Annotated in this window: 54 protein-coding genes; 23 read left to right on the forward strand and 31 right to left on the reverse strand. The window is 59.9% G+C overall.

Features of this window, described 5'->3' with window-relative positions; genetic code table 11:
- The 3 genes from G5533_RS19410 to trhA all read right to left on the reverse strand — a co-directional run.
- Positions 1-1,676 (reverse strand): retention module-containing protein (locus G5533_RS19410; RefSeq protein ID WP_441255228.1); only part of this gene is annotated, 1,676 nt, incomplete at its 3' end.
- A 229-nt stretch (positions 1,677-1,905) separates the two neighbouring features.
- Positions 1,906-3,567 (reverse strand): putative transporter, encoded by a 1,662-nt coding sequence (locus tag G5533_RS19415; RefSeq protein WP_441255229.1) that lies wholly within the window; start codon positions 3,565-3,567, stop codon positions 1,906-1,908.
- A gap of 127 nt (positions 3,568-3,694) precedes the next feature.
- On the reverse strand, positions 3,695-4,330 hold the full coding sequence (gene trhA / locus G5533_RS19420) for a PAQR family membrane homeostasis protein TrhA (RefSeq protein WP_005335337.1): 636 nt from the start codon (positions 4,328-4,330) through the stop codon (positions 3,695-3,697).
- A gap of 175 nt (positions 4,331-4,505) precedes the next feature.
- On the opposite strand from trhA, the gene G5533_RS19425 reads away from it, so the two are divergent.
- The 3 genes from G5533_RS19425 to G5533_RS19435 all read left to right on the forward strand — a co-directional run bounded on the left by G5533_RS19425 (position 4,506) and on the right by G5533_RS19435 (position 7,004).
- A complete protein-coding gene (locus G5533_RS19425) occupies positions 4,506-6,029 on the forward strand; it encodes an aminotransferase class V-fold PLP-dependent enzyme (protein WP_421210072.1) in 1,524 nt (507 codons plus the stop codon).
- A gap of 90 nt (positions 6,030-6,119) precedes the next feature.
- Positions 6,120-6,683 (forward strand): septation protein A, encoded by a 564-nt coding sequence (locus G5533_RS19430; RefSeq protein ID WP_005354349.1) that lies wholly within the window; start codon positions 6,120-6,122, stop codon positions 6,681-6,683.
- 24 nt (positions 6,684-6,707) lie between these two features.
- Positions 6,708-7,004: a YciI family protein gene (locus G5533_RS19435; RefSeq protein WP_236285758.1), complete on the forward strand. Its 297-nt coding sequence runs from the start codon at positions 6,708-6,710 to the stop codon at positions 7,002-7,004.
- 87 nt (positions 7,005-7,091) lie between these two features.
- Here the strand turns inward: G5533_RS19435 and cysQ are convergent, their stop codons facing one another.
- Together cysQ and G5533_RS19445 are read right to left on the reverse strand one after the other, a co-directional pair.
- Complete coding sequence (cysQ, locus tag G5533_RS19440) at positions 7,092-7,847, reverse strand: 3'(2'),5'-bisphosphate nucleotidase CysQ (RefSeq protein WP_421260601.1); 756 nt, start codon at positions 7,845-7,847, stop codon at positions 7,092-7,094.
- Between the two features lie 47 nt (positions 7,848-7,894).
- Positions 7,895-8,755 (reverse strand): DeoR family transcriptional regulator, encoded by an 861-nt coding sequence (locus G5533_RS19445; protein ID WP_136501973.1) that lies wholly within the window; start codon positions 8,753-8,755, stop codon positions 7,895-7,897.
- 274 nt (positions 8,756-9,029) lie between these two features.
- Between G5533_RS19445 and kbaZ the strand changes: the two genes are divergently transcribed.
- From kbaZ to G5533_RS19495, 10 genes are all read left to right on the forward strand, one after another.
- Complete coding sequence (kbaZ, locus tag G5533_RS19450; protein ID WP_441255230.1) at positions 9,030-10,343, forward strand: tagatose-bisphosphate aldolase subunit KbaZ; 1,314 nt, start codon at positions 9,030-9,032, stop codon at positions 10,341-10,343.
- A 12-nt stretch (positions 10,344-10,355) separates the two neighbouring features.
- Positions 10,356-11,525, forward strand: a complete 1,170-nt coding sequence (locus G5533_RS19455) for an SIS domain-containing protein (protein ID WP_441255231.1) — start codon at positions 10,356-10,358, stop codon at positions 11,523-11,525.
- Complete coding sequence (gene agaV / locus G5533_RS19460; protein ID WP_005340902.1) at positions 11,525-11,998, forward strand: PTS N-acetylgalactosamine transporter subunit IIB; 474 nt, start codon at positions 11,525-11,527, stop codon at positions 11,996-11,998. Before G5533_RS19455 ends, agaV begins: the two co-directional genes overlap by 1 nt.
- Before the next feature lie 15 nt (positions 11,999-12,013).
- On the forward strand, positions 12,014-12,787 hold the full coding sequence (agaW, locus tag G5533_RS19465; protein ID WP_005354369.1) for a PTS N-acetylgalactosamine transporter subunit IIC: 774 nt from the start codon (positions 12,014-12,016) through the stop codon (positions 12,785-12,787).
- The gene (gene agaE / locus G5533_RS19470) at positions 12,777-13,655 is read left to right on the forward strand and encodes a PTS N-acetylgalactosamine transporter subunit IID (RefSeq protein ID WP_005354370.1); all 879 of its coding nucleotides are present in this window, start codon (positions 12,777-12,779) and stop codon (positions 13,653-13,655) included. Before agaW ends, agaE begins: the two co-directional genes overlap by 11 nt.
- Positions 13,656-13,703: 48 nt before the next feature.
- On the forward strand, positions 13,704-14,144 hold the full coding sequence (gene agaF, locus G5533_RS19475; protein WP_115522006.1) for a PTS galactosamine/N-acetylgalactosamine transporter subunit IIA: 441 nt from the start codon (positions 13,704-13,706) through the stop codon (positions 14,142-14,144).
- Positions 14,144-15,343, forward strand: coding sequence for an N-acetylglucosamine-6-phosphate deacetylase (nagA, locus tag G5533_RS19480; protein WP_421255826.1), 1,200 nt, complete (start codon positions 14,144-14,146; stop codon positions 15,341-15,343). Before agaF ends, nagA begins: the two co-directional genes overlap by 1 nt.
- On the forward strand, positions 15,334-16,188 hold the full coding sequence (locus tag G5533_RS19485) for a tagatose bisphosphate family class II aldolase (RefSeq protein WP_421210083.1): 855 nt from the start codon (positions 15,334-15,336) through the stop codon (positions 16,186-16,188). Before nagA ends, G5533_RS19485 begins: the two co-directional genes overlap by 10 nt.
- A 104-nt stretch (positions 16,189-16,292) precedes the next feature.
- A complete protein-coding gene (malX, locus tag G5533_RS19490; RefSeq protein ID WP_232354435.1) occupies positions 16,293-17,762 on the forward strand; it encodes a maltose/glucose-specific PTS transporter subunit IIBC in 1,470 nt (489 codons plus the stop codon).
- Positions 17,749-18,993: a MalY/PatB family protein gene (locus G5533_RS19495; RefSeq protein ID WP_323928053.1), complete on the forward strand. Its 1,245-nt coding sequence runs from the start codon at positions 17,749-17,751 to the stop codon at positions 18,991-18,993. The genes malX and G5533_RS19495 overlap by 14 nt, the downstream gene beginning before the upstream one ends.
- A 96-nt stretch (positions 18,994-19,089) precedes the next feature.
- Here G5533_RS19495 and pdxJ read toward each other — a convergent pair whose 3' ends face one another.
- From pdxJ to rpoE, 10 genes are all read right to left on the reverse strand, one after another.
- Positions 19,090-19,827, reverse strand: coding sequence for a pyridoxine 5'-phosphate synthase (gene pdxJ / locus G5533_RS19500; protein WP_005335389.1), 738 nt, complete (start codon positions 19,825-19,827; stop codon positions 19,090-19,092).
- An 84-nt stretch (positions 19,828-19,911) separates the two neighbouring features.
- Positions 19,912-20,622: a DNA repair protein RecO gene (gene recO / locus G5533_RS19505; RefSeq protein ID WP_005335391.1), complete on the reverse strand. Its 711-nt coding sequence runs from the start codon at positions 20,620-20,622 to the stop codon at positions 19,912-19,914.
- Positions 20,623-21,522: a GTPase Era gene (era, locus tag G5533_RS19510; protein ID WP_204384048.1), complete on the reverse strand. Its 900-nt coding sequence runs from the start codon at positions 21,520-21,522 to the stop codon at positions 20,623-20,625.
- Positions 21,519-22,190 (reverse strand): ribonuclease III, encoded by a 672-nt coding sequence (gene rnc, locus G5533_RS19515; RefSeq protein ID WP_005335394.1) that lies wholly within the window; start codon positions 22,188-22,190, stop codon positions 21,519-21,521. The genes era and rnc overlap by 4 nt, the downstream gene beginning before the upstream one ends.
- Positions 22,191-23,114: a signal peptidase I gene (gene lepB, locus G5533_RS19520; RefSeq protein WP_005335395.1), complete on the reverse strand. Its 924-nt coding sequence runs from the start codon at positions 23,112-23,114 to the stop codon at positions 22,191-22,193.
- Between the two features lie 3 nt (positions 23,115-23,117).
- Positions 23,118-24,911 (reverse strand): translation elongation factor 4, encoded by a 1,794-nt coding sequence (gene lepA / locus G5533_RS19525; RefSeq protein ID WP_033112792.1) that lies wholly within the window; start codon positions 24,909-24,911, stop codon positions 23,118-23,120.
- A 117-nt stretch (positions 24,912-25,028) separates the two neighbouring features.
- On the reverse strand, positions 25,029-25,490 hold the full coding sequence (locus tag G5533_RS19530; RefSeq protein WP_421255833.1) for a SoxR reducing system RseC family protein: 462 nt from the start codon (positions 25,488-25,490) through the stop codon (positions 25,029-25,031).
- Between the two features lie 93 nt (positions 25,491-25,583).
- Positions 25,584-26,564 (reverse strand): MucB/RseB C-terminal domain-containing protein, encoded by a 981-nt coding sequence (locus G5533_RS19535; protein ID WP_421255827.1) that lies wholly within the window; start codon positions 26,562-26,564, stop codon positions 25,584-25,586.
- A gap of 21 nt (positions 26,565-26,585) precedes the next feature.
- Entirely contained in the window at positions 26,586-27,188 is a 603-nt protein-coding gene (locus G5533_RS19540) for an RseA family anti-sigma factor (protein ID WP_421205956.1), read from the reverse strand.
- A 22-nt stretch (positions 27,189-27,210) separates the two neighbouring features.
- On the reverse strand, positions 27,211-27,792 hold the full coding sequence (gene rpoE, locus G5533_RS19545) for an RNA polymerase sigma factor RpoE (RefSeq protein WP_005335411.1): 582 nt from the start codon (positions 27,790-27,792) through the stop codon (positions 27,211-27,213).
- 182 nt (positions 27,793-27,974) lie between these two features.
- Between rpoE and nadB the strand changes: the two genes are divergently transcribed.
- On the forward strand, positions 27,975-29,582 hold the full coding sequence (nadB, locus tag G5533_RS19550; protein WP_005354382.1) for an L-aspartate oxidase: 1,608 nt from the start codon (positions 27,975-27,977) through the stop codon (positions 29,580-29,582).
- Positions 29,583-29,736: 154 nt separating this feature from the next.
- Here nadB and G5533_RS19555 read toward each other — a convergent pair whose 3' ends face one another.
- Positions 29,737-30,129 (reverse strand): protein YgfX, encoded by a 393-nt coding sequence (locus G5533_RS19555; RefSeq protein ID WP_421333759.1) that lies wholly within the window; start codon positions 30,127-30,129, stop codon positions 29,737-29,739.
- Positions 30,130-30,148: 19 nt separating this feature from the next.
- Positions 30,149-30,418 carry an FAD assembly factor SdhE gene (locus G5533_RS19560; RefSeq protein WP_421333761.1) on the reverse strand — a complete coding sequence of 90 codons (270 nt, stop codon included), beginning with the start codon at positions 30,416-30,418 and terminating at the stop codon, positions 30,149-30,151.
- Between the two features lie 111 nt (positions 30,419-30,529).
- Between G5533_RS19560 and ygfZ the strand changes: the two genes are divergently transcribed.
- Complete coding sequence (ygfZ, locus tag G5533_RS19565; protein ID WP_421333763.1) at positions 30,530-31,438, forward strand: tRNA-modifying protein YgfZ; 909 nt, start codon at positions 30,530-30,532, stop codon at positions 31,436-31,438.
- Between the two features lie 6 nt (positions 31,439-31,444).
- On the opposite strand, the gene G5533_RS19570 is transcribed toward ygfZ, so the two are convergent.
- Positions 31,445-32,326 carry a LysR family transcriptional regulator gene (locus G5533_RS19570; RefSeq protein ID WP_005335421.1) on the reverse strand — a complete coding sequence of 294 codons (882 nt, stop codon included), beginning with the start codon at positions 32,324-32,326 and terminating at the stop codon, positions 31,445-31,447.
- Between the two features lie 125 nt (positions 32,327-32,451).
- On the opposite strand from G5533_RS19570, the gene G5533_RS19575 reads away from it, so the two are divergent.
- On the forward strand, positions 32,452-32,898 hold the full coding sequence (locus tag G5533_RS19575) for a PACE efflux transporter (protein WP_216961077.1): 447 nt from the start codon (positions 32,452-32,454) through the stop codon (positions 32,896-32,898).
- 162 nt (positions 32,899-33,060) lie between these two features.
- Here G5533_RS19575 and G5533_RS19580 read toward each other — a convergent pair whose 3' ends face one another.
- A complete protein-coding gene (locus tag G5533_RS19580; RefSeq protein ID WP_005362699.1) occupies positions 33,061-33,417 on the reverse strand; it encodes a hypothetical protein in 357 nt (118 codons plus the stop codon).
- A gap of 244 nt (positions 33,418-33,661) precedes the next feature.
- Between G5533_RS19580 and cutA the strand changes: the two genes are divergently transcribed.
- From cutA to G5533_RS19600, 4 genes are all read left to right on the forward strand, one after another.
- Complete coding sequence (gene cutA, locus G5533_RS19585) at positions 33,662-33,979, forward strand: divalent-cation tolerance protein CutA (protein ID WP_193861441.1); 318 nt, start codon at positions 33,662-33,664, stop codon at positions 33,977-33,979.
- Positions 33,976-35,775 (forward strand): protein-disulfide reductase DsbD, encoded by a 1,800-nt coding sequence (locus G5533_RS19590; protein WP_421255830.1) that lies wholly within the window; start codon positions 33,976-33,978, stop codon positions 35,773-35,775. The genes cutA and G5533_RS19590 overlap by 4 nt, the downstream gene beginning before the upstream one ends.
- On the forward strand, positions 35,765-36,256 hold the full coding sequence (locus G5533_RS19595) for a GNAT family N-acetyltransferase (protein ID WP_139477557.1): 492 nt from the start codon (positions 35,765-35,767) through the stop codon (positions 36,254-36,256). Before G5533_RS19590 ends, G5533_RS19595 begins: the two co-directional genes overlap by 11 nt.
- 70 nt (positions 36,257-36,326) lie before the next feature.
- Positions 36,327-36,740: a hypothetical protein gene (locus G5533_RS19600; protein WP_064341340.1), complete on the forward strand. Its 414-nt coding sequence runs from the start codon at positions 36,327-36,329 to the stop codon at positions 36,738-36,740.
- A gap of 55 nt (positions 36,741-36,795) precedes the next feature.
- Here the strand turns inward: G5533_RS19600 and G5533_RS19605 are convergent, their stop codons facing one another.
- The 11 genes from G5533_RS19605 to G5533_RS19655 form a co-directional block, all read right to left on the reverse strand.
- The gene (locus tag G5533_RS19605; RefSeq protein ID WP_441255232.1) at positions 36,796-37,386 is read right to left on the reverse strand and encodes a hypothetical protein; all 591 of its coding nucleotides are present in this window, start codon (positions 37,384-37,386) and stop codon (positions 36,796-36,798) included.
- A gap of 216 nt (positions 37,387-37,602) precedes the next feature.
- Positions 37,603-38,907, reverse strand: coding sequence for an NAD(P)/FAD-dependent oxidoreductase (locus G5533_RS19610; RefSeq protein WP_266135362.1), 1,305 nt, complete (start codon positions 38,905-38,907; stop codon positions 37,603-37,605).
- A 159-nt stretch (positions 38,908-39,066) separates the two neighbouring features.
- Positions 39,067-40,146, reverse strand: coding sequence for a class II fructose-bisphosphate aldolase (gene fbaA / locus G5533_RS19615; RefSeq protein ID WP_005340963.1), 1,080 nt, complete (start codon positions 40,144-40,146; stop codon positions 39,067-39,069).
- A 115-nt stretch (positions 40,147-40,261) separates the two neighbouring features.
- Positions 40,262-41,425, reverse strand: a complete 1,164-nt coding sequence (locus G5533_RS19620; RefSeq protein ID WP_005340965.1) for a phosphoglycerate kinase — start codon at positions 41,423-41,425, stop codon at positions 40,262-40,264.
- Positions 41,426-41,486: 61 nt separating this feature from the next.
- Entirely contained in the window at positions 41,487-42,497 is a 1,011-nt protein-coding gene (gene epd, locus G5533_RS19625; protein WP_005335438.1) for an erythrose-4-phosphate dehydrogenase, read from the reverse strand.
- A gap of 60 nt (positions 42,498-42,557) precedes the next feature.
- Positions 42,558-43,487 (reverse strand): ROK family protein, encoded by a 930-nt coding sequence (locus G5533_RS19630; protein ID WP_201908573.1) that lies wholly within the window; start codon positions 43,485-43,487, stop codon positions 42,558-42,560.
- A 112-nt stretch (positions 43,488-43,599) separates the two neighbouring features.
- A complete protein-coding gene (gene hemE, locus G5533_RS19635; RefSeq protein ID WP_201908575.1) occupies positions 43,600-44,667 on the reverse strand; it encodes a uroporphyrinogen decarboxylase in 1,068 nt (355 codons plus the stop codon).
- A gap of 182 nt (positions 44,668-44,849) precedes the next feature.
- On the reverse strand, positions 44,850-45,629 hold the full coding sequence (nudC, locus tag G5533_RS19640; protein ID WP_201908576.1) for an NAD(+) diphosphatase: 780 nt from the start codon (positions 45,627-45,629) through the stop codon (positions 44,850-44,852).
- A gap of 221 nt (positions 45,630-45,850) precedes the next feature.
- Entirely contained in the window at positions 45,851-49,015 is a 3,165-nt protein-coding gene (putA, locus tag G5533_RS19645; RefSeq protein ID WP_441255233.1) for a bifunctional proline dehydrogenase/L-glutamate gamma-semialdehyde dehydrogenase PutA, read from the reverse strand.
- 313 nt (positions 49,016-49,328) lie between these two features.
- On the reverse strand, positions 49,329-49,934 hold the full coding sequence (locus G5533_RS19650) for a TIGR04211 family SH3 domain-containing protein (RefSeq protein WP_266135365.1): 606 nt from the start codon (positions 49,932-49,934) through the stop codon (positions 49,329-49,331).
- A gap of 146 nt (positions 49,935-50,080) precedes the next feature.
- The gene (locus G5533_RS19655) at positions 50,081-50,899 is read right to left on the reverse strand and encodes a potassium channel family protein (RefSeq protein WP_304520555.1); all 819 of its coding nucleotides are present in this window, start codon (positions 50,897-50,899) and stop codon (positions 50,081-50,083) included.
- 31 nt (positions 50,900-50,930) lie between these two features.
- On the opposite strand from G5533_RS19655, the gene G5533_RS19660 reads away from it, so the two are divergent.
- Positions 50,931-52,181: a methyl-accepting chemotaxis protein gene (locus G5533_RS19660; RefSeq protein ID WP_441255234.1), complete on the forward strand. Its 1,251-nt coding sequence runs from the start codon at positions 50,931-50,933 to the stop codon at positions 52,179-52,181.
- Between the two features lie 140 nt (positions 52,182-52,321).
- On the opposite strand, the gene gltX is transcribed toward G5533_RS19660, so the two are convergent.
- Complete coding sequence (gltX, locus tag G5533_RS19665; RefSeq protein ID WP_421205964.1) at positions 52,322-53,737, reverse strand: glutamate--tRNA ligase; 1,416 nt, start codon at positions 53,735-53,737, stop codon at positions 52,322-52,324.
- Positions 53,738-54,010: 273 nt separating this feature from the next.
- Between gltX and G5533_RS19670 the strand changes: the two genes are divergently transcribed.
- Together G5533_RS19670 and G5533_RS19675 are read left to right on the forward strand one after the other, a co-directional pair.
- Positions 54,011-56,113: a methyl-accepting chemotaxis protein gene (locus G5533_RS19670; RefSeq protein ID WP_421255832.1), complete on the forward strand. Its 2,103-nt coding sequence runs from the start codon at positions 54,011-54,013 to the stop codon at positions 56,111-56,113.
- Positions 56,114-56,212: 99 nt separating this feature from the next.
- A complete protein-coding gene (locus tag G5533_RS19675; protein WP_005349384.1) occupies positions 56,213-56,881 on the forward strand; it encodes a LysM-like peptidoglycan-binding domain-containing protein in 669 nt (222 codons plus the stop codon).
- Positions 56,882-57,125 lie beyond the last annotated feature (244 nt).

Genomic DNA, 57,125 nt, shown 5'->3' on the forward strand with positions numbered 1-57,125 from the left:
GCCGGGTTGCCCGCCTGGTCGGTCACGTCCGCCTTGACGGTGAACTTGCCATCCGCCAGGCCGCTGGCCCCCAGGTCTACGGTGGTGCTGAACTTGCCGCCGGTCACGGTCGCGGTGAAGGTCACTGACTTGCCGTTCACGTCGGTCACGGTCAGGGTGACCTTCTGACCATCTTCCACGTTGCTGGTCGTGCCCTTGAGCTCGACCGCCTTGGCTTCCGCCACCGACAGGTTGCCATCGCCAATCGCCGCCAGGTCGATGCTCGGCAGGTCAGTATCCACTTCATAACCTTCGCTGTCGGTCGCGGTGGCGCTGTTGCCCGCCACGTCGGTGCTGGTCACACTGGCATCGATGGTGCGGTCGCCATCGGCCGCCAGATCGCTGCCCGCCACCAGGATGATGAAGCGGCCATCGGCAGCCACCTTGCCGGTGTATTCGGTGTTGTTGACGGTCAGGGTGACGGTGTCCCCTACCTTGAACTCGCCCGTCACGGTGCCGCTGACCGGGATCTGCTGACCCGCTTCAGCGGCGTTGATGACGTCGTCGGCGGTGATGTCGGCATCCAGGGTGATGGCCAGGTCAGGGGCCTTGCTATCAACACTGCCATCGTCGGTAGCGGTACCTGTGTTGCCAGACGGATCGGTGATGCTGGCCGTCACCTTATAGCTGCCTTCCGCCAGCGGAGTAGTGACATCTACGCTGTAACCACCACCCGGTTGCACGATGGCGGTCAACGTTTGTTGAGTGCCATTGGCATCGGTCACGACCAGAGTGACCGTGCTGCCAGCAGGTGCATCCGTAGTGCCCGTAATGGTCGGGGTGGTGTCATTGGTATTGTCAGGTGCATCAACAGTAATCACCGGAGCGGTTACATCCACACTGCCATCATCGGTCGCGGTGCCGGTGTTGCCGGCCGGATCGGTCACGGAAGCCGTCACCTGATAGCCCCCTTCGGCCAGCGGTGTGGCGACATCCACGGTGAAGGTGCCATTAGGTGTGACAATAGTGGTCAGGGTCTGCTGATTGCCGTTGGCATCGGTCACCACCAGGGTCACCGTGCTGCCAGCAGGCGCATCCGTGGTTCCGGTCAGGGTCGGAGTGGTGTCATTGGTATTGTCTGGCGCTACCACGGAGATGGTTGGAGGCGTAAGGTCAAATACCTCATCTTCTCCTGCAGCATCCAGCGGTGGCTCGCCATTGGTGTTGTAGGTGGTATCGAAGGTCGCTTCGGCAATGGTTGCGGAGCCGGTACGGTCGATGGTGACAAAACCGCCGTTGCCACTGGCTCCGGCGACACCACCAACCCCGCCACCACCGGCAGCAGGTGCACCGCCTGCTGCAGAGGCTTCAAAGGCCTGGGTCGGGTCAGCGCCACCCAAAATGGCTTCTTGCAGGGCACTGATATCATCGGGTGTGCCTGCGGCACTGTTTTGCGCCAGCTGGGGAGCATCTTCCTCTTCGGCAGGCTCACTCTGCTCGCTGGCAGGTTGCACATTGAAAGACTGTCCGCCGCCCATGAAACTGGCGCCATCCGGCGACATGATCACCGCCCCTTTCGGCAGCACATCCCCTTCCACCAGCAACTTGCGGCTACCATCTGCAGCCACCTGATAAACTTGACCTTTGAGCTGGGTGACGGTTACGCCCTGTTCCAGAGTAACGGAATTGGTAATCATGTTCTCTCCTGAATCCTGATTTGCATGCAAAAAGCCACAGCCTACTCTGCACAGAGAGAGAGCAAATAACCAGTTCGAAAATTCGAAAGAATAGACTGATTTGAGGCTGGACCGTTCAGCCAGACAGAAGGGTGATGAGGGGATTACCGAAAAGTAAAAACTAAAATTATCAATACATTACATTATAATGACAGGAGCATGACAAGCCATGCTCCTGTCAGAATTAACCCTATGCACCGGCCCAGAGGATGATGGCCAGCAGTTGCGGCGAGATGATCCGCAAGAACATCACCAGCGGGTAGACAGTGGCATAGGAGAGCGCACTGGCACCACTGGTCGGGTGCATGGCGTTGGCAAAGGCCAATGCGGGAGGATCCGTCATGGAGCCAGCCAGCAAGCCACAGAGGGTGAGATAGTTCATCTTGCCATAGAGACGCGCCAGCACCCCGACCACCAGCAAGGGGATCAGGGTAATCGCTGCCCCATATAGCATCCAGGAGGGGCCATCACCGTTGATCAGGGTATCAACAAAGCCGGCCCCTGACTTGAAGCCGACCACCGCCAGAAACAGCACTATGCCAATTTCTCTCAGCGCGAGGTTGGCGCTGGGGGGCATGAACCAGTAGAGCTTGCCGATGCTGCCGATCCGCGACAGGATCAGCGCCACCACCAGCGGCCCCCCCGCCAGACCCAATTTGAGAGCGGCCGGGAATCCGGGCAGGTAGAAGGGGATGGAGCCGAGCAATACGCCGAGACCGATCCCGATAAATACCGGCAACATCTGCACCTGCTGCAGTTTTTGCTGTACGTTGCCGACCACATTGGTGACAGCTTCGATGGCATCGAGGCGCCCCACCAGGTTGAGAATATCGCCAAACTGCAGGCTGGTCTGACTGGTCGGCACCAGTTCGATACCGGCACGGTTGAGACGGGAGATCACCACGTCATAGCGTTGTTTGATATCCAGATCGCGGATCTTCTTGCCAAGAACCTGCTCGTTGGTCACCACTACTCGCTCGACGCGCAGATCTGTGCCCCGAGTCGAGAGCGAGGTCTCCACCTCCTCCCCCAACACCAACAACACCTTGTGCAGCGCGTGACGCTCACCCACCAGGTGCAGCAAGTCACCCAGTTCGATACGGGATTCCGGCCGTGGCACCATCAGCTCGTCGCCCCGTTTGAGCCGTGAACAGATGACATCAGACTCGTCGAGACTCGGGATCTCGCTCAGCATCAGGCCGTGCATGTTGGGATTGCGCACCGCGATGTTGATGGTCTGCAAGCTCTCCTTGGTTTTACCGGTTTGTAGCTCGAACTGGGCGGCTTCATCGTCGATCTTGATGCGAAAGAAGACCCTGACCAGCCACATGGTGAGCAAAATGCCACAGATACCAAACGGATAGGCAACCGCATACCCCATCCCCATCAGGCCGGTAGAACCGGGCGCGGCGCCCAGCTCGGCCAGGATCTGCTGGCCCGCACCGAGGGATGGCGTATTGGTGACGGCACCGGAGAAGACCCCCAGAATGACCGGCAACGGCACATCGAAAAATTGATGCAAGCCAGCGGCCACCACGCAGCCAAGGATGACCAGCAAGGCGGCAAAGGCGTTGAGTTTGAGACCCGAACTGCGCAATGACGAGAAGAAACCCGGCCCGACCTGGATGCCGATGGTATAGACAAACAGGATCAGGCCAAATTCTTGAATAAAGTGAAGCGTTTGTGCATCCAGCGCGAGATCGGAGGCACCTGCAAAGTGACCCACAATGATGCCGCCGAACAGCACCCCCCCTATTCCTAACCCAACGCCATAGACTCGCCAGTTTCCCAGCCAGAGTCCCAGCACTGCCACCAGCGACAACATGCTGATGGAAAGCGCGATTTCACTCATTTCGTGCATCCTTTGCGAATTGAACTGGCCCTAGCTTGTCAGCAAACGCTGATGCCAACTGTGTGATACCGCACGAATTTATCCTTTTACGCGCTAAAAATACCAATTAAGGGCTAGTTGCAAGACGTTAGGCGACGTAGCCGTAAATGGCCATAAAGTGACAAACGCTGCCACCCAGCACAAAGAGATGCCAGATGGCGTGGTTATAGGGGATCTGCTTGGCCACATAGAAGATGACCCCGAGGCTGTAGATAAGGCCGCCAAGCCCGAGCAGCAGCAGCCCCTCACCGGCCAGATGGATATAGAGCTGGTAGATGACCACCAGCGACAGCCAGCCCAACATCAGGTAGGTAAAGAGCGACAACTTCTTGAAGCGGTTGATAAACACCAGCTTGAACACCACGCCAGCCAGCGCCAGGGCCCAGATCACCACCATCAACCCCTTCGCCAACGGCGTATCGAGCGCCACCAGCAGAAAGGGGGTATAAGTACCAGCGATCAGCAGATAGATGGCACAGTGATCAAACACCTTGCACCAGCGTCTGGCCCGCCCTTCCGCCATGCTGTGGTAAAGGGTCGAGGCGAGATAGAGCAGCACCAGACTGCCACCATAAAGGCTGTAACTCACCAGCGCCTGCGTACCCTGTCCCCATCCCTTGATGAGCAACAGCACCAGCCCGACAATCCCCAGCAACAATCCCGCACCGTGACTCAGCCGGTTTGCCAGCTCCTCCCGGGGGGAGTAATCCATCACACCACTCATAACATCGACTCCACAATAACTGTGGCTCACTCTACCCAGCGCCATTTCGGAGTACAAGTGTTCGCTTAAAAAATGGAGTGGCTGTCACCCGCCCCCCTTTGGTGTATGCTCTGCCGCCGATGCCCGACAGAAGCGGCATAGACACCAACACCGGTGACCTGGTCTGGAGAACCTGATGACGTTGACTGAGCTGTTTACACAAGCGGATCCCGCCTTTGGCGAGGCGATGAACACCTTGCTGGAGAGCTTCCACCACTCCGACGACAGTCAGGCTATCTACCAGCGCGACCAGTTCACCCACCAGCTCGCTCAATCCCGAATGCCTGCGGTCGGTCTCTCCATCGATGAGTATCTGGCGCGGCTGGCCACCCTGGTACCCGGCGCATCCCATCTCACCTCGCCACGCTACATGGGTCATATGACAGCACCATTGCCGGCCTTCACTGCCGAGCTGTCGCGCCTGCTGGTGATGCTCAACCAGAATCCGATGAAGATGGAGTCCTCCCGACTGCTCAGCTTTCTGGAGCGGGAGGTGCTGGCCAAGCTGCACCGCCTCATCTATGGCAGGGACGATGCTTTCTACGGCGAGCAGATGCATGCCAAGGATGCCGCCCTCGGCGTCATGACCAGCGGCGGCACCATCGCCAACGTCACGGCGCTGTGGCTAGCCCGCAACCGTGCCTGCGGCGACAACCTGTTCGCCCTCTATGAGCAGGGCTATCGCGGCGCCGTCATTCTGGGCTCCCGGCTGATGCACTACTCCTTCGACAAGGGGATGGATCTGTTGGGACTGGGCGCCCGCAGCGTCTGGCGCCTCGAGACCGACGAACAGAACCGGCTCAGTCTGGCCGCGCTGGAGCAGGCGCTGATCCAGAGCAAAGAGCAAAAATTGAAAGTACTGGCGCTGGTCGGCGTGGCGGGCAGCACAGACTTTGGCTCCATCGATCCCCTGCCGGAGCTGGCGGCCATCGCCGAACGCGAGCAGATCCACTTCCACGTGGATGCTGCCTGGGGTGGCCCGACCCTCTTCTCCCCCCGCTATCAAACCCTGCTGGCCGGGATCGAGCGAGCCGATACCGTCACCCTGGATGGCCACAAACAACTGCTGGTGCCGCTCGGTACCGGCATGCTGCTTTGCCGCCAGCCAGACCTGATGATGGCGGTCAAGCGGGAGGCCCCTTACGCCATCCGTGCCACCTCGTTCGATCAGGGTCGCTTTACCCTGGAGGGCACCCGCCCGGCCAACGCCCTCTATCTGGATGCCGCCTTCCAGCTGTTCGGCCAGCAGGGCTATGCCGACCTGCTCGAGGCCAACTACGACCGAGCCAGACTGATGGCCGAGCTTATCACCAGCAATCCGGCCTTCGAGTTGATGTCTGCTCCGGTGATGAACCTGCTCTCCTACCGCTGCATCCCGCCCCATCTACAGGGCAAGCTGCTGGACGAGACGGCCAACGAACAGATCAATGCCTTCAACGTGGCGCTGCAAAAAGCCCAGCGCGCCGAAGGGCACAGCTTTGTCTCCCGTACCCAGCGGGCGGTGGTACGCTACGGTGCCCAACCGCTCACCCTGCTGCGCGCCGTGCTGCTCAACCCGCTTATCGAAGAGCGCCATATCCGCGACCTGCTGGCCGATCAGCAGCGACTGGGGATATCCATTGCTCGCCAACTGTTTGGCGACAGCGCGGAACCGGCGTAAAAATGAGCGGTCTTATTCATTTGCCGTTGTCTGCTGTACAGGTAGACTGGGCGAAATTTGCAGGCCATCTTTGAGGACTAGGCGCCAACAATGAAGCAATTTATTGAATTTATTCCACTTATCGTTTTCTTTGCGGTCTACAAGTTCTACGACATCTATATGGCCACCGGCGCACTGGTGGTGGTCACCGGTCTGCAGCTCGCCTATAGCTGGATCCGCTATCGCAAAGTCGAGAAGATGCAGCTATTCACCTTCCTGCTGGTTGGCTTCTTCGGCGGCCTCACTGTCTTCTTCCACGATGACACCTTTATCAAGTGGAAAGTGACCGTCATCAACGTGCTGTTCGCACTGGGCCTGCTCATCAGCCGCTACGGCTTTGGCAAGAATCTGATCAAACAGATGTTGGCCAAGGAGCTGCAAGCCCCCGATGCAGTCTGGGACAAGGTCAATCTCGGCTGGGTCGGCTTCTTTACCGTCTGTGGCCTGCTCAACCTCTACGTGGCGTTCAACCTGCCGCAAGAGATGTGGGTCAACTTCAAGGTATTCGGCCTGCTGGGGATGACGCTGGTCTTTACCCTGCTGAGCGGCGTCTATCTCTATCGCCATATCCCTGCCGAGCAGTTGTCCCAGCAAAAAGACGAACCCAAAAAGTAACCCTCATCAGAAAAGGATTGTCTCATGTGGTATCTCATCTACTCCGAAGATGTCCCCGATAGCCTGCCACTGCGCAAGCAAGTTCGCCCTGCCCATCTGGCTCGCCTGCAAGCCCTGCAGGATGAAGGGCGCCTGCTGACCGCCGGCCCCAACCCGGCTATCGATGCAGAGGATCCGGCCGATGCAGGCTTTACCGGCAGCACCGTCATCGCCGAGTTTGCCTCGCTGGCTGACGCCAAAGACTGGGCCGATGCCGATCCCTATGTTGTAGCTGGCGTCTATGCCAAAGTGACCATCAAGCCGTTCAAGAAAGTCTTTTAAAACTGCGTCAAATACAAAGAGGCCGGAACGGATGTACAACCCGCTCCGGCCTCTTTTTATTGCGCGATGCTCAGCGCACCAACAAGGTCACGCTCTGGCGACAAACCAGGGATTGAGGATATCGGGCTTGTTGTAGGCAAGGGGTGAGCCATCGAGCTGGGTGACGCTGCCACCCGCCCCCTCCAGCACCGCCTGTGCAGCGCCGGTATCCCACTCGCAGGTAGGTGCGAGGCGCGGATAGAGCTCGGCGCCCCCCTCGGCAATGATGCAGAACTTCAGCGAACTGCCCATGGAAACCAGCTCGATCTCGCCAAAAGGAGCCAAGAAATCGAGGGTTTCCTGCGACAGGTGGTTGCGACTGCCCACCACTCGCCACGCCTCGCCTTCACGATGAGGCCGGGTCTGGATAGGCTCGCGCTTGCCATCGGCGATGCGCCAGGCACCGAGACCCTTTCCGCCATACCAGAGCTTGTCCAGCACAGGGGCATAGACCAGCCCCCAGCGCGGCGCCCCCCCTTCAATCAGCGCGATATTGACGGTGAACTCGCCGTTGCGGGAGACAAACTCCTTGGTGCCGTCGAGGGGATCCACCAGCCAGTAGCGGGACCAGCCGTGGCGTGCAGCCATCACCTCGGGCCCTGACTCCTCCGACAATACGGGAATATCCGGAGTCAGCCGCGCCAACCCCTGAACGATCACCTCATGAGCACCCTTGTCGGCCGCGGTCAGCGGACTCTCGTCGCTCTTGTACTCCACCGCGAAGGGCTGGCTGTAGATAGCCATGATGGCCGCTCCCGCCGCGCGAGCGACAGGTTCAAGTTCGGTGATATCGGGGTGGTACATAACAGGCTCGATCAGTGAGTGAGAAACCCAGTCTATCGCGTTTGTCATCAACCGCTTATAGCTGATTGCACTGGATTATATTGCCCCTGCTTCTCCTGCCCCTTGCTGCCATCGGCTGGTACCAACAGCACTTCGATACCGGCATTGCGCAGGCCGGAAAGGATATCGGCAGGCACGGCATCGTCGGTGATCAGGGTGTGAATACGCAAGGTATCGATGATCTTGTGCAGACTGCGCCGGCCAAACTTGGTGGAGTCGGTGACCACCACAATCCGCTCGGCCACCTGACACATGCAGCGGTTAAGGCGCGCCTCGTCCTCATGATGGGTGCTGACGCCGCGCTCCAGATCGATGCCATCCACCCCGAGAAACAGCATGTCAAAGTGGTAGTTTTGCAGGGACTGCTCCGCTTGCGCACCGTAGAAGGAGAGCGACTTGCGGCGCAGATGTCCGCCCGTCATCAGCAGCTCCACCCCCTCTGCTTCGAGCAGTTCATTCGCCACATTCATACCGTTGGTCATCACCAGGATCTCCTGATGTCCCTTCAGATGACGCGCCACCTCCAGTGTTGTCGTCCCCGAATCGAGGATAAGGCGACAACCGGAGGGCACCAGGGTCGCCGCCAGCGCACCTATCCGCTGTTTCACCGGGGTATTGAGCACACTCTTGTCGGCAATAGTGCGCTCCGGCACCGTCTGGCCAGGCTCGCACAGCAGGGCGCCGCCATAAGCGCGCACGGCCACCCCCTGCTTCTCCAGAAAGGCCAGATCGTTGCGGATGGTCACGGTAGAGACCTGATAGTGACTCGCCAGCTCGTTGACCTGAACGCTGCCATTGCTGCGCAGCTGCTGAATAATCCGCTCCCGCCGCTCGCTGGTTCCGAGCGCACCTTTTTCGCTTGTTTGCATAGTTCTTCTGCCGGAATGCTGTAGTGAAAGATCGCTTTCACTTCGTTACGTTTGCATATTAACGCTCAGCAAAGGTGCCAAATCAAGCCTTCATTACGCTTTACCACTACTCTCCCCATCTTTTTTCATCATTTAAATACTTTCGATGTCTTTCTTTTTGTGATCCCTTTCAAGATCTGATGACTCTTTTGTTTCGTTTTCTTTTGCTCACCACTACCGTAAAGAAAAGAAATCGAAAGAACCTTTCCATACGCAGCAACCAAGGGACATCAAAATGAAATCCATGCTGGCACTAGTCGAAAGACACAAACAGGGAGAACAGACCGGGATCTACGCCGTCTGCTCCGCTCACCCTCTGGTGCTGGAGGCCGCGCTGCGGCTGGCCGCCGAAGGGGATGAGCTGCTGCTGGTCGAGGCCACATCCAATCAGGTGGATCAGTTTGGCGGCTATACCGGCATGACCCCCGCCGACTTTCGCGATCGCCTCTACGAGCTGGCGGCACAGTGTCACTTTCCGGCGCAGCGCCTCATTCTGGGGGGCGACCATCTGGGCCCCAACCGCTGGCAGGGGGAACCGGCCGAGCAAGCCATGGCCCATGCCAGGGATCTCATCGCCAGCTATGTCGCTGCCGGGTTCAAGAAGATCCACCTCGACTGCAGCATGTCCTGTCAGGGCGATCCCGTTCCCCTGACCGATGAGCTGGTCGCAGAGCGAGCCGCACGGCTGGCGCAGATCGCCGAGCAAACCTGTCTGGCCACTTTTGGCGAGAGCGATCTGGTCTATGTGATTGGCACCGAGGTGCCGGTGCCGGGCGGTGCCCATGAAGATCTTGCCGAGTTGGCGGTCACCACGCCGGAGGCGGCGCGCCATACCCTCGAGGCCCATCAAGAGGCTTTCAACAAGGCGGGGCTGGCCCATATCTGGCCGAGGGTGATCGGTCTGGTGGTGCAACCCGGCGTCGAGTTTGACCATACCCGCGTCATCGATTACCGGCCCGAAAAAGCAGCCCCTCTTAGCCGGATGATCGAAGCCTATCCCCACATGGTGTTCGAGGCTCACTCCACCGATTACCAGACTCCTGAGGCCTACCGCCAGCTGGTACGCGACCACTTTGCCATTCTCAAGGTCGGCCCTGCCCTCACCTTCGCCCTGCGCGAAGCGCTGTTTGCCCTTGCCGCCATCGAGGAGGAGCTGGTGGTGGCCAAGGCCTGTTCAGGTCTGCGCAAGGTGATGGAAGAGACCATGCTGGAGCGCCCCGACTTCTGGCGCAGCCACTATCAGGGCAGTGCCAACGAGTGCCGGCTGGCCCGTGGCTACAGCTATTCGGATCGCATTCGCTACTACTGGCCCGATAGCCGGGTCGATGAGTGCTACGCCAGATTGCTGGCCAATCTGGCGGCGGAGCCCATCCCCTTGCCACTGCTGAGCCAGCATCTGCCCCTGCAGTATCGCAAGGTGCGTCAGGGCACGCTCTCGGCCAATCCCCATGACCTCATTCTCGATCAGGTGCAGGAGGTGCTGCGGCACTACGCCAGCGCCTGCACTGCGGCCTCTCGCCGCCATTCCCAGCTCGACCCCGTTGTATAAGGAGTTGCAGACATGATCCTTGGTTATCCAGAAGAGATGTTGCGCAGTGCCAATGGCCTGGCGACTGCCCGTGAAATTCGCCAACAACCCGCCACCTGGCGCGAGACCCTCACAATGGTCGAGGAGTGCCGTCCAGCATTGACCCGTTTTCTGGCCCCCCTGCTCGCCCGGCAAGAGCTGCGCATCATCCTGACCGGGGCTGGCACCTCCGCCTTTGCCGGTCGGGCGCTCGCCCCCTATCTCTCGGCCCACCTGCATGCCCGGGTCGAGGCGATCGCCACCACAGATATCGTCACCGATCCGGCCGAGTATCTGGCCGAAGATTGCCCAACCCTGCTTATCTCCTTTGCCCGCTCCGGCAACAGCCCCGAGAGCGTGGCGGCGGTCGAACTGGCCAGCCAGCTGCTCAGCCACTGCCACCATCTAGTGCTGACCTGCAACGGTGAAGGGGCGCTCTATCGCCGCTGCCAGCAAGATGCCCACTCTCTGGCCCTGCTGATGCCGCCCCAGACCAATGATCGCAGCTTCGCCATGACCAGCAGCCTGACCAGCATGATGCTGAGCTGTCTGGCTCTCTTTCTGCCGGAGCGGTTCAACCGCCAGCGTTGCGAGCAACTGGTCACCACCAGCGACGCCATTCTGGAGCAGGTTGTGCAGCGCGTACCGGCCTGGAACGAGACGTTGCCCGAGCGGGTCATCTATCTTGGCAGCGGCAGTCTGCAAGGGGTGGCGCAGGAGGCGGCACTCAAGTTGCTGGAGCTGACTGCCGGCCGTCTGGTCGCCATGTTCGACTCCCCCACCGGTTTTCGCCACGGCCCGAAATCGGTCGTCAACGAGCAGACGCTCATCGTGCTGCTCATCTCCAACGACCCTTACACCCGGCAATACGATCTGGATCTGCTACGCGAGCTGCGAAGCGATGGCAAGGCCGCCCGGGTGGTCGCCATCGCCGACCAGCCCCATCCCGTCATCGAGGAGGGGGAGCACATCTACCTGCCCCACACCCTGCATGGCGACGATGCCCAGCTCGCCTTCTGCTACCTGCTATATGCCCAGTACTACGCCTTCCATACCTCGCTGGGACTGGGGATCAGCCCGGACAATCCCTGTCCCACCGGTCAGGTCAACCGGGTCGTACAGGGGGTCAATATCTACCCGTTCCACCAAGAAGGAGTGCTGTGATGCCCAATATCGTATTGAGCCGGATCGATGAGCGCCTGATCCACGGTCAGGTCGGTGTCCAGTGGGTCGGCTTTGCCGGTGCCAATCTGGTGCTGGTCGCCAACGACGAAGTGGCAGAGGACCCCATCCAGCAGAACCTGATGGAGATGGTTCTGGCCGAAGGTATTGCGGTGCGGTTCTGGCCGCTCCAGAAGGTGATCGACAACATCCACAAGGCGGCGGATCGCCAGAAGATCCTGCTGGTCTGCAAAAACCCGACCGATTTCAACACCCTGGTTCAGGGAGGTGTCCCCATCTCCCGGATCAACGTCGGCAACATGCATTACGCCGACGGCAAGCGTCAAATCCACAAGACCGTATCCGTGGACGAACAGGACATCACCGCATTTCGCGCCCTACGGGACGCCCATGTCGAGTGCTATGTCCAGGGCGTGCCGACCGAACCGGCACAGGACATTTTCAATTTGCTCTGATTAAGGACAATTGTGATGGAAATCAGTTTGTTACAAGGTCTGCTGCTTGGCATCCTGGCGTTCTTCGCCGGACTCGACCTGTTCAACGGTCTGACCCACTTCCACCGTCCCGTGGTGCTGGGGCCGCTGGTTGGCCTCATCCTCGGCGACCTGCCCACAGGTATTCTGGTGGGCGGTACTCTGGAGCTGGTCTGGATGGGGCTGGCACCGCTGGCGGGGGCGCAACCGCCCAACGTCATTATTGGCACCATAGTCGGCGCCACCTTCGCCATCACCACCGGGGTCAAGCCGGATGTGGCGGTCGGGGTTGCCGTTCCCTTCGCCGTGGCCGTGCAGATGGGGATCACCTTCCTCTTCTCGGTGATGTCGGGGGTCATGTCCCGCTGCGATCGCATGGCCGAAGCGGCTGACGTGCGCGGTATCGAGCGGGTCAACTACCTAGCGCTGCTGGCTCTGGGCACCTTCTACTTCCTCTGTGCCTTCCTGCCTACCTACTTCGGGGCCGAACATGCCAAGGCGGCCATCGACGTGCTGCCCGCCCGACTCATCGACGGCCTCGGCGTTGCTGGCGGCATCATGCCCGCCATCGGTTTTGCCGTGCTGCTCAAGATCATGATGAAGAACGTCTATATCCCCTACTTCATCCTCGGTTTCGTCGCTGCCGCCTGGCTCCAGTTGCCGGTACTGGCCATCGCCGCCGCCGCGCTGGCCATGGCCCTGATCGACTTCATGCGCACCACCACCCCGCAAGCTCGTCCTGTTCAGGAGGAAACCGAAGATGGCATCTAACAACACAGCTGCGCGGATCATCTCCAGCGCCGAACCGCACAATACCCGGCCACAATCCGACGACACCTATGAAGATCAGCAGCTTGGCGCCGAGCTGACCAAGCAGGATATCAACCGCTTTGCCTGGCGCTCCCTGCTGCTGCAGGCCTCCTTCAACTATGAACGGATGCAGGCCTCCGGCTGGCTCTATGGATTGCTGCCGGCACTGCAGAAGATCCACACCAATCCGCGGGATCTCTCTCGGGCCATGAAAGGGCACATGGGCTTCTTCAACACTCACCCCTTCCTGGTCACCTTCGTGATGGGGATCGTGCTGGCGATGGAGCGCTCCAAGCAGAACGTCAACAGCATTCAGAGCACCAAGATCGCAGTCGGCGCACCGCTTGGCGGGATTGGCGATGCCATGTTCTGGCTCACCCTGCTCCCCATCTGTGGTGGCATAGGGGCAGATCTGGCACTGCAAGGCTCCATCATGGGTGCCGTGGTCTTCTTCCTGCTGTTCAACGTGGTCCACTTCGGCCTGCGTTTTGGTCTGGCGCACTACGCCTACCGCATGGGGGTAGCGGCCATTCCGGTCATTAAGGCCAATACCCGCAAGGTGGGCCATGCCGCCTCCATCGTCGGTATGACGGTGATCGGCGCGCTGGTCGCCACCTATGTGCGCCTTGGCACCACGCTGGAAATTACTGCTGGTGATGCAGTCGTCAAACTGCAGGCTGATGTGCTCGACAAGCTGATGCCCGCCTTCCTGCCGCTGCTCTACACCCTAGCGATGTACGCCCTGATCCGCAAAGGCTGGAGCCCGCTGCGCCTCATCGTCATCACGGTGGTACTCGGTATCGTCGGCAAGTTCGCCGGTTTCCTCTAATCCGGAGCCGGCAGTAAGCCGGCCCCCTTTGCAGTAAAGGAACAGACTATGTTGGGCATCATCATTTGTGGTCATGGCGGTTTCGCCAGCGGTCTGGAGCGCGCCATGCTGCAGATCCTCGGCGAACAGGAAGCGGTTATCGCCATCGACTTTCCCGAGAGCTCCACCACCGCCCTGCTGCAGGCACAGTGCGAAGCGGCGCTGGCAGAGGTCGACAAGGGGGATGGCGTGGTCTTCCTGACCGATCTGCTCGGCGGCACCCCGTTTCGGGTCGCCTCAACCCTCTCACTGCACCAGCCAGAGCGGGAGGTTATTACCGGTACCAACCTGCAACTGCTGCTGGAGATGGCGCTGGAGCGCGATGGCCTCAGCGCCCGTGAATTCCGCAGGCAGGCCCTTGATTGCGGCCACCGGGGGCTCACCTCGCTGGCAGATGAGATGAGTAAAGAGCGTCAGACAGATGTCGCTCTCGCCGAGGAGGGCATCTGATGGCCTCACGGATCCGTGCCCGTCGCCTGCTGACCGAACAGGGTTGGCTGGAACATCAGGAGCTGACCCATGAAGGGGGCATCATCACCGCTATCGACCCCATCACTGATGGCGATCCGGCGCGGGATGTCGAGCTGCTGGTGCCAGCGCTGATCGACGGTCATGTCCACGGCGGTGCCGGTGTCGATGTCATGGATAGCGAGGACAATGCCTTGGCAACCTTGTCGATGGCCAAGGCGACAGAAGGGGTCGGCGCTTTTCTTGCCACCACGGTCACCGCCCCACTCCCCGAGATAGAGCAAGCTCTTGCCCGCATTGCCGATGGCGTTGCCCGTGGCATGCCGGGCGCAGAGCTGCTCGGCTGCTATCTGGAAGGGCCCTACTTCACACCGGACAACAAGGGCGCCCACGATCAGGCGCTGTTTCGGGAGCTGGATATTGCCGAGCTGAACCACCTGCAACAGCTGGCGCGCGGCACCCTGAAGGTGGTCGCGCTGGCACCGGAAAAGCCCAACGCCATCGCGTCCATTCACCATCTTGCCGCAAACGGCGTGCGGGTAATGCTGGGCCACTCGGCGGCGGATCACAATACCACCATGGCGGCGCTGGCAGCGGGCGCCTCCGGGCTGGTGCACTGCTTCAATGGCATGCGCGGCCTGCACCACCGCGAACCCGGCATGGTCGGTGCAGGTCTTGTCCATCCCGCAGCTTGGCTGGAGCTGATCGCCGATGGCAATCATCTCCACCCGAGCGTGCTCAAGCTCTGTCACTGCTGCGCCGGCCAGCGCCTGCTCTTGATCACCGATGCGATGCGCGCCGCCGGTATGCCCGACGGTCACTATCTGCTTGGCAACTATCGGGTCGAGATGAAGAACGGCGTGGTACGCACCGAAACCGGCGGTCTGGCGGGCAGCACTCTCACCCTGCTTGGCGCCGTACGCAACATGGTGCAGCTGGCGGATGTGCCGCTCGATGAGGCCATCACAATGGCCTCGCTGGCACCCGCAAAGATGCTCGGCATTGCCGATCGCCTCGGTTCACTGGCAGTTGGCAAACAGGCCAATCTGCTCGCCCTCACCACTGAACTCAATCAACAACACATCTGGGTGGCTGGCCGGGAGATAAATCCGACCAACCTTTCCTCCCTTTTCTCAGGATCTCGCGTCAATCAGGACGCTCAGGAGTCACTATGTATCTGATCTCTTCCCATGAAATGCTCAAAGATGCCCAGCGCCGTGGCTACGCCGTACCGGCTTTCAACATCCACAACCTGGAAACCGTGCAGGTGGTGGCTCGCACCGCCGCTCGCATGCGCTCTCCGGTGATCTTGGCTGGCACCCCGGGCACCTATCGCCATGCCGGGGTCGAATATCTGGTCTCCATCTGTCAGGCAGCTGCTCATGAGTACCGCATCCCGCTGGTGCTGCATCTGGATCACCACGAAGACGAGCAGGACATCCACAACAAGGTCGAAGCGGGCATTCGCTCGGCCATGATCGATGCCTCGCACTTTCCGTTTGAAGAGAACATCGAGAAAGTACGCAGTGTGGTCACTTTCTGCCATCGCATGGGCGCCAGCGTTGAAGCGGAACTGGGCCAGCTGGGTGGTCAGGAAGATGACCTCATTGTCGATGCCGCAAATGCCAAATTTACCGATCCGCTGAAGGCTGCCGAGTTTGTCCGCCGTACCGGTATCGACTCGCTGGCCGTGGCCATCGGTACCGCACACGGCCTCTACAAGGAGGAGCCCCGTCTGGACTTTGCACGCCTCGCCGCCATTCGCGAGCAGGTAGATATTCCGCTGGTGCTGCACGGCGCCTCCGGCGTACCGGAGGCCGATGTGCGCCGCTGCATCGAACTCGGAATTTGCAAGGTCAACGTTGCGACCGAACTGAAGATAGCCTTCGCCGATGCAATGAAAGCCTTCCTTGGCTCTCATCCGGATGCCAGCGACCCGCGCCAGTATCTGGTACCCGCCATGGCCGCCATGGAGGAAGTTGTCGAGGCGAAAATCCGTATGTGCATGAGTAATAACAAGATTTGATAACAATAAAATTACGGTAACAGGTCTGGGAGATAATAATGATGGCTCGCGCATCCTTGCGAAATAAGGTATGGGAATTTGCCCAGAGTTTGGGGAAAACATTCATGTTTCCCGTCTCTTTGATGGCATTCATGGGACTACTGCTGGGGGTGGGGTCATCCATTACCAGCCCCTCCACCATAGATAATTTTCCTTTTCTTGGTGGAGAATATACCCAGCTCGTCTTCAATCTGGTGGCAACCGTAGGCAGCTTCGGCTTCACCTATCTGCCCATCATGTTTGCCATCGGTATTCCGATGGGATTGACCGAAAAGAACAAGGGTGTCGCGGCCTATTCCGGTTTCGTCGGCTATATGGCGATGAATATCGGGATCAACTTCTATCTCGCCAGTACCAGCCAACTGGCTTCGCCGGAAAATATCAAACTGGCGGGGCAAGCCATGGTGATGGGGGTTCAGACCCTCTCCATGGGTGTGCTGGGTGGCATAGTGTCGGGGATCGTAACCTACTTCATCCATCGCCGTTTTTATAACCTCAAACTGCACGACGCCTTCTCGTTCTTCAGCGGCCTGCGCTCCGTGCCCATCATCACCGTGCTGGTCATGTCGCTGATAGGTCTCGCCATGCCGCTCTTCTGGCACTATGTGGCGCTCGGTATTACTGCGGTCGGCAACATGATCATCTCTGCCGGCTCTTTTGGTGCCTTCCTCTACGGAGTGGCCATCAACCTGCTCAAACCGCTCGGTCTGCACCACATCATGCTGGCCATGGTGCGCTTTACCCCGGCAGGCGGTACCGAGCTGGTCAATGGCGAAACCATTTCCGGCGCGCTCAATATCTTCTTCGCCCAGTTGAAAGCGGGTGAACCTATCAGCCCGGCAGCAACCGCCTTCCTGTCGCAAGGGTTTATGCCGACCTTTATATTCGGTCTGCCTGCTGCAGCGTTGGCCATGTATATGGCAGCCACGCCCGGCAATCGAACCAGAATCAAGAGCCTGATTATCTCCGGGGTACTGGTCTCTATCGTGACCGGTATTTCCGAGCCCATCGAATTCCTGTTCCTGTTTGTCGCGCCGGTACTCTATCTGTTCCATGTCTTTATGACCGGCGCCGCGCTCTTTGTGGTGGCCATGTGTGGCGTCACCATCGGCAATACCGATGGCAGTGCACTCGACCTGCTTATTTTCGGCATCATGCAGGGCTGGCAAACCAAGTGGTATCTGATAATTCCCATTGGCCTTATCTGGTCTGCCATCTATTTCACCGTCTTCTACTGGTACATCAAGAAATATGACATCAAGACCCCCGGCAGGGATGAGGTCGATGATATCCAGATTGCGAAACACGACCCGGCCGTGATCCTGAGTGCCCTCGGTGGCAAGGAGAATATCGTCAGCCTGGACAACTGCGTCACACGGCTGAGACTGGTGGTACACGATATGGGCAAGCTGCAGGAGAAGATCCTGAAACAGGCTGGCGCCCTCTCCGTCGTCAAGATCGACGAGCACAGCGTGCAGGTCATCATTGGCGCTCAGGTTCAAACCGTGAAGGATAATCTCGATGCTCTCCTGTAAAGATCGGGAGGCCCTGCGCCTCCCAACCCCCTCTGCCGACTTGCAATCCTCCCGTTTCGACGAGCTGGCAGATCGCATCAGCGACAAATGCCGCAAGTGGGATATGAAAGTGATCGAGAGCCGCTTTGGCCCCGTTCCCGCCGACAGCATTCCCATGTGGATTGCCGATATGGATTTCAAATCGCCGCCGGCTGTGGCTCGCAAGTTCAGCGAAATCATCAGCTGGGGCACCTTCAGCTACACCCACTGCATCGATGATTTCTACGAGGCGGTCATCAACTTCCAGGCCCGCCACCACAAGGTCGCGGTGGAACGGGAGTGGATCACCCTCTCCTATGGTACCGTCTCCACCCTGCACTACACGGTGCAGGCATTCTGCCAGCCGGGTGACAGCATCATCATGAACACCCCTGTCTATGATCCCTTTGCCAAGGCGGCCGAAAGGCAGGGGGTCAAGGTTGTCGCCAACCCGTTAGCCCTGAACAAAGGACGATACCGGATCGATCTGGCGAAGCTGGAGGAGCAGATCATTAGCCACAAGCCCAAAATCTATTTTCTCTGCTCGCCCCATAACCCGTCGGGCAGGATCTGGAGTCAGGCCGAGCTGGAAGCCGTTGCCGACATCTGCCTGCGCCATCAGGTGTTGATGATGGTCGATGAAGTGCATGCAGAGCACATCATCCATGGCGAGTTCGTCTCCTTTCTGGCACTGGAGGAGCGTTACTGCAACAACATGATGCTGATGAGCTCGCCCAACAAGGCATTCAATCTGGGCGGATTGAAAACCTCCTACAGCATCATTCCAAATCCGCAGATAAGAAACCGCTTCAGAGCGCGCCTTGAGCAGAACTCCATCACCTCTCCCAATGTGTTCGGGCTCTGGGGAATTATCACCGCCTATAACGAGTGCGATGCATGGCTGGCCGAATTGAATCTCTATCTGAGAGAGAACTACGCCCTGCTGGCGCGCTACTTCAGGGAGAATCTGCCCGACTTCCAAGTCATGCCGATGGATGCCTCCTATCTGGTCTGGGTCAATACCAAAGGGAGCGGAATGAGCGCAAGCGAGGTGACCCGCAGGTGGGCAGTCGAAGCGGGGGTCATCATCGAAGATGGCTCCCACTACGTCAGCGATGGCGAAGAGTATGTGCGGATCAACATAGGCACCTCCCGCCAGCTGCTCGGCGAGGCGCTGCAACGTCTGGGAAGATGGGCGCAGCAGCAGGTCTGACGACTGCGATATTCCCATCGGCAGAAACAACAAAAGGGACGCCATGGAGTCCCTTTTGTTTCATATGGCCACTGTGCGTTGCCAGTGCCCGAAGCATCAGATCCCCTGACGAGCTTCCTGCATCAGCAGGCGCATGTCGCTCACGGCCTTGGCCAGGCCGTCGAAGGCGGCGCGGCCGATGATGGCGTGGCCGATGTTGAGCTCATAGAGCTCGGGGATGGCGGCGATGGCCTTGACGTTGTGGTAGTGCAGACCGTGGCCGGCATTGACCTTGAGCCCCTTGCCAGCGGCATAGGAGGCACCGGCGGCGATGCGCTTGAACTCGGCGTTGCGCTCGGCATCGGTAGTTGCATCGGCGTAACGGCCGGTGTGGATCTCGATAAAGGGGGCGCCACTCTCGGCGGCCGCATCGATCTGGATTGGGTCGGCATCGATAAAGAGGGATACCTGAGCCCCCACGGCGGAGAGACGGGCAACGGCATCAGTCACCTTGTCCAGCTGACCGGCCACATCCAGACCGCCCTCGGTGGTCACCTCGGTGCGCTTCTCCGGCACCAGACAGACGAAGTGAGGCTTGATGCGGCAGGCGATGCCGATCATCTCTTCGGTCACCGCCATCTCCAAATTCATTCTGGTCTGGATGGTCTGGCGCAGGATCTCCACATCGCGGTCGGTGATGTGGCGGCGATCTTCTCGCAGATGCACGGTTATGCCATCGGCCCCGGCCTGTTCGGCCACGAAGGCGGCCTGTACCGGATCCGGATACTGGGTGCCACGGGCGTTGCGCAGGGTGGCGATATGGTCGATGTTCACACCCAGATAGATTTCACTCATTGAGAACTCCTTGAAAGGCTTCATCTGTTGACTGCGCGGTCAGCGAATCACACCGCGCCAATATCCGTATGTCTGTAATCTGTGTCAGCCTTGCATACTAGCCTTGCGTTTTAAAAACAGCTCCCGACTCTTTAGCTGACGCTTGCCCAGATAGGGTTGCAGTGCCAATCGGCTGAAACGTTTGGCCGCCTGCAGCAAGGGAGGGGTATCGAAACGTCCCTCGGCAAAGGCGAGCAGGTGGGCACCGAGAAACAGGGTACGGGGATCCGGCGCCCGCTCGCAAGCAACAAAGCCCAATTCACGCTCGAAGCCATAGAGCAGAGTCGGCTCGATGGGCGACTCGTCGTCCGCCGTGTATTCAAAATCCACCGCATAGCCGAGCGCCTGCAACAGCAGGAACTCAAAGCGACGCAGCGGCAGCTCCGGCGTCTCGCCATCAGCCAGCGCCATGATGGCACGGGCATAGGCATCGAATACTTCGGGGAACGGGGTGTGCGCTTCCAGCAGGTAGTAAACCAGCTCGTTGAGATAGAGGCCGTAGAAGAGGCGATCGCCGCCGAGACGCAGGGAGTGATCCGGGCATTCGACCTGGGTGAGGTTCTTGAGATCCCCCTTGCCGCGCCAGGCGATGGTGAGCAGGGTAAAGGGTTGCAACAACCCCTTGAGAGGGGAGCGTGGCCCGCGAGAACCGCGGGCCACCAGAGTAAATCGGCCACTATCCTGGGTGAAGACCTCGACTAGCTGGCTGGTCTCCCGATAGGGCCGACTATGGATGACGAAAGCCGGGGTCAGCAATCAGTCGTCGCCATACCCGAGGCTGCGCAGGGCGCGCTCATCATCAGCCCAGCCCGACTTGACCTTGACCCACAGCTCGAGGTGCACCTTGTTCTGGAACAGACGTTCCATGTCGAGGCGCGCCTCGGTGCCGATGGTCTTGATCTTCTCACCCTTGTTGCCGATGACCATCTTCTTCTGGCCATCACGCTCGACCAATATCAGGCCGTGGATGTGATAGAGGCCGTTCTCTTCCACCTTGAAGCGCTCGATCTCCACCGTCACCGAGTAGGGCAACTCCTCACCGGTGAAGCGCATCAGCTTCTCGCGGATGATTTCGGAGGCCATAAAGCGGGAGGAGCGGTCAGTCACGTAATCTTCCGGGAAGAAATGGACGTTTTCCGGCAGCAGATCCTTGGCCCACTCGCGGATCTTCTCCACGTTTGTGCCCTTTTCGGCACTGATGGGCAGAATATGGGCGAAGTTCATCTGTTGGCCCAGCCACTCGAGGTGGGGCAGCAGCTCTTCTTTCTCTTTGACGTTGTCGATCTTGTTGACCGCCAGCACCACTGGGCACTTGAGATTGCGCAGCTTGCCCAGCACCATCTCGTCGTCTTTGGTCCAGTGGGTACCGTCGACCATGAACACCACCATGGCCACATCACCCAGCGAACTGGTGGCGGCACGGTTCATCAGACGGTTGATGGCCCGTTTCTCTTCAATGTGCAGACCCGGGGTGTCGACATAGATGGTCTGGTAGTTATCCTCGGTGTCGATCCCCAAAATCCGGTGACGGGTGGTCTGGGGCTTCTTCGAGGTGATGCTGACCTTCTGGCCAAGCAGCTTGTTGAGCAGGGTGGACTTACCCACGTTGGGGCGGCCCACGATGGCAACAAAGCCGCAATAGGTAGTATCTGTCATGACAGTTTTTCCAATGCTTGCTGCGCCGCGGCCTGTTCGGCCTTGCGACGGCTGGTGCCGACCCCGACGAGGGGACCATCCAGACCTTCCACGTCACACTGGACAGTGAACTCCTGGTTGTGGGCCTCGCCCTTGACGTTGGTCACAGTGTAGGTCGGCAGGGATTTGCGGCTTCCCTGCAAAATTTCTTGCAGACGGGTCTTGGGATCTTTCTGCTCGATGCCCGGCTTGATCTCTTCCAGGCGGCTGGCATACCAGCTCAGCAGCAGTGTCCGCACCGTCTCAAGATTGGTATCCAGATAGACGGCACCGATCACCGCCTCGACCGTGTCGGCCAGAATGGATTCGCGGCGAAAACCGCCGCTCTTGAGTTCGCCGGGACCGAGGATCAGGTGATCCCCGAGGTCAAACTCCCGGCCCAGTTCGGCCAGGGTCTTCTCGCGCACCAGGGTGGCGCGCATCCGACTGAGATCCCCTTCCGCCGCTTGCGGGAAGCGGTGGAACAGATCGTCGGCAATCACCAGACTCAAAATCGAGTCACCCAGAAATTCCAGTCGTTCATTGTGACGAGAGCCGGCGCTGCGGTGAGTCAGCGCCCGGGTCAGCAGTTCCAGATCCGCAAAGACATGCCCGAGACGGGACTGCAGTCTGTTCATCTTGATATTCATTTACTTGATTCCGCCAATGCGGTTGAAGCGCACACCTGTCGGTACCCAACTTGGCAGCAGGGAGCCTTCTTCGCGCTCGAATTCAAAACTTATCCAGATAGCGACCGCCTTGCCGACCAGATTCTGCTCGGGCACAAAGCCCCAGAAGCGGCTGTCGGTGCTGTTGTCGCGGTTGTCGCCCATCACGAAATATTGCCCTTCCGGTACCACCCATTCGTCGGGGTAGGTGCCGGGCTGGCGATAGTAACGGCCAACCATGTCGGGCATCAGCGGATTGCGCAGGGTCTCGTGGGAGACATCGCCCAACTGCTCGGTATAGCGATCAAGGGGGATCCCCATCTGGGTAAATTCGCCTCTTTGTTCAAACTTGACGTCGAGCTTCTTGAAGCCCGGGCACGTTTTCCCTTCCTGCTCTTCGCACTTGGGCCGGATCATCAGCTCCTTGTTGCGATAGATGACCCGATCACCCGGCATGCCGACCACCCGCTTGATGTAGTCAACGCGCGGTTCAAGGGGATACTTGAACACCACCACGTCGCCACGCTTGGGCTCGCCAGTCTCGAGGAACTTGGTGTTGGTCACCGGGTCCCGCAGACCATAGGCAAATTTTTCCACCAGGATGAAGTCGCCCACCAGCAGGGTGGGCATCATGGAACCTGACGGGATCTGGAACGGTTCAAAAATGAACGAACGCAGGATCAGCACAAAGGTGATGACCGGGAACACCCCGGCGGTCTGCTCAATCCAGACCGGCACGGGGGCGACCTTGGCCAGGGTCTTCTCATCCAGGTGGGCACCGCCATGGGCACGAGCCACAGCAATCTTGGCGGCGCGCTGCTTGGACCAAATCATCTTGTCCAGACACCAGATAACACCGGTGATCGCGCAGACCACCACCAGGATCAGGGAAAACGTGCTTGCCATCTATTAATCCTTTCCGACGTGGAGAATCGCGAGGAAGGCTTCCTGCGGCACGTCGACACGGCCGAGAGACTTCATCCGCTTCTTACCTTCTTTCTGCTTGTTCAGCAGTTTCTTCTTACGACTCACGTCACCACCGTAACACTTGGCGGTTACGTCTTTACGCAGTGCCTTGACGGTGCTGCGTGCGATGATCTGGTTGCCGATGGCCGCCTGAATGGCGATATCGAACATCTGGCGCGGGATCAGCTCGCGCATCTTCTCCACCACCTGACGACCGCGATACTGGGCGTTGTCCTTGTGGGTGATGATGGCCAGGGCATCGACGCGCTCACCGTTGATCATGATGTCCAGACGGACCATGTCGGAGGTTTCGAAACGCTTGAAGCCGTAATCCAGCGAGGCGTAACCGCGACTGGTGGATTTCAGACGATCGAAGAAGTCGAGCACCACTTCCGCCATCGGGATTTCATAGGTCAGCGCCACCTGCTTGCCGTGGTAGACCATGTTGGTCTGCACGCCACGCTTCTCGATACAGAGGGTGATGACGTTGCCCATGTACTCCTGCGGCAGCAGGATATGACACTCGGCGATCGGCTCGCGCATCTCCTTGATGCTGGTGATGGCGGGCATCTGGGCCGGGCTGTCGATATGGATGGTGGAGCCGTCGGTCAGCTCGATCTCGTACACTACGGTCGGCGCCGTGGTGATCAGATCCAGATCGTATTCACGCTCCAGACGCTCCTGAATGATCTCCATGTGCAGCATGCCGAGGAAGCCACAACGGAAGCCGAAGCCCAGCGCAGTGGAGCTCTCCGGTTCGAAGAACAGGGAGGCATCGTTCAGGGAGAGCTTGTCGAGGGCGTCACGGAACGACTCGTAGTCATCGCTGGAGATGGGGAACAGACCCGCATAAACCTGCGGCTTAACCTTCTTGAAACCGGCCAGCGCCTTGTCGGCACCGTTCTTGGCCTGAGTCAGGGTATCGCCCACCGGCGCACCGTGGATGTCCTTGATACCGCAGACAACCCAACCTACCTCGCCGCAACCCAGCCCATCGGTGTCCACCTGCTTGGGCGTGAAGATACCGATACGATCGACACCCCACACCTGACCGGTGCTCATCACCTTGATCTTGTCGTTCTTCTTCAGGGAACCGTTCTTGATCCGCACCAGAGAGACAACGCCCAGATAGGAGTCGAACCAGGAGTCGATGATCAGCGCCTGCAGCGGCGCGTCCGGATCACCTTCCGGCGCCGGGATCTTGGCCACGATCTCTTCCAGAACCAGATCGACACCAAGGCCGGTCTTGGCGGAGCAGCGCACCGCATCGACCGCGTCGATACCGACGATGTCTTCGATCTCCTCGGCAACCCGCTCCGGCTCTGCAGCCGGCAGGTCAATCTTGTTCAGTACCGGCACCACTTCCAGATCCATCTCCATGGCGGTGTAGCAGTTGGCCAGAGTCTGTGCCTCAACCCCCTGGCCGGCATCTACCACCAGCAGCGCCCCTTCACAGGCCGCCAAAGAGCGGGAGACCTCGTAGGAGAAATCCACGTGGCCCGGGGTGTCGATAAAGTTCAGCTGGTAGGTGTTACCGTCTTGTGCCTGGTAGTTCAGGGTCACACTCTGCGCCTTGATGGTAATGCCGCGCTCGCGCTCCAGATCCATGGAGTCAAGCACCTGAGCCTGCATCTCGCGGTCGGACAAGCCACCGCAAGTCTGGATCAGACGGTCCGACAGGGTCGATTTACCGTGGTCGATGTGCGCAATAATCGAAAAGTTACGAATGTGTTTCATCGAGCAAGAGTCACTCAAAATTGGTTTAAGGTCGGTTATGGAGGCGCGATTTTACTGGATAACCCGGCTGACGGCCATTCTTTAGTCGCCAACGCCAGTGAAATAGCGCCTGTTCGGTCAGGAGAGGGTACGGACGGGAACCACAACGCCGAGCATGCGGGGGCCATAACGCCCCTCATCGAGCCGGCCGGAAAAGTAACGAACCAGTAAAAAGCCGCCAGCGCCACCCAGCAGAGAGGCCAGAATGGTAATCCCCTCCCCCCCAGAGAGCAGCGGTGCCAACCAGAGTTGCCCCAGCAGAGCACTCGCCAGCAGGCAGAACAGCGGCAGCACATAGACCAGCGCAGCCCCGCGCAGCAGACTCTCCTGCGGGATACCGAGCCTCACTTGCTGGCCAACCCGCACCTCGGCGGTCAGCCTGACTCGCAAGCGGGGGGCTTTCAGGGGAAACGCCTTGGCCACAGTGCCGGTACCGCAGTTGGATTGCTGCTGACAACCACTGCAGGCGGAGCGACGCTCGCACTCCACCCAGGCATGGTCACCCTCAATGGCCACCACGGTCGCCAGCTCTTCACTCATCTCATTCACGGCAACACCTCGGGTTCACACAATCAGGGGATCTGACCACGACTCGCCACGCTCGGCAAGCGGGGAAGAACCCCGCATCCCCCGTTACTGCAGCGCTTCGTTGCGGGCCAGCGGCTGGACCGACTCGGCGATGCGCTTGGCGGTTTCGGCAGGCACCTCGCCGACCACGGTGATCTCGACCCCTACCTCGTTGACATAGCTCACCAGCGAGGTCGCCCCCTGGCGGATCAGCTGCTGGCGCACCGCCTGCTTGGGATCGACCCGAGAGACGTAGACCGAGAGATCCACCAGGCCATCGGAGAGCATCATGTAATCCACCGGTACACTGGTGGTCACCAGCTGGTGCCGGTCTTGCGACAGCACCTTGAAGCCATCGGGCAACCAGGTGATCTGCCAGTTCAACTGCTGTTGCGGCGCCGGATAGGCATCCTCCAGCGCCAGCGCCGAGGGCTGCTTGCTGTTGGCCAGCTTTACCAGCCATGGGGACGGTTTTTGTTGCAATTGCAGATCCACCCCCAGCATCTGCTCCACCAGATTGCCCTCCCGCTCCACCATGTCGACTCGCAGCAACAGGTGACTACGTTCGTCAATCCAGAGCACAAAGCCATATTTGTCAGCTTCCTTGGGAACCAACCTGACGACTTGAGCGACCTCGCCGGCCACCCGGCTACGGCCAGCAAGCACAGGATCATAACTCTCCAGCACCTGTGCCAACGGCATCTTCACCAGGGTCGACCAGATACCGGGAAAGCGGGCATCCTTCAGGGTGTAGGGATCATGGCTGTTTTCAAAAAAAGTGTATTCATTCTGACGCTGGAGATACTCGATCGCCTTGCCATCGAGATAGCTGAGATGGGCTACCTCCTTGCCATCGATCACGGCATGGCTGATGCGGATCGGTTCAAGACGTCCCTGACGGGCCTTGACCATGGACAATTCGAAGTTCTGTTGCTGCACGGCACTCTGCATCTGCTGCAACAAGGCCTCGGCCGACTTATCGTCGGCCGAGGCCTTGGCACTGATCAGCAGGAGAGAGGCCAGTAAAATACGGCTGTACTGGCGCACGTTGATATCCCTGACGACTCGTTATTGTTGGTTCTGCCTGTCTTGCAACAGGCGTTGTTGCAACTGGTGGTCACGCAGGAAGGCGTTGATCCGCTCCCGCTGTTCCTGCATCTGCTGTTCGGTCAGACCTTGCTGACGGGCACGGGCACCATCCTGTTGCGGATAATGGACGCTCACAGGCGCCGCGCTGCCACCGATTGGAATGGTATTGAGCACCGGATTGGCCGGAACGCCATCCTGTCCCTGATAATGCTGCACTCCGAAGATAACAGCGGCGGCCACGGAGGCGGCAATGGCGTATTGCCCCAGTTGCTGACCGACACGGCGGAACAACGGAACCACATTGGAATCTGTCTTGACAGGTGCAACGACAGGTTGCAGTACGGGAGCCGTCTCGACCGGCTTGGGTGCCAGTATGGTGGGCTCATCCTCCAGCGCAGTCATGATGCTGTCACTGAGATCCAGTTGCAGATTGACCGGCAGGTCACCCCGCATGGCATCGCCGATCAGGTGGTAACGACCCCAAGTATCTTGCAAGTCGGAGTCCATCTCCAGCTCGTTCAGTACCTCTGCGTCACTCAGCTCACCATCCATCAGGGCAGAGATTTGCTCTTTATTTGCCATAAGTTAACCCGTCTTTCCCCAGTTAATTCTCGATCAGAGGTTGCAGCTTTTTATCGATTGCTTCCCTCGCCCGGAAGATGCGGGATCTGACCGTACCCACAGGGCAATCCATGATTTCGGCAATCTCTTCGTAGCTCAGCCCTTCCAGTTCGCGGAGGGTGATAGCTGTCCTCAGGTCTTCCGGCAATGCCTCTATGGCTGAAAACACGGTGCGTTTGATCTCGTCAGTCAGCGCCAGGTTTTCGGGGGTTGAGACCTCTTGCAAGGCTTCACCGCCGCCATAAGACTCCGCTTCGTCAGCCTCCACATCACTGCTGGGCGGCCTGCGCCCCTGGGAGGTGAGATAATTCTTCGCCGTGTTCACGGCAATTCGGTACAACCAGGTGTAAAAAGCACTTTCGCCACGGAATGTCGGCAATGCACGGTAGGCTTTTATAAAGGCCTCTTGCGCCACATCGGGCACATCACCGGGATTGTTGACATACCTGGCAACCAGGTTGACCACCTTATGCTGGTATTTTTTTACCAACAGGTTGAAAGCTGCTTTATCGCCGCGCTGGACCCGTTCAACCAGCTGTTCGTCCAGTAGATTCTGGTCGCTCATCAGAGCCGTAAAACCCCCATCAGGTTATCGTTTTTCTTTTCCGGCCCTTCCTAAGCGCACAAGTTCAGACAGGGAGAATCAGAGAAAGTTCGCTTCAATTGAAAAAAATGTGATGCAGGCTGCATCCTCGCCCTCGCTTGGGCTACCATGGTGCCAGTTCTTAATCCAGGCCAATGATACTTATGAAAGCAAGTGTTGAATACCTTTGCGATGTACTGATCATTGGCAGCGGTGCCGCTGGTTTGTCCCTCGCGTTGCGATTGGCAGACCACGCCAAAGTCCTGGTTCTGAGCAAGGGGCCTATCAGTGAAGGGGCCACTTTCTATGCGCAAGGAGGCATCGCTGCCGTTTTCGACGAAACCGACAGCATCGAATCCCACGTGAGCGACACGCTCAACGCGGGCGCCGGGTTGTGTGACCCAGCAGTGGTGGAGTTCACCGCTCGCCACGCCCGCGAGTCCATCCAGTGGCTCATTCAGCAAGGGGTCCCCTTCGATCAGGAGGAGAACGCCGACGGTGAATCCCAGTACCACCTCACCCGGGAAGGGGGCCACAGCCATCGCCGCATCTTCCACGCGGCGGATGCCACCGGCAAGGCGGTGCAGCTCACCCTGATCGATCAGGTGCGCGCTCACCCCAATATCCAGCTGATGGAGCGCTTCAACGCGGTCGACCTCATCACCACCCGCAAGCTCAACCTGCCGGGCAACAAAGTACTGGGCGCCTACGTCTGGAACCGCAACGCCGAGCAGGTCGAGGTGATCCGTGCCCGTTTCGTGGCGCTGGCCACCGGTGGTGCCTCCAAGGTCTACCAGTACACCTCCAACCCGGATGTGAGCTCTGGCGATGGCATCGCCATGGCATGGCGGGCCGGCTGCCGGGTGGCGAACCTGGAGTTCAACCAGTTCCACCCCACCAGCCTGTTTCACCCGGACGACCCCAACTTCCTGCTGACCGAAGCGCTGCGTGGCGAGGGGGCTTATCTGCGCCGCCCGGACGGCAGCCGCTTTATGCCGGAGTTTGACGAGCGGGCCGAGCTGGCGCCGCGCGATATCGTCGCCCGCGCCATCGACCACGAGATGAAGCGACTCGGCGCCGACTGCATGTATCTGGACATCAGCCACAAACCGGCCGACTTCATCATCAAGCACTTTCCGACCATTTATGAGCGCTGCCTCGCGGTTGGCATCGACATCACCAAGGAGCCGATGCCCATCGTGCCGGCCGCCCACTACACCTGTGGCGGCGTGATGATCGACAACAACGGCCAGACCGATATCCCCGGCCTCTATGCCATCGGCGAAGTGACCTACACCGGTCTGCACGGCGCAAACCGCATGGCCTCCAACTCCCTGCTGGAATGTGTGGTCTATGCCCATCAGGCGGGGGCCGACATTCTGGCCAAGCTGCCGATGAGTGTGGAGCCGCCGCGCCTGCCGGTGTGGGACGAGAGCAAGGTGGAAGACTCCGACGAACTGGTGGTGATCCAGCACAACTGGCACGAGCTGCGGTTGATGATGTGGGACTACGTGGGGATAGTGCGTACCAACAAGCGCCTGGCCCGCGCCAAGCGCCGCATCGACCTGCTCAAGCAGGAGGTGCAGGAGTACTACGCCAACTTCCGTGTCTCCAACAACCTGCTGGAGCTGCGCAACCTGCTGCAGGTGGCCGAGCTTATCGTCAACTGCGCCCTGCAGCGCAAGGAGTCCCGCGGCCTGCACTACAACCTGGATTATCCGGATATGCTGCCGGACTCCAAACCGACCGTGCTGACCCCGGAGCGGGATTAATCCCCCGTCCCGTAAAGCTTTGCAGCAATCAGTGACCCCGCCATGGCGGGGTCACTTGTTTTCAGCCGCTTTTCAGCCACAAAAAGAGTGTCGCCAGCCACATGGCAACAGCTTATCGCGATAACTCAGCGCATGGTTATCAGGGAAGCAGGTGTCAGCGCCGAGACGGCAGAAAGTGGATGGCTCGCGCCAGCAGGCGGTAATGTTCGGGGGGAAGGGCGTCGGAGAAGAGCCACAGTTGCCGTGGCGACACGGCTCCACTCTCTTGCGGATCGGGACAAAGCACCAGCCTGAGCACGCCGGGCAGAATGCGGCTTTTCTTGTCGAGCTGATAGCGGCAACCTTGCCACTGCAACCACTGACCATCCCAAACAAGCTCGAACGGGGGCTCGGCGAGCGCCCGCCAGCTCAACCAGAGCGCCGCCAGCCAGACGGGCAGCCACAGTGCCCACTGCCAACCGGCAATCAGGCCAGCCACCGGCCAGAGCAGCAACAAAAAGAGGGCCACCAGCAAACATTGCTGATGGCGGGAGGGGTGAACCGTCATGATCACCCGCTCCACGGTATTACCCCTGGCGGTCGTGGCGCGCCTGATTGCGCTCCAGGATCATCGGGATCATGGCGGCAAATGCGGGATCGGCAGGGACACCATGACCCATGCACCATTTGAACAGATCCGGATCGTCGCTCGCCAGCAGGCGGATAAAGGTCTGCTGATCGGCTTCGCTCAGGGAGTCGAACTCGTGTTCGAAAAAGGGCATAAAAACAACATCCAGCTCGAGCATGCCACGGCGGCAGGCCCACTTCAGGCGGGATTTTTCAACTGGGCTCAACATGGAACTCTCCTTACAAAGACCCGAGGATGGTACCAGCTGGATTTTCCGGCTGACAAACATTAGTTACGTCTTTACCATGCAGGTCACATACTTTCTCTCTGGAATACCATCGTGAGCCTGCAACCCCCTGTTTTTCCTGCCGAGCCGACCCGCTTCGCCCTGACCAAGATAGCCATCACCCGACTGAGTGGTCAGGATCGCGTCAAATATCTGCAAGGTCAGGTCACCTGCGACGTCAACGCCCTGCAACCGGGGCAGAGCACGCTGGGTGGTCACTGTGATCCCAAGGGCAAGCTGTGGAGCGATTTTCGCCTGCTCTGCCTTGAAGAAAGCCTGCTGCTGCTGACTACCCCTTCGGTGCTGGATCGCCAGCTGCCGGAGCTGAAAAAATTTGCCGTCTTCTCCAAGGTGGAGATTGCTGCCGACGAACGCCACGCCACCGGTCTGGCAGGCAAGGGCACAGATGCGTGGCTCGCCGCGCAGTTTGGTCTGGAGCAGAGCGGCCTTATCGCTGACGGCATGGCGGTGAAGATCGAACAGGATCGCTGGCTGCTGGTAAGCAGTGAGCAAGCCGACGCGCTGCCGGCGGGTGACGAATCCCTCTGGTGGGGGCTCGAGATCAAGGCCGGCCTGCCGCACATGGAGGCGGTGCATCAGGGGGAGTTCATCCCGCAGATGCTCAACCTGCAGGCGCTCGATGGCATCTGCTTCAACAAGGGCTGCTACATGGGGCAGGAGACGGTGGCTCGCGCCAAATATCGCGGCGCCAACAACCGCGCCCTGTTCCTGCTGGCGGGCACTGCCAGTGAGCCGGTCAATGCGGGCGATACCCTGGAGATCCAGCTCGGTGACAACTGGCGTCGCAGCGGCATGGTGCTCAACGCTTGGCAACATCAGGGTCAGGTGTGGCTCACCGCCGTACTGCCGAAAGACACCGAGGCTGACGCCCGTTTTCGCCTCAAGCAGGAGGAGAGCTCCCAGCTCACCCTGCAACCCCTCCCCTACGAACTGACCGAGTAAGGTCGGCTAGCGAGGCACCCGCGCCAGCAGGGCCTCCTTCAGCCAGCGCCCCGCCTGCCCCAGCGGGCGGGCGCGATGCCACTGCAGCTCCAGCGCCAACGCATGGCTGGCGATAAAATCGGGCTCCAGCACCACCACTTCGCCCCGCTTCAGCGGTTGATGCAGCAGAAATTCCGGAATCGCGGACCAGCCAAGACCCCGCTTGACCAGCTCCAGCACCCCGAGATCCCCCTCGACCCACCACACCTGAGCCGAGATGCGAAAACGCTGGCGCTCGCTCCCTTCCCGTCGGCCGGTGACCATCAGCTGGCGTGCCCCCTGCAGATCGACCTCCCGCAGCGGCTGCTTGCGGGCCAGCGGATGATCCGGTGACACCACCAGCGGCATGGTCACCTCCCCCAGCGAATGGGCGACAATCTCTCTCTGGGGGTGCACCTTCTGATAACTGATGCCGAGCTGGGCCCGGCCGGTCACCAGCATCTCGGTCACATCCTCCATCAGCGGGAAGAGCAGCTCCAGCTCCACGGTCGGGTAACGAGTGGCGAACTCCTCCAGCAGGGTGCCGAGCCAGGGGAGGTGGGAGTCATCATCGATGGCCAGAGTGAGCCGCGTCTCCACCCCGGCCGCCAGCTCCCCGGCAATAGATTGCAATCGTTCACTCTGCGCCAGCAGGATCCCCGCCTCCTGCACCATGCGGGCCCCCGCCTCCGTCAGCTGCGGATAGCGGCCGCTGCGGTCAAACAGGGTGAGCGCCAGATCGATCTCCAGATTGGCGATAGCGCTGCTCACTACCGACTGCGCCTTGCCCAGCTTGCGGGCGGCAGCGGAAAACGAGCCGGTTTCGGCGGCCGCCAGCAAGATCCTCAGTTGTTCCAGTGATGGCGTCATCTTATGGCCCTCCGGCAAGCTCTCTCATCCATCTATTTTAGCGATGGATACCAACATGAATCTATCGCTAAAGATCTATAGATTAACCAGCAATCCGTGAATAAATCTGATTGAGAGAGTGACTTATGCGTACCCGTAACGATCGCCTGCGCCATGCCATTGGCTTTGAATTCATTGGCCTGCTGATTGCCGCCCCGCTGGCCAGCTGGGTTACCGGGGTCGGGCTCAACCATATGGGCCCGCTGGCACTGTTCTTCTCGGTGCTGGCCACGGTCTGGAACTACATCTACAACATCGGGGTCGACAAGCTGCTGCTCAAATATCAGGGCCATACCCACAAAACCCTGTGGCAACGGGTGCTGCATACCTTCGGCTTTGAGGGCGGTCTGCTGATCGTCGCGCTGCCGGTCATGTCCTGGTGGCTGAGCGTCAGCCTGCTGGAGGCGCTGGTGCTGGATCTGGGCTTCGTCGTCTTCTATCTGATCTATGCCTTCGTCTACAACTGGGGTTATGACAAGGTGTTCCCCATCCCCGGCGAAGTGCCGCACGGCATGCCACAAGAGGCGCGCTAAGGCACGAATCAGTTGGATTGAAACCGAGAAGTGAAGGTCAACGAGGGAAGGCAACAGAAGAAACGACACGGCCCCACCATGGCAGACATGATGGGGCCGCAAGAGGGATCAGCGCTGGCAGGCCGGCTGATTCAGAGGTAAGGATTCAGGCCTGCCCGTCGCTCAAGCCTGGGCTTTGAGCTCTTCGCCGCTCTCGTCGGCAGCGGCAGCCTCTTCAGGCTGTGCCTGAGCGGCCTGCAGCGCTTCTAGCTCGCTCTGATAATCGCTCAGGATCTGCTGGGCAACCGCCATATCTCCCTTGTGTTTGCGCTCGAACAGATGGTGCTGCACCACGCCGTTGAGATACTCCACCGTGATGGGCTGCTCCAGGGTGGCCATCAGCTCCTCTTTCTCCAGCTCGGCATTGATTTCATCGGCGGTCGTGCGCAGCAGCCCGGCCAATTGAACCAACATGCGGCGCTCACCTTCGCGCAGCAGGCTCAACATGCGGTTTCTCTGCTGCTCATTCTGTTGGGTCATACATTTCCTTACGTCAATTGGGAACAAGCCCGCTCATTCTGCCCTGTCCCCATGACAGCGTCTATCTCATGCCCCCCACAAATTTTTGGCGCTGGCTCACAAATGGCTACAGATGCTATTTGAAGCGGCTCTGGGGTATAGTAGCCGCTGATTTTCGGGCGCTTTTTTCACCTTCATCCGCAGACAAGGATGAGACGGCAAGGGCGCCTGCCCGGTTTACCCCAACGAGGTGAAGATCCGCTTTATGACCGACGCCATTGTGGTGCTCTGCACCTGCCCAGATCAAACCAGTGCCGACCTTCTCTGCGAACAGCTGCTGAACCAGCGACTGGCCGCCTGCATCAATCAACTGCCGGGCGTCACCTCCGTCTATCGTTGGCAAGGCAAGGTGGAGCGCGCCACCGAGATCCAGCTCATCATCAAATCCCGCCAGCCACTCTTTGCCGAGTTGCAGGCATGTATTCAAGCCCATCACCCCTATGAGGTGCCCGAGCTGCTGGCCCTGCCGGTAAGTGCCGGACTACCCGCCTATCTCGACTGGCTCAATGGGGAGACCGCATGACGTTCAACCGCTTGCTCTCTCCCCTGTTGCTGCTCTGTGCCCTGTTGACGACAGCGGCGGGCAGCGCCCCTGCCCACGCCAGCGGCGCCGATCTGCTCAGCTCGCTGGGCATTGAGGCCAATGCCAAACCCAAATTTTTGCAGGTCGATGAGGCCTTTCAGATCGAGAGCGAACAGCGTGGCGATCAGCTGCTGCTGACCCTCCATATCGCCGACGATTACTACCTCTATCGCCACAGCCTGCGCTTCAAGGGGAACAACCTCACCTTCAGCGAGCCGACCCTGCCGGAAGGCACAGAGCACGAGGATGACTTCTTCGGCAAGACCCGGGTCTACTACCAGCAGGTGAGCATCGCGGTGCCGCTAAAGGAGGTGGGGGAAAATGCCACCCTGCGGGTGCGCTATCAGGGCTGTACCGACGGCCTCTGCTATCCACCGACCGACAAACTGATCGATGTGGCTCCGCTGGTCACGGCAACCACCGCATCCGCTGCTGAAACGGCACAAAGCGTCGCACCGGTTAGCCAGCAGGATCAGCTGGCCTCCGCCCTCGGCCATCAGGGATTCTGGCTCAGCATCGTCGCCTTCTTCGCGCTGGGGCTGGGGCTCGCCTTCACCCCCTGCGTCTTCCCCATGTATCCCATTCTGACCGGCATCATCGCCGGTGCCGGCCATCGCCTTTCCACCAGTCGCGCCTTCCTGCTCTCCTTTGTCTATGTGCAGGGGATGGCGGTCACCTACACCTTGCTGGGGCTGGTAGTGGCCTCGGCAGGGCTGAAATTCCAGGCGGCGCTGCAACATCCCTATGTGCTGATCGCCCTCTCGGTGATGTTCGTGCTGCTGGCCCTCTCCATGTTCGGCCTCTACACCCTGCAACTGCCGAGCAGTTTGCAAACCCGGCTCTCCGGTCTCTCCAACCGCCAGCAGGGCGGCTCGGTAGTCGGGGTCGCCATCATGGGGATGATCTCCGGGCTGGTCTGCTCCCCCTGCACCACGGCGCCGCTCTCGGGGGCGCTGATCTACGTGGCCCAGAGCGGCGATCTCTGGCTCGGCGGGGCGGCGCTCTATGCGCTGTCACTGGGGATGGGTCTGCCGCTGCTGCTGCTCGGCACCTCGGGTGGCAAGCTGCTGCCAAAAGCGGGCGCCTGGATGGATGTGATCAAGCAGCTGTTTGGCTTTGCCCTGCTGGCAGTGCCGATCCTGCTGCTGTCACGGCTCTGGAGCGATCAGATTGCTACTCTCGCTTGGCTCGGCTGGGGGCTGCTGCTGTGCGGCTATCTCTATCACCACAACCAGCACCAGCCCCACTCGGTGGCCAGAAGTGTGCGCGGCTTCGTGCTGTTGCTGGCGATGATCAGCGCCGTGGTGGTGGGCAAGGATCTGCTGCAACCGGCCGGTCCTGCTGCCGCCACGGCGGATGCCAGTCAAACGGCGCCGCAGTTTATCCGCGTCAAGACGCTGGATGATCTCAAGGTGCAGCTGGCCGCCGCCCGCGGCAAGCCGGTGCTGCTCGACCTCTACGCCGACTGGTGCGTCGCCTGCAAGGAGTTCGAGCACAAGACCTTCAGCGACCCGGCGGTGAGGGTGCGCTTCGGCCAGATGGTGCTGCTGCAGGCGGATGTCACCGCCAACGACGATGCCGATGTGGAGCTGCTCAACAGTCTCAATGTGCTGGGGCTGCCGACCCTGATCTTCTTCGACCGCGAGGGCAAGGAGCTGACAGGGCAGCGGGTCACCGGTTTTATGGGGCCTATCCCCTTTGCCAAACATCTCGAGATGGTAAGTGATGCACACTGAGTTGCGTCGGCTGCAGACAAGCGATGCACCTGCCTTGCAGCGGCTGTTCGAGCAGGCCCCCTCCTATCAGGCGGCGGTGAGCAATGACCCTCTCTCTGCACAGGCAGGAGAAGAGGAACTTGTCGCCTGCCCACCCGGCCTGCCTCTCTCCGACAAACATCTCATCGGCCGCTGGGAGCAGGGAGAGCTCACCGCTGTCATTGATCTGCTGCGCGGCTACCCCAATCCAGACACCGCCTATCTGGGTCTGTTACTGGTGGGGGAACCCTGGCAAGGGAGTGGCCGTGGTCAGTCGCTCTATCTTCACGCCTGCACGCTGGCAAGCTCATGGGGGGCTACCCGGCTTCGCCTGTCAGTGATTGCCAGCAATGAGAGTGCTCTATCCTTCTGGCTGCGCAGAGGCTTCACCGAGTGCTATCGCCGCGAGCTTGCTGATTATCGGGCCGAGGCCATCGTGCTGGAACGTTCACTGGAACCGTGAGCCGAGGTTTGCCGCCGCGCATTCGCGTGGCACAATCGCCCCTTTCGTTTTGCACTTGTCCGGAGTTTTGATGAAAAAGTGGTTCATCCCCCTGCTAGCCCTCTGGCTTTATGGCTGCAGTGCAGGGCCCGGTGAAGAGGATATCCGCCAGCAGGTCACCGCCAAGCTACTGGCCGAGACAGACGCCAACCTGTTCGATATCAGCGACTTCACCATCCTCGGCAAGGAGGAGCGGATGGAGGGGGTCTATCTGGTCAAGGTGAGTTACCAGCTCCACTTCAAGCAGGGGCTCGATCAGTTGCAGGTATTGCACGACGAGGATCTGGTCTACGACCGGGTTGGCCCCTTCCAGCAGGAGATGGGTCTGATGGAGCTCGAGCGTAAATATGGCGAGTTCGAGGCGGGCCAGGTGCTGCCGCAAGAGGCAGAGGTGTGGATGATGAAGAGCGAACAGGGCTGGCGGCTGGCGGAACCAGCGCAATAAAAGGCAACAAGCCCCTCATGTCTCTGCAACGGCGGGGCTGCCGTTGCCAACCAGCTCAAACCTGGGTATCGACCCGATACCCTTTTCGCTCGGCAGGTTCGTTCGGCAGCTTGCTGGCCAACCCTGACAGTACCTCCTTGAGGGTGACCCCGCTCTCTGCCGCACCGCTGCTCTCCAGCAGCTTGGTCAGCTGGCTCTGCAAGGGGTTCACCGCTTCGATCTCGGCTCCTGGTTCGCTCTCTTTTCCCTGCCCGCCCTGTTGATCCAGCGTCTCCAGCAGGCGCTCCAGATCCCGCTTGAGCGGATTTTCGCTGCTGTCGGCGATGGCGAGTTTGCGCTGTTCCTGCTCTTGCCGCTGTTGTTGCTGCAATGCCAACTGTTGTTCCTGCTGCTGTTGCAGGGCGCCCATCATGGTGTTGATGAACGCTTCCAGCGAATCTCTGATTGAGATGCGGCTCCCGCTGCTATCCTCCCCTTGCGGCGACAGCCCGAGCTCATCCAGCACGGCGCCAAGATCGCGTACCATACGGCTGTCACTGCCCGTTGATGGTGAGGTCACAGCCCGCTCCTGTGCCTGCGCAGCGGGAGATCTCTGCCGTTGCGCCAGCGGGGTGAGCCCGCCTGACGCGACCACATTTATCTCCATCTTGGCCCTCCTTCACATCTTTTTCGGCCAGCGAACCCGCTCTTGTTCGCCTGGCCCGGCATCACGCTCACACCTAAAAGATAGCGCCAACCAGCAGGGATTGGCGCGAATGCATCTTTTGGTCTATCAGGCGGGATAATTGTGCCAACCCGCTATAAACAAGGGGCTGGCAAGAGTGCCTCGTTCAACCATCACTACGCAGGCTGATAATCGGAGTCAGAAGATATCCTTCATCCGGTGCCACAACATTCCCAGTGCCAGCAGCGGGGAGCGCAGCGCCGGGCCGCCGGGGAAGGTGATATGGGGCACGCTGGCAAAGAGATCGAAGCCCCGGCTCTCGCCGCGGATCGCCTCGGCCACCAGCTTGCCCGCCATATGGGTGGCATTGAGGCCGTGACCCGAATAGGCCTGGGCGTAGAGCACGTTGGGGTGTTCCTTGAGACGGCCAATCTGCGGCAGCCGGTTGGCGCCGATCCCGATCATGCCTCCCCACTGAAACTCGATGGCAGTGCCAGCGAGCTCGGGGAAGACCCGCAGCAGCTTGGGCAACATAAAGGCCTTGATATCGCGAGGATCCCGGCCGGAGTAGTTGCAGGCGCCGCCAAACAGCAGGCGGCCGTCGGCGGAGAGGCGGTAATAGTCGAGCGCCACATTCTGATCGCACACCGCCATGTTTTGCGGCAGCAATCGCTGGCGCAAACGGCGATCCAGCACTTCGGTGGCGAGGATGTAGGAACCGGCCGGCAGCACCCGCCCCCCCAGCTCCGGATTGAGGTCGTTGAGATAGGCGTTGCAGCCGATCACCAGATAGTCGGCGGTGACCCGCCCATGAGCCGTGGTCACCTCGACCTGCTTGCCGTAATCGATATGGGTCACTCTGGAGTGTTCAAACAGGGAGACCCCGAGGCTGGCGGCGGCGCGCGCCTCGCCGAGCGCCAGATTGAGGGGATGGAGATGGCCGGAGCCCATGTCGATAAGGCCGCCGATGTAGCGATCCGATCCCACCACGCTATGGATATCTTCCCGCGGTACCAGCTTGAGTTCGTGCTCATAGCCGAGGCTCGCCAGATGGTCGAGATCTTCCTCGAAGCCGGCCAGATGGCGCTGACGGGTGGCCAGATCGCAGTAACCCCAGGTGAGGTCGCAGTCGATATTGAAACGCTCAACCCGCTCGCGCACCAGCTGCACCGCCTCCAGCCCCATCAGGTCGAGTTCGCGCACCCCTTCCTCACCAATCCAGCGGGCGAACTGGCTGGTATCGTGACCGATACCGCGAATAAGCTGGCCGCCGTTGCGCCCGGAGGCGCCCCAGCCGATACGGTTGGCCTCCAGCAAGGCGACCTTGTAACCGGCATCAGCCAGATTGATGGCGGTATTGAGACCGGTAAAGCCGCCGCCGATGATGCAGACGTCAGCCTTGTGCTCCCCCTCCAGCTCGGGCCACTGTTGCGAGTCGTTGCGGGTGGCCGCGTAGTAGGAGGCGACGTGCTCCTGATATCCGTTGTGCTTTCCTGCCTGCATACTCAGCATCCTGCCTTGGTTGCAAATTGTTTAATAAAATAAGCAAAGTTGTTTCGATAATACCCAGTTCCTCCTCCACTCACCAACCGGTGCGGATCACAGAAATGCAAAAGGCGCCCCGAAGGGCGCCTTTTCATGCAATCAAGGTGCTGTAACGAATTACAGTACGTCGATGGCGTTCAGGTCGGAGAATGCTTTCTCCAGACGAGCGATCATGGAAGTCTGACCTTCACGCAGCCATACGCGCGGATCGTAGTACTTCTTGTTCGGCTTGTCGGCGCCTTCCGGGTTGCCCAGCTGGCCTTGCAGGTAAGCTTCGTTCTTCTTGTAGAAGTTCAGCAGACCTTCCCAGGTTGCCCACTGGGTGTCGGTGTCGATGTTCATCTTCACTACGCCGTAGGAGATGGACTCGCGGATCTCTTCCAGAGTGGAACCTGAACCACCGTGGAATACGAAGTCCAGAGACTTGGCTGGAACGCCAAACTTCTCAGAAACGTACTTCTGGGAAGCGTCCAGGATGGACGGGGTCAGTTTGACGTTACCCGGCTTGTATACACCGTGTACGTTGCCGAAGGAGGCAGCGATGGTGAAACGCGGGCTGATCTTGGACAGACGCTCGTAAGCGTAAGCAACATCTTCCGGCTGGGTGTACAGAGCGGACTGATCCATGTGGCTGTTGTCGACGCCGTCTTCTTCGCCACCGGTGCAACCCAGTTCCAGCTCCAGAGTCATGTTCATCTTGGCCATGCGGGTCAGGTACTCGCAGCAGATGTCGATGTTCTCTTCCAGAGACTCTTCGGACAGATCCAGCATGTGGGAGGAGAACAGCGGCTTGCCGGTTTCAGCAAAGTGCTTCTCGCCCGCTTCCAGCAGACCGTCGATCCACGGCAGCAGCTTCTTGGCAGCGTGGTCGGTGTGCAGGATTACCGGCACGCCGTAGGCTTCGGCAACAGCGTGAACGTGCTTGGCACCGGAGATGGCACCCAGGATGGCAGCTTTCTGACCTTCCAGCTTCAGACCCTTACCGGCGGTGAACACGGCACCACCGTTGGAGAACTGAACGATAACCGGCGCTTTAACCTTGGCGGCAGCTTCCAGTACGGCGTTCACGGAGTCGGTACCAACGCAGTTTACGGCCGGCAGAGCAAAGCCGTTCTCTTTAGCGATGGCGAACACTTTCTGAACGTCATCACCAGTGATCACGCCGGGTTTTACGAAGTCGAAAATTTTCTTAGACATGTTTAATCGTCCTGTCTCGTATGCCGTTAATAAAAAATGGGGGGTTCATCATGAACCGGCACAGCGGGCACATGATAAACGAAACGGGAGGCTTTTGCCCCCCGTTCCGGGTCAATTAGGCTTTGGCGCGCTGTTCCAGAATCGCAACAGCCGGCAGAACCTTGCCTTCTACGAACTCCAGGAAGGCGCCGCCGCCAGTGGAGATGTAGGAGACTTTGTCAGCGATGCCGAACTTGTCGATGGCAGCCAGGGTGTCACCACCGCCAGCGATGGAGAAGGCCGGAGAAGCAGCAATGGCTTCAGCGATAACCTTGGTGCCTTCAGCAAACTGGTCAAACTCGAATACACCAACCGGGCCGTTCCACAGGATGGTCTTGGCGTTCATGATGATGTCAGCCAGGGCCTTGGCAGAATCCGGGCCGATGTCGAAGATCATGTCGCCGTCGGTCACATCGTTAACAGACTTGATGGTAGCCGGAGTGGACTCGGAGAACTCGGCACCTACAACCACGTCGGTGGTCACAGGAATGTTGGTCTCGGCAGCCAGTTTCTTGGCGGTGTCGATCAGGTCGTGCTCGCACAGGGACTTGCCGACGTTGTGACCGGCAGCAGCGATGAAGGTGTTGGCGATGCCACCACCGACAACCAGCTGGTCAGCGATTTTGGAGAGGGATTCCAGAACGGTCAGCTTGGTGGAGACCTTGGAGCCGCCAACGATGGCAACCATCGGGCGCTCGGGCTTCAGCATGGCTTTGCCCAGGGCTTCCAGTTCACCCGCCAGCAGCGGGCCGGCACAAGCGACCGGAGCGAACTGAGCCACACCGTAGGTGGAACCTTCGGCGCGGTGAGCAGTACCGAACGCATCCATTACAAAGACATCACACAGGGCGGCGTATTTTTTGGCCAGCTCTTCGGTGTTCTTCTTCTCGCCTTTGTTGAAGCGGCAGTTTTCCAGTACAACCAGCTCACCGGCAGCGACTTCTACGCCATCCAGGTAATCCTTGGCCAGGCGAACCGGGCAGGACAGAGCGTCTTTCAGATAGTTGACAACCGGAGCCAGGGAGAATTCTTCGTTGTATTCACCCTCGGTCGGACGACCCAGGTGGGAGGTGATCATCAGCTTGGCGCCCTTTTCCAGAGCCAGCTTGATGGTCGGCAGAGTCGCAACGATACGTGCATCGGAGGTGACCTTGCCGTCTTTTACCGGTACGTTCAGGTCAGCACGGATCAGAACGCGTTTACCCGCCAGATCCAGGTCAGTCATCTTGATAACAGACATATTCAGTCCTCTATATTTTCCAGGTAATGTTAAAAACAGTAACCTTTCGCCCGGGGCAGGCTCAGCCTGCGGCCATCATGGCCCGGGTGGTATCCAGCATCCGGTTTGCGAAGCCCCATTCGTTATCGCACCACATCAACATCTTGACGAGGTTGGCATCGCTCACCCGGGTCTGGGTACCATCAATGATGCAGGAGTGTGCATCATGATTGAAGTCTACGGAGACCAGAGGTTCTTCCGTGTAATCCAGAATACCGTGTAATGTACCTCTGGATGCCCGTTGCAGGGCTTGATTTACGTCAGTAACTGTCACTTTTTTACGAACAGTAATACTGAGATCCATCGCTGTTACATTGATGGTCGGCACCCGCACCGCGATCGCCTCAAACTTGCCAGCGAAGTGGGGCAGGATACGCTCCAGCCCCTTTGCCAGCTTGGTGTCCACCGGAATGATGGACTGACTGGCAGCGCGGGTTCGGCGCAAGTCACTGTGGTAGGCATCGATGACTTGCTGATCATGCATGGCCGAATGAATTGTCGTAATAGTACCACAATTTATCTCGAATTCTCGATGCAATGTTTCAATCACCGGCACCACGCAGTTGGTGGTACAGGAGGCGTTGGAGACGATCCGCTCCGCTCCGGTGAGGGTATGATGGTTGACCCCGTAGACCACGGTGGCATCCACATCGGCATCCGCCGGGTGGGAGAAGAGCACCTTGCCCGCCCCCGCAGCCAGATGCAGCTCGGCATCGGCCCGCGAGCCAAACACCCCGGTGCAATCGAGCACCACATCCACCCCCAGCGCCCGCCACGGCAGCTTTGACGGATCCCGCTCGGCAAACAGGGAGATGAGATCCTCCCCCACCAGCATGCTGTTGCCCGCCAGTTGCACCGGATGGTGGAAGCGACCGTGACTGGTATCGTAACGGGTCAGGTGCACCATGGCCTCGGGGGCCGCCAGCTCGTTGATGGCGACGATCTTGATGGTCTTGTCGCGCCCGCTTTCATAGAGGGCTCGCAACACGTTGCGACCGATCCGCCCGTAACCATTGATGGCAATCTTGATCATCGAGAATCCGTTTCCTTTAACCAGCAACAGGGCGGCACACCGGCCACCCGGGAGCCCCGGCTACGACAGCAGGGCCTCCTTGAATTCACCGCGGGCCAGCAGTGCGGCCCCGAATACCCCGGCACTGTCACCCAGGGCAGGAGCAATAATGGGGGTTGCGAAGCGGGGATTAAAGAGGAAGGGCAAAATTGTCTGCCGTCCGGCGCTGTAAAGGCTCTGCACATTGCCCACCCCACCGCCGATGACGATCACATCCGGGTCGAGAATGTTGACCACATTGGCCAGCGCCTGACCAAACAGCAGGTGCAGCCGGTCGATGGTGAGCTTGGCCACATGATCGTGAGCCGTGGCGGCCGCGATTTGGGCGAGCGAGAGGTGGCGCTTGGCCTTCGCCTCGTACCAGGCCTCCAGCGCCGGACCGCTGATCAGGGTCTCGACGCAGCCACGCTTGCCGCAGTAGCACTCGGGGCCATCAGGGGAAAGCACGTTGTGGCCCCACTCACCGGCGATGCCGTGGTGGCCGTTGAGGATCTGGCCGTTGATGACGATACCGGAGCCGACCCCGGTGCCCATGATGATGCCGAATACAACCTTGGCATCGGGGTGGTGCTGGCGCACCGCCCCCAAATGGGTTTCTGCCAGCGCGAAGCAGTTGGCGTCGTTGGCAATCAGTACCGGCACGCCCAGCTTGCGCTCCAGATCCTCCTTGAACGGCTTGCCGTTGAGCTCGGTGGTGTTGCAGTTCTTCATCAGGCCGGTCTGCGGATCCCGCGCCCCCGGCGTGCCCATGCCGATGACAGTCGGGCGCTGGCCAATCTTCTCGGCGCACTCAGCTACCAGCTTGGCGATCTGGCCGATCATGTGCTCATAACCGCCAGCCCGCTCGGTGGGGATGCGGTGGCGCAGCAGCACCTCGTCGCCATCCAGCACCACGCATTCACACTTGGTACCGCCAAGATCGATACCCCAATCCAGTGACTTGCTGCTCATCTTGCCTCCTGCACGGCCGCCACGCTCTCGTCATCGCGGCGCCATTTTTTAATGTAAAACGGGGCCTGACGGCCCCGGATTTCAAACAAACTATTCTTCTCTCACCCCGGCCTTAGCGACCGTGGTACTGGGCGGAGAGCTCGTGTACCGCGTTGACAAACACGCCAGCGTGTTCCGGGTTCACATCCTGATGGATGCCGTGGCCGAGGTTGAATACGTGGCCATTACCGTGACCGAAACCGGCCAGAATGGAGGCGACCTCTTCACGGATGCGAGCAGGAGTGGCGTAGAGCATGGAGGGATCCATGTTGCCCTGCAGCGCTACCTTGTCACCGACCCGACGCTTGGCGTCGGCAATGTCTGTGGTCCAGTCCAGACCCAGCGCATCGCAACCGGTGGCTGCAATCTGCTCCAACCACTGACCACCGTTCTTGGTAAACAGGGTGACCGGCACGCGGCGACCGTCGTGCTCGCGGATCAGGCCATCGACAATCTTGTGCATGTACTGCAGGGAGAAGTCGCGGTAATCGCGCGGGGTGAGCACGCCGCCCCAGGTGTCGAACACCATGACAGCCTGCGCACCCGCCTTGATCTGGGCGTTGAGGTAGGCAATCACGCTGTCGGCCAGCTTGTCGAGCAGCAGGTGCAGGGTTTGCGGCTCTGCATACATCATCTGCTTGATCTTGGTGAACGCCTTGGAGCTGCCCCCCTCCACCATGTAGGTGGCCAGGGTCCATGGGCTGCCGGAGAAGCCGATCAGCGGCACTTCGCCCTTCAGCTCGCGGCGGATGGTGCGCACCGCGTTCATCACGTAGCCCAGCTCATCTTCCGGATCCGGAAGGGGCAGCGCCTGCACATCGGCCATGGAGGTGATCGGACGCTCGAAGCGCGGGCCTTCACCCTGCTCGAAGTAGAGACCGAGCCCCATGGCATCGGGCACGGTGAGGATGTCGGAGAAGAGGATGGCGGCATCGAGCGGGTAGCGGCGCAGCGGCTGCAGGGTGACTTCACAGGCCAGCTCGGCGTTGCGGCACAGGGACATGAAATCCCCCGCCTGGGCGCGAGTCGCCTTGTATTCCGGCAGATAACGGCCAGCCTGGCGCATCATCCATACCGGGGTCATATCCACGTCCTGACGCAGCAAAGCGCGCAGGTATCGATCGTTCTTCAGCTCTTTCATCCCAGTTCCTGAGTTCGTATCACGCATAAAATGGCGGCCATAATACCACTTTGCCCACCGGATCGGACTGCCCAAAACGTGGCAAATGGGCGCACGGTTGCAAAGATGTGAAGGGGCGCAAACCAGATCGCCCCGTTTTTAAAAAGAAGTGCAAAAAGGTTGGCGAAAAGATAAGCGCCTCGTTACCCCTCGCCAGCCAGTGACAACTCGATCAGCCGCCGGGCAATGGTGCCGTGAGGCGGCAAACGCGGCAGCCGGTCGGCGGCAAAGAAAGCGGCAGCGACCAGTTCGTCATCCTGCACCCGGATCTCGCCGCTCTCGTAGTCGGCGGTAAAGCCCATCATCAGGCTGTGAGGGAAGGGCCAGGGCTGGCTCGCCACATAGCGCACATTGCGCACCCGGATGCCGCTCTCCTCGAACACCTCCCGTGCCACACACTGCTCGAGGTTCTCCCCCGCCTCCACAAAGCCGGCCAGCACGGTATACATGGGATCGTCCGCCTGATAGTGACGGCGATGAGCCGCCAGCAGGATCTCCGGCCCCTTGCGCACCGCCACGATAATGCAGGGGGAGATGCGCGGATAGACGCTGTGCCCTTGCTGGCACACCTGCGCCCACTCCCCCGCCTTCGGGGTCATGGGGGCGCCGCACTCGCCGCAGAAACGGTGGGTGCGGCGGAAGGTGGCGAGCTGCCAGGCGCGGCCAGCGAGACGAAAGCCCTCTTCGTCCCCCGCCACCATCAGCTGGCGCAGAGGGCTCATAGCGCTCGTGTCAGCCTCATCACCCAGATCGAGCAGATAGCAGGGCAGCCCCTGCCACTCGTCAAAACGCTCGAAAGGGGCGTCAGCCAGTGCTGCGGGCAGGCACGCTTTACTACCCTGTGGCACCTGACCCTGCTGATCGAGCAGTACCAGATGATCGCCCCCCAGCACGAACCAGCGGGCTTGTTCAGTTAATGACATCGGATAAACACTCTCGTTAAAACAGAACCCTGACCACGGCTGGCCGAGCAAGGGGCAAACGCCGCGCGAATGGCTCCCATCTTACGACCAGCACGGGTCGCTGACGACCCCGTCGTGGCCGATTGTCCCATTCGTAAAAAACGGATGGTGCAAATAAAGAGGCCGCCCGAAGGCGGCCCGTTGTTATCCGGCATCCCGTATCCGGTTTCTATCGACGCGGATCAGGCATCGCCCATCGCCAGCAGGGAGGCGTTGCCGCCCACTGCAGTGGTGTTGATGGTGCGGGTCTTCTCGGTAACGAAGCGGCTCAGGTAGTGGGGGCCGCCCGCCTTGGGGCCGGTGCCGGAGAGCCCCTGGCCGCCGAACGGTTGCACCCCGACCATGGCGCCGATCTGGTTACGGTTGATGTAGACGTTACCCACATTGATGCGGCTTGCCAGCTCCTCGGCGTGGGATTCGTTGCGACTGTGGATCCCGAGCGTCAGGCCATAGCCGGTGCCGTTGATGTCGCTGATCACCTTGTCCAGATCCCGGGTGGCGTAGCGCACCACGTGCAGGATGGGACCGAACTGCTCCTTCACCAGCTCGCGGATGGAGCCGATCTCCAGCGCGGTCGGCTGGACGAAGTGTCCCTCCATGGTCGCGGCGGGCATCGGCGCCTGGGCAATCAGGCGAGCACGCGGGATCATGTAGGCGAGGTGAGCATCGAGACCGGCCTTGGCATCGGCATCGATCACCGGGCCGACGTCGGTGTTGTGCTCGGCCGGGTTGCCCACTTTCAGCTCCTGCATGGCGCCGGTGAGGATCTCCAGCACCCGCTCGGCAATCTCCTCCTGCAGGTAGAGCACCCGCAGGGCCGAGCAGCGCTGACCGGCGCTCTGGAAGGCGGCGCTCACCACGTCGCGCACCACCTGCTCCGGCAGGGCGGTGGAATCAACAATCATGGCGTTCTGACCACCGGTTTCAGCGATAAGCGGCAGGATGGCACCATCGCGCTGGGCCAGGGTCATGTTGATGAGCTTGGCGGTCTCGGTGGAGCCGGTGAAGCAGACGCCGCCGATACGCGGATCGGCTGTCAACTTGGCACCTACGGTGGCACCGTCACCGGGCAGCAGTTGCAGCACGTCGCCCGGAATACCGGCCTGATGGGCCAGAGTCACCGCCAGATGGGCGATAAGGCCGGTCTGCTCCGCCGGTTTGGCGATGACGGTGTTGCCGGTGGCCAGCGCCGCAGCGATTTGGCCGAGGAAAATCGCCAACGGGAAGTTCCACGGGCTGATGCAGACAAAGACGCCGCGCCCCTGCAGGAACAGCTCGTTCTGCTCGCCGGTATAACCGGGCAACAGGGTTGCCTGCCCCATCAGGCCGCGGGCCTGCACCGCGTAGTAGCGGCAGAAATCGACCGCTTCACGCACCTCGTCGATGCCATCTTGCAGCAACTTGCCCGCCTCGCGGGTACAGAGGGAGACGAACTGCTCGCGGTTCGCTTCCAACAGATCCGCCAGCTTCTCCAGCGCGGCAGCACGCTCGCTCACCGGGGTTTCACGCCAGCGCGGGAAGGCAGCGTGGGCAGATGCCAAAGCCTGTTCCACCGCCTGCTCGTCGGCCCAGTGGATCTTGCCGACAGTCAGGCTCACATCCTGCGGGCTCAGCACGGTGCGTGCCTCGCTGCGCTTGAGGGTCTCGCCATCGACGATGGGGCCCGCCAGCCACTGCTTGCTCTCCAGCTCTTTCAAGCGGGCGAAGAAGGGGCGCTGGATGGAGAGGATGTTCATGTTGACGCCGCTGGAGTTCTTGCGGTCGATGAAGAGGTGCACCGGCTGGGGAATGCGGTCGTTGGCAAAACCGGAGTAGCGCTTGAGAGTACGCAGCGGGTGCTCGGCCAGCGAGTCCACCGGGGTGTTGGGATCCACCAGCTTGTGAACGAAGGAGGTGTTGGCCCCGTTCTCCAGCAGGCGGCGTACCAGATAGGGCAGCAAGTCCTTGTGGGCGCCGACCGGCGCATAGATGCGGCAGTGCAGGCCGGGATTGTCGTTCAGCACGGCGTTGTGCAGCTCCTCCCCCATGCCGTGCAGACGCTGGAATTCAAACTGGCGATCACCGGCCATCTCCAGAATGCTGACCACGGTATTGGCATTGTGGGTGGCAAACTGGGGGGCGATAAAGCCACGGGTCGACTCGCTCAGCAGGTAGCGGGCGCAGGCGAGGTAGGAGATATCGGTGCCCGCCTTGCGGGTAAATAGCGGGTAGCCGGGCAGACCCGCCTGCTGGGCATATTTCAGTTCGCTGTCCCAGTAGGCGCCTTTTACCAAGCGAACCGGAATGAGGTCACCCTGCTCGCGGGCCAGTGCGGTCAGCCAGCAGAGTACCGGCAGGGCGCGCTTGGAGTAGGCCTGCACCACCATACCGAGCTTGCCCCAACCACGGTTGGCGTCGGAGCGGTAGAGCTGCTCGAACAAGTCCAGCGACAGCTCGAGTCTGTCCATCTCCTCGGCGTCGATGCTGATGGCCACATCCTTGTCGCGGGCCAGACGCACCAGCCCCACCAGCCGCTCGCACATTTCGCCGAGCACCCGTTCGCGGTTGGCCACGTCATAGCGTGGATGGAGTGCCGAGAGCTTGATGGAGATGGAGGGGGCCGGGCCGCCGTCGCTGATCCGCTCGTTACCCACCGCCTCGATGGCGTTGCGGTAATCGGTCAGATACTTGTCGGCATCCTGCATGGTCAGCGCAGATTCACCCAGCATGTCGTAGGTATGGGTGTAGCCCAGCTCGCGGGATTTGCGGCTCGCCTTGAGCGCCTCCTTCATGTCGCGCCCCAGCACGAACTGCTTGCCCATGATCTTCATGGCGGCATACATGGCGGATCGCACCACCGGCTCCCCCAGCTTGTTGACCATCCGCCCCAGCAGGTTGGCCGGGTTGCCGTCGAGCTTTTTGTCGAGCTTGATAATCTTGCCGGTCAGCATCAGCCCCCAGGTGGAGGCGTTGACCAGAGTAGAGTCGCTCTTGCGGAAATGAGATGACCAGTTGGCGCCGGAGAGCTTGTCCTTGATCAGGGCGTCAGCGGTCTCGGCATCGGGAATGCGCAGCAGCGCCTCGGCCAGACACATCAGGATAATCCCCTCCTGAGTATCCAGGCTGTACTCCTGCAGGAAGGCGTCGATACCGTCACCGGAGCCGCTCTCCTTGCGCACCTTGGTCACCAGAGTACGGGCACGCTGGGTCACCTGCTCCAGCGAGGCACCATCCCCCGGCAGCATGGCCGACAGTTCGGCCAGATAGGCATTTTCATCCACCACGTAGTTTTGGGTGATGGCTTCGCGCAGGGCGGCCAGATCGGAGGGGATATAGTCAGCGGCAAGCACTTGAGTAGCTTTGAACATATGGGGTCTTCCTGTACGCCCTAGGGCTGATATCAACAAAGGCGGACGTGCCGCCGAAACGCCGATAATGTATACAATGTTGCACCTTATATGAAATGAATTTGTTGCCATTCTCTAACAAAGATCGCTCATCCCCCCCATAAATTCCCTTTTTAAGCCAATACGCCAGCAAGCGTGAGGGTCACCTGACTTCATTTTGTATACGATCTTCCGCCGCTCTATCGCAAAGCAGCCACGCATTCCGTCCAATACGCCCCAAAAAAGAAGGGCCGCCACGGCGACCCTTCTTAGCAATTCATTCAGCCAGATGCTGTCAGTTCATCCAGCGATCGCCACGGCTGCGACGACGGGGCAGCATGGGCAACAGGATGCCAAGCAGGATACCGGCCCCCACCATGGCACCACCACGGATAAACCAGTCCATCTGCATGTCGTGCTCCTGGTTGTCGTAGCTCTGGGTCAGGGCATCATTCTGCTCTTTGAGATTGCTCATCTCCTCACCCTGACTGACCAGCTGGGCCTTGAGGGCGGCGATCTCCTTGCTCTGGGCAGCGATCTGGCCATCCTTCTCGGTGAAGCGTTTCTCGTTGTCACCGTTGAGGTTCTGCAGGCGATCTTTAAGCTCATCGCGTTCTTTTTCCACCTGGGGCAGACGCTCGCGCAGGCTGATCTGGCTCTGCAGTTCGCTGTTCTTGATCCACCCCTCGCGGCCACGACCGTCCACCACCTGGGTGAAACCGGCCTCGCCGTTCACCGCCTTTACCTCCAGCGGTTCACCAGCCTTGACGCTGCCAAGGATCCGGTACTGGGTACCCGGGCCATTGTGGATATAGGTAAAGATGTTGTCTGAAACATAACGGGTATCGGCCAGTGCCTGTTGGGCACACAAGCAGATCAAAATCCCGAGAAGGGCGCGCATGGTCGATCGGTTCTCTTTTTCTGGTGTGGACAAGAGGTTGAATGTTAAGCCGCCAGCAGGCTAAAGGACAAGCAAAGAAAAAGCAGCTCCCCCCGGATATAAAGCGCGGAGTTGCGAGTCACCTCGCAACTTGCCCGCCCTTGGCCTCACTTGTTTTTCAGCTCCCGCACCTCGCTGCGCAGGGCGCGGATCTCTCGCAGCAACTCCTCTTGCTGGTTGTTGTAGTGATGACGCCACTTGTCGGTCTCGCTCTCCTTGGCAGGCTGCAAAAAGATGCTGGCCATAAAACCGCTTATGGCACCAAACAGACCGACCCCGAACAGGATCAGCAGGCTGGCGACAAAACGCCCCTCCTCGGTCTTGGGTACCAGATCGCCATAGCCCACGGTCGACAGGGTCACCAGCGTCCACCAGAAGGCGTCATAGGGGGTCTCAATCTGGCTGCCGGGCTGGCCCGACTCAATCCAGTACATGACGCCGGAGCCCAATCCCAGCAGCAGGACGAAGAGGAAGAGGATGCCGGAGAGGGTGGTCTCGTTGCGCTCGCGACGGAACATGGCCCAGAGATCCGGGTGCTCCTTGAACAGTTGATAGACCCGCCACAACTGGAGCAGTCGGGCCCAACGCAGCTGCTCCACCATCGGCAGACTACCCGGCAGATAGAACCAGTTTGCCTTGAAGTAGGCTTTGCGGTCTGGAGCACGGATCCAGCCATAAGCAAAATGCGCGAGGAAGAAGTAGCAGATCAGACTGTCCAGGTCATAGAAGAGCTGCAGGGTCTGGGGAGTCAGGGTTTCGTGGCCCCACCAGCGGGCCGTCACCAGCAGAACCGAGACAATCGACAGAAATGCCATCAGCAGATCCATCGCCCGTAGATGAGTTAAGTGATGTCGCATACATTTTCCAACTTTAAGCACAGTGCGAATTAATAAAAGAGAAGATAATGCCGATAGCCTTGAGGGCAAAGGAAAAGCGATATTCAAAGGAGATTTTACGATGCAGTTGAACCTGCTGGAGAAGCGGATGAGCAACATTCGGCTGGTGCCGAAAGTGGTGTTGCTGATGGTGGTGAGTACCATTTTGCTACTGACCAAACTCTGGTTTGATACCAACAATCTGGAGACCACCCTGCTCAGCGAGGGGCTTGATCCGGACAAAGCCAACGCCATTGCCGACCGCCTGCTCTGGAGCGGCCTGATGGAGACCACCATCATGGGGCTGCTGTTCGTGATCCTGCTGATGACCGGTTCCCGCCTGATGGTCAAGCAGGTGCACTATCTGGTGGATCTGCTGGAGCGCTTCGCCAAGCGGGATCTCAGTCACAAGGTGTTGCTCAAATCTCGGGATGAATTCGGTGACATCGCCAAGGCGGTCTCCCACTCGCAGGAGAACCTCAAAGCAGTGTTTAACAACCAGCGCGCCGCCTGCAAGGAGCTCAACGACATCGCCTCTCAGGTCACCCTCTGCATGGAGGAGGCCAACGAAGCGATCAACGAAGAGTTCACCCAGATCGAACAGCTGGCGAGCGCCATGAGCCAGATGGTCGGCGCCATTCGCGAAGTGGCTGCCCATGCGGATCAGGCCTCTCACGCCACCGCCGAAACCAGCCAGCTGGCAGAAGCGGGGAGCCGCTGCGTCGCCGATACCGTCAGCACCATCGACACCCTCTCCGACAACATCCAGCGCTCCGCCACCGTGGTCAATCAGGTGGAGCAGGGGGTCGAGCGCATTGGCTCTGTGGTCGACACCATTCGCGGCATCTCGGAGCAGACCAACCTGCTGGCACTGAACGCCGCCATCGAAGCGGCTCGCGCCGGTGAAGCGGGTCGTGGCTTTGCCGTGGTGGCCTCCGAAGTGCGCGAGCTGGCCAACCGGGCTCAGGCCGCCACCGTCGAGATCCAGAAGATGATCGAACAGCTGCAGGGCAATGCCCATCAGGCTGGCGAACTGATGGCCCAAAGCGTACAGCAGGCCGACAAGGGGGTGGAACAGGTGACCCAGGCCGGTACCCAGCTCGCCACCATAGTGCAGCGGGTACAGGGTGTCGCCGACATGAACCGCCACATCGCCGCCGCCTCCGAGCAGCAGAGCTCGGTCGCCGAAGAGATGCGCGGCAATCTGGAACAGGTCAAGCAGATTGCCGAAGGCTCCGTCGTGGTGCTGCGCGAGCTGCAAGAGGCCTCCGAGCTGGTCGAACAGCACAGCAAGGAGCTCGACAGCCAGATCCACTCCTTCAAGCTCGCCTGACTGCTCGCCCTGGTCGGGCATGACCGCGTTGTGCCCTGCCGCCGCTCCCGGCCATAAAAAAATCCGAAACCAGTGGTTTCGGATTTTTTCTATCGGACAAAGGGCAGGCTCGGCTATCGCCTTGCCCACTCTTGCACAACTTACTCGGCAGCCATACGGGCTTCGATGTAAGCCAGTGCGCGGTCGATACGCGCCAGTACGCGCTCCTTGCCCACCAATGCCATTACGGCGTCGATGGCAGGGGATTGACCCAGACCGGTGACGGCCACACGCAGCGGCATACCAACCTTGCCCATGCCCTGGCCCAGCTCGGCGGCAGTGGCTTCAATCAGCTCGTGCAGCGCTTCGGTAGTCCAGCTATCCAGTGCAGCCAGCTTGGTTTTGGCCAGAGCCAGCGGCTCGGCAGCCACGCCGCGCAGGTGCTTCTTGGCAGCGGCTTCGTCGATGGCCTCGCACTCTTCGAACAGGTAGCGGCTCTGGGCGGCCATCTCGACCAGGGTGTTGCAGCGCTCGGCCAGCAGGGTGACCACGTCGGCCAGCGCCGGGCCATTGCTGGTGTCGATCTTCTGGTTTTCCATGTGCCATGCCAGATGCTTGGCAACATAGGCCGGATCCAGGCTGCGCATGTAGTGGTTGTTCAGCCACAACAGCTTGTCGGTGTTGAAGGCGGAGGCAGACTTGGAGATGGCATCCAGGCTGAACAGCTTGATCATCTCTTCCAGGCTGAAGATCTCCTGATCGCCGTGGGACCAGCCCAGACGCACCAGATAGTTCAGCAGCGCTTCCGGCAGGTAGCCGTCGTCGCGGTACTGCATCACGGAGACTGCACCGTGGCGCTTGGAGAGCTTGGCACCGTCGTCACCCAGGATCATGGATACGTGGGCAAACTCAGGTACCGGCGCGTTCAGCGCCTTGTAGATGTTGATCTGGCGCGGGGTATTGTTGATGTGGTCTTCACCACGCACCACGTGGGTGATCTCCATATCCCAGTCATCGACCACTACGCAGAAGTTGTAGGTCGGCGCGCCGTCGGTACGGCGGATAATCAGATCGTCCAGCTCGGTGTTGGCGAACTCGATGCGGCCACGGACGTGGTCATCGAACACCACGGAACCTTCGGTCGGGTTGCGGAAGCGAATCACGTGCGGCGCATCGGCCGGGTGATCGTGGGCGTGGTCGCGGCACTTGCCGTCGTAACGTGGCTTCTCGCCGTTGGCCATCTGGCCTTCGCGCAGCGCTTCCAGACGCTCTTTGGAGCAGTAGCACTTGTAGGCACGGCCATCGGCCAGCATCTCGTCGATCAGAGCGTTGTAGCGATCGAAGCGCTTGGTCTGGTAGTAGGGGCCCTCATCCCAGTTCAGCTCCAGCCATTCCATGCCCTCAATGATGGCGTCGATTGCCTCCTGAGTGGAACGTTCCAGATCGGTATCCTCAATACGCAGCACGAACTCACCGCCCTGGTTCTTTGCAAACAACCAGGAATAGAGTGCGGTACGGGCACCGCCGACATGCAAAAAGCCGGTCGGGCTGGGAGCAAAACGGGTTTTGACTTTCATCTTTAAGCCTTGTGTAGAGGGCCTTGGGCCAATTCGTTAAAAAAACCGTCGCATTTTAGCACCGACAATCACGGATGGGAAAACCATGACGCCATTGCGGGCTAAAGTAGGGGGTTAAATCTGTCGCCATTTGCATCTGTAGCCCGATATTTGAAGAGGATCGCAAAACAGAAGCCCCGTTTCCGATTTGCTATGCACAATGCTGGAGAGCTGCCTCCTCCGGTCGATACCCAAATAACGCTCACCACACTTCTCACGAACAAGGAAGAGACGATGCAGTTCCGTTCTATCCAGAATCGCATTCTAGTGATGGCCGGGATCGCCATGACCGCAGCCCTGGTCATCCTGATCCTGCTCAACCAATACTCCGGCCAACAGACCCAACAACTGACCATCAGCTCCAGCCGTGAAGCGCTGCAGCAGGAGGCATGGCAGAAGGTCAGCGCCAATGCCCGCGCCGAGGCGGCCACCATCACCCAGCTGCTGCAAAAAGGGCTCTCCTACACCCAGCAGATGGCCAGCGCCCTCGCCCTGCAACAACAGGGCAAACTACCGCTGGATCGCCAGCAGGCCACCGACCTGCTCAAGGCACAATTGGCGTTGGAGCCCCAGCTCTATGGCGCCTTTGCCGGCTTCGAGCCCAACGGTTTCGACGGTCAGGATGCCAGCTTTGCCGGTCAGACCGCGCTCGGTAGCGACAGCAAGGGGCGCTTTGTCCCCTATTTCTATCGCGACAAGGATCAAATCGGCACCGATCTGCTGCTCTCCATCGAAAAAACCGACCCGGACGAATTCGGCAATCCCGCCAACGACTACTACGCCTGCCCGAAACGGGAAGGACGGTCTTGTCTGATCGATCCCTTCAAGGTGGATATCAACGGTCAGCAGGTGCTGGTGAGCACTATCACCACCCCCATCATGGTGGATGGTCAGTTCAAGGGGATCGCCGCGCTGGATCTGGCGGTGGACTCCATCAGCCGTCAGGCACAGTCCCTCAACAGCAACATCTATGACGGCAAGGGGGAAACCCTGATCGTCAGCGCCGCCGGTGTCATCACAGGCACCAGCGGTGATGCCAGCCTGCTCGGCAGCAGCGCAAGTAAGGTGCTGGGCAACCAGTGGCAGCAGTACCTGAAACCGGAAGTTCAGCGTCAGGAGCTGGACGAGTCATTCCGTATTTCCGTCCCCATCATGGTGCCGGGAATGAGCCGCAACTGGGCCATCATCGTCACCCTGCCCTACAAGGTGGTACTGGCGGGGGCCGATCAGCTGGAGAGCCAGCTCAATGAGATGAACCGGGCCGCGGTGACCCAGCAGCTGGTCGGTGCCTTTATCGTACTGGTACTGGCGCTGGCCACCATGCTGGTGATTGCACGCAGCATCACAGGCCCCATCCGTCAGATGGTCAGCCTGGTGGATGACATCGCCGATGGTGAAGGGGATCTCACCAAACGCCTCACGACCCGCTCGGTGGATGAGCTGGGGGATCTCGCCAAGGGGATCAACCGCTTTATCGACAAGCTGCAAGGGTTGCTCGGGGATGTGCTCAAGACTGCCAGCGAGGTGAACCGCTACGCCGGTGACACCGATCGCATTGCCGGTCAGACCGACAACAATCTGCAGCATCATCAGGCCGAGATGGAGCAGATGCTGACCGCGGTACAGGAGATGTCCTACGTCAGTCAGGAGGTCGCCACCCACGCCAACAATACCGCCGACTCGGCCAAACAGGCGCAAAGCGCTGCCGATCAGGGCAAGGAGCGCTTCCAGCAGGTGATCCAGTCGATGCACAAGGTCGCGGCAGAAGCCGGTAAAGGGGCCGAAGTGGTGGAAGGGCTGGCTCACGACAGCGCCCAGATCACCAGCATCCTCACCGTCATTCAGGGGATTGCCGACCAGACCAACCTGCTGGCCCTCAACGCCGCCATCGAGGCTGCCCGGGCTGGCGAACAGGGCCGCGGCTTTGCGGTGGTGGCCGACGAGGTGCGCAAACTGGCGGGTAATACCCAGCAGGCGGTGCAGAACACCCAGGAGTTGATAGAGAAGATCCGCCTCAGCTCTACCAATGCAGTCAACGCCATCACCCAGAGCCAGCAGCTGACCCATCAGGCGGTGGGCGAGGCGGATCTGGCGGAAGAGGCGCTCGGCAGCATCTACCAGGCCATCTCCACCATCAACGACATGACCTATCAGATCGCCTCCGCCGCCGAAGAGCAGAGCTCGGTCTCAGAAACCGTCTCCGGCAACCTGTCAAAAACCAACGCACTGGCCAACGACATTGCTCAGGATGCGACCGAAACGGCCAAAGCCAGTCAGGCATTGCGTCAGGCGGCCGACAAATTGCAGCAATTATTGGGTCAATTTCGTCTCAGCTGATAATTTTCCGCCTCAGGACTCTCCCCCTCGGGGGCGAGTCCGTTTACCATAGGCGACGAATTTGCCTGATGGCAGGCAATGTAGTGAGAGGTAAATGCCGTGCCCACCCCGGACCGTCGCCCACGAGGCCATAACAGACGAGCCCAGCAGCGTCGCCAAGACGAATCACAAGGATCCCTGCTCCATCGCATCAATGCCGCGACCCTGTCCCTGCGCCAACGTTTTGGCCAAGGGATGAGCAACCTCGGCCAACGCCGCCAGGATGCCAAAGCAGGCAAATTCAAGCTGTCCAGCCCGCTGCCCCGCAAAAACACCATAGGTCTGCTGATCCTGATCCCGCTCTGGTTGCTGGTACTGGCCTGGGAGCCGGCACCATCCGTTCCCAAAGCAGCCCCTTCCGGCTCGCTGGAAGTGCCGCTGGCCGTACCTGCTCAAGCTCTAACTGTCGGTAATGGCGCGGCAGGCAGTGCCCCCGCGGCAGCCAAGCCGGTCGAAGAGAAGGTCAACGGTACCTGGCTGCAACACGATGTGCAGGCGGGTGAGACCCTCTACTCCATCTGGCGTAAATTCGAGTTGCCGGGTGCCGAGCTGAGCCGCCTGATCGCCATCGAGGGACCGGATCGCCCCCTGACCCGCCTGCAATCGGGCCGCTCTATCTTCATCCTGGTGGACGACACCCGCCGCATCCAGCGGGTGGAGATCCGCTCCTACGGTCAGGCGGTTTATCGCTACGACCGGCAGGGCGAAGGGTTCGCCCTCAAGGAATAATAAAAACGGGAGGCGCTGGCCTCCCGTTTTTTTCAGTCAAATATCTTCAAATAAGCTACTGACTTCACAATATTTTTAGCTTGTTCAAAAAACGAAAGGGGTCAAATTGACAAGGATCGGCGCTAACGTACAATCGTTTGTGCTTTAGACAGGGATTGTTCTACGTGCTACTGGGACAAAGAGACGTGGTCAGTCATGAGCCAACCCCTGCTTGCAAGGCAAATGCAGCCCAGCACGGGCTTAG

This window comes from Aeromonas sp. A600620 (assembly GCF_029479985.1).
Lineage (GTDB): Bacteria > Pseudomonadota > Gammaproteobacteria > Enterobacterales > Aeromonadaceae > Aeromonas > Aeromonas veronii_A.

What these genes read in the sequence shown, in the direction of transcription:
- G5533_RS19415 (WP_441255229.1), bottom strand. Translation starts at nt 3,567, where the DNA reads ATGAGTGAAATCGCGCTTTCCATCAGCATGTTGTCGCTGGTGGCAGTG.
- trhA (WP_005335337.1), bottom strand. Translation starts at nt 4,330, where the DNA reads ATGAGTGGTGTGATGGATTACTCCCCCCGGGAGGAGCTGGCAAACCGG.
- G5533_RS19425 (WP_421210072.1), top strand. Translation starts at nt 4,506, where the DNA reads ATGACGTTGACTGAGCTGTTTACACAAGCGGATCCCGCCTTTGGCGAG.
- G5533_RS19430 (WP_005354349.1), top strand. Translation starts at nt 6,120, where the DNA reads ATGAAGCAATTTATTGAATTTATTCCACTTATCGTTTTCTTTGCGGTC.
- G5533_RS19435 (WP_236285758.1), top strand. Translation starts at nt 6,708, where the DNA reads ATGTGGTATCTCATCTACTCCGAAGATGTCCCCGATAGCCTGCCACTG.
- cysQ (WP_421260601.1), bottom strand. Translation starts at nt 7,847, where the DNA reads ATGTACCACCCCGATATCACCGAACTTGAACCTGTCGCTCGCGCGGCG.
- G5533_RS19445 (WP_136501973.1), bottom strand. Translation starts at nt 8,755, where the DNA reads ATGCAAACAAGCGAAAAAGGTGCGCTCGGAACCAGCGAGCGGCGGGAG.
- kbaZ (WP_441255230.1), top strand. Translation starts at nt 9,030, where the DNA reads ATGAAATCCATGCTGGCACTAGTCGAAAGACACAAACAGGGAGAACAG.
- G5533_RS19455 (WP_441255231.1), top strand. Translation starts at nt 10,356, where the DNA reads ATGATCCTTGGTTATCCAGAAGAGATGTTGCGCAGTGCCAATGGCCTG.
- agaV (WP_005340902.1), top strand. Translation starts at nt 11,525, where the DNA reads ATGCCCAATATCGTATTGAGCCGGATCGATGAGCGCCTGATCCACGGT.
- agaW (WP_005354369.1), top strand. Translation starts at nt 12,014, where the DNA reads ATGGAAATCAGTTTGTTACAAGGTCTGCTGCTTGGCATCCTGGCGTTC.
- agaE (WP_005354370.1), top strand. Translation starts at nt 12,777, where the DNA reads ATGGCATCTAACAACACAGCTGCGCGGATCATCTCCAGCGCCGAACCG.
- agaF (WP_115522006.1), top strand. Translation starts at nt 13,704, where the DNA reads ATGTTGGGCATCATCATTTGTGGTCATGGCGGTTTCGCCAGCGGTCTG.
- nagA (WP_421255826.1), top strand. Translation starts at nt 14,144, where the DNA reads ATGGCCTCACGGATCCGTGCCCGTCGCCTGCTGACCGAACAGGGTTGG.
- G5533_RS19485 (WP_421210083.1), top strand. Translation starts at nt 15,334, where the DNA reads ATGTATCTGATCTCTTCCCATGAAATGCTCAAAGATGCCCAGCGCCGT.
- malX (WP_232354435.1), top strand. Translation starts at nt 16,293, where the DNA reads ATGTTTCCCGTCTCTTTGATGGCATTCATGGGACTACTGCTGGGGGTG.
- G5533_RS19495 (WP_323928053.1), top strand. Translation starts at nt 17,749, where the DNA reads ATGCTCTCCTGTAAAGATCGGGAGGCCCTGCGCCTCCCAACCCCCTCT.
- pdxJ (WP_005335389.1), bottom strand. Translation starts at nt 19,827, where the DNA reads ATGAGTGAAATCTATCTGGGTGTGAACATCGACCATATCGCCACCCTG.
- era (WP_204384048.1), bottom strand. Translation starts at nt 21,522, where the DNA reads ATGACAGATACTACCTATTGCGGCTTTGTTGCCATCGTGGGCCGCCCC.
- rnc (WP_005335394.1), bottom strand. Translation starts at nt 22,190, where the DNA reads ATGAATATCAAGATGAACAGACTGCAGTCCCGTCTCGGGCATGTCTTT.
- lepB (WP_005335395.1), bottom strand. Translation starts at nt 23,114, where the DNA reads ATGGCAAGCACGTTTTCCCTGATCCTGGTGGTGGTCTGCGCGATCACC.
- lepA (WP_033112792.1), bottom strand. Translation starts at nt 24,911, where the DNA reads ATGAAACACATTCGTAACTTTTCGATTATTGCGCACATCGACCACGGT.
- G5533_RS19530 (WP_421255833.1), bottom strand. Translation starts at nt 25,490, where the DNA reads ATGAGTGAAGAGCTGGCGACCGTGGTGGCCATTGAGGGTGACCATGCC.
- G5533_RS19540 (WP_421205956.1), bottom strand. Translation starts at nt 27,188, where the DNA reads ATGGCAAATAAAGAGCAAATCTCTGCCCTGATGGATGGTGAGCTGAGT.
- rpoE (WP_005335411.1), bottom strand. Translation starts at nt 27,792, where the DNA reads ATGAGCGACCAGAATCTACTGGACGAACAGCTGGTTGAACGGGTCCAG.
- nadB (WP_005354382.1), top strand. Translation starts at nt 27,975, where the DNA reads ATGAAAGCAAGTGTTGAATACCTTTGCGATGTACTGATCATTGGCAGC.
- G5533_RS19555 (WP_421333759.1), bottom strand. Translation starts at nt 30,129, where the DNA reads ATGACGGTTCACCCCTCCCGCCATCAGCAATGTTTGCTGGTGGCCCTC.
- G5533_RS19560 (WP_421333761.1), bottom strand. Translation starts at nt 30,418, where the DNA reads ATGTTGAGCCCAGTTGAAAAATCCCGCCTGAAGTGGGCCTGCCGCCGT.
- G5533_RS19570 (WP_005335421.1), bottom strand. Translation starts at nt 32,326, where the DNA reads ATGACGCCATCACTGGAACAACTGAGGATCTTGCTGGCGGCCGCCGAA.
- G5533_RS19575 (WP_216961077.1), top strand. Translation starts at nt 32,452, where the DNA reads ATGCGTACCCGTAACGATCGCCTGCGCCATGCCATTGGCTTTGAATTC.
- G5533_RS19580 (WP_005362699.1), bottom strand. Translation starts at nt 33,417, where the DNA reads ATGACCCAACAGAATGAGCAGCAGAGAAACCGCATGTTGAGCCTGCTG.
- cutA (WP_193861441.1), top strand. Translation starts at nt 33,662, where the DNA reads ATGACCGACGCCATTGTGGTGCTCTGCACCTGCCCAGATCAAACCAGT.
- G5533_RS19590 (WP_421255830.1), top strand. Translation starts at nt 33,976, where the DNA reads ATGACGTTCAACCGCTTGCTCTCTCCCCTGTTGCTGCTCTGTGCCCTG.
- G5533_RS19595 (WP_139477557.1), top strand. Translation starts at nt 35,765, where the DNA reads ATGCACACTGAGTTGCGTCGGCTGCAGACAAGCGATGCACCTGCCTTG.
- G5533_RS19600 (WP_064341340.1), top strand. Translation starts at nt 36,327, where the DNA reads ATGAAAAAGTGGTTCATCCCCCTGCTAGCCCTCTGGCTTTATGGCTGC.
- G5533_RS19605 (WP_441255232.1), bottom strand. Translation starts at nt 37,386, where the DNA reads ATGGAGATAAATGTGGTCGCGTCAGGCGGGCTCACCCCGCTGGCGCAA.
- G5533_RS19610 (WP_266135362.1), bottom strand. Translation starts at nt 38,907, where the DNA reads ATGCAGGCAGGAAAGCACAACGGATATCAGGAGCACGTCGCCTCCTAC.
- fbaA (WP_005340963.1), bottom strand. Translation starts at nt 40,146, where the DNA reads ATGTCTAAGAAAATTTTCGACTTCGTAAAACCCGGCGTGATCACTGGT.
- G5533_RS19620 (WP_005340965.1), bottom strand. Translation starts at nt 41,425, where the DNA reads ATGTCTGTTATCAAGATGACTGACCTGGATCTGGCGGGTAAACGCGTT.
- epd (WP_005335438.1), bottom strand. Translation starts at nt 42,497, where the DNA reads ATGATCAAGATTGCCATCAATGGTTACGGGCGGATCGGTCGCAACGTG.
- G5533_RS19630 (WP_201908573.1), bottom strand. Translation starts at nt 43,487, where the DNA reads ATGAGCAGCAAGTCACTGGATTGGGGTATCGATCTTGGCGGTACCAAG.
- hemE (WP_201908575.1), bottom strand. Translation starts at nt 44,667, where the DNA reads ATGAAAGAGCTGAAGAACGATCGATACCTGCGCGCTTTGCTGCGTCAG.
- nudC (WP_201908576.1), bottom strand. Translation starts at nt 45,629, where the DNA reads ATGTCATTAACTGAACAAGCCCGCTGGTTCGTGCTGGGGGGCGATCAT.
- putA (WP_441255233.1), bottom strand. Translation starts at nt 49,015, where the DNA reads ATGTTCAAAGCTACTCAAGTGCTTGCCGCTGACTATATCCCCTCCGAT.
- G5533_RS19650 (WP_266135365.1), bottom strand. Translation starts at nt 49,934, where the DNA reads ATGCGCGCCCTTCTCGGGATTTTGATCTGCTTGTGTGCCCAACAGGCA.
- G5533_RS19660 (WP_441255234.1), top strand. Translation starts at nt 50,931, where the DNA reads ATGCAGTTGAACCTGCTGGAGAAGCGGATGAGCAACATTCGGCTGGTG.
- gltX (WP_421205964.1), bottom strand. Translation starts at nt 53,737, where the DNA reads ATGAAAGTCAAAACCCGTTTTGCTCCCAGCCCGACCGGCTTTTTGCAT.
- G5533_RS19670 (WP_421255832.1), top strand. Translation starts at nt 54,011, where the DNA reads ATGCAGTTCCGTTCTATCCAGAATCGCATTCTAGTGATGGCCGGGATC.